Source organism: Streptomyces sp. NPDC090021 (assembly GCF_044748225.1).
Classification (GTDB): Bacteria; Actinomycetota; Actinomycetes; order Streptomycetales; family Streptomycetaceae; genus Streptomyces.
Window position 1 is genome coordinate 1 of sequence record NZ_JBIVFO010000047.1, and the last position, 54,492, is coordinate 54,492.

Here is a 54,492-nt window from a genome sequence, read left to right on the forward strand (position 1 = left end):
ATCCTCGTAGCGGAGCTACTAGGACATTCGGCTCGTGCGCCGAGGGTGCGTGCCGGGCGTCGCGACGCCGCGGGGCAACTCAATACAGGCCCTAGTGCTGTGGCCGTAGAGGTTGGCCGGGGCGCGGTGTTCTGTGCGGTGCCTCGCATGCCTCGCACGGCGGAGGGCCGCGGCTCGTACCGGACGTACTCGCGTGGTCCGATGGTCCGACAACGCGGCGAGGTGCCGTGTCCGGGCGCCGCGCCCCGGTGAACCGTTAAGGCCACCGCACTGGCCTGCGGCCCTGCTCTGCTCTGCTCGGCCGACCGTTCGCCTGCCCGGCCCGTTCGGCAGGGGCGCCGCCGCCGGGGTCAGTTCTGCTTGAGGACGAAGGAGGTGCGGGCGACCGGCATGCCGGGGGACTTGACCTCGACCACGTAGGTGTCCGGGGCGGCGGTTCCCGCGGGAGGCGTCTGGCACTGGTCGGCCGCGCTGAACCTGCGGTCCCAGTCCAGCGCGTACCTGGTCTCGCCCTGGGCCGGGAGGCGGAAGAAGGCGTTGCCTGCGCCCGTCGGGCAGTCCGCCGAGGACCACACCGCCTTGTTGCCGTTCGCCTGAAGGATGGTCATGACGGCCTGCTTCGGGCCGAGATCGACCTTGCAGGTGGTTCCGGAGATATTGCGGGCGACCAGTTCGAGGCGGGGCTTCTCGTTCGCCTCGTACTCGTTCTTCGCGCTCTTGACCTCCCACTGGAGCGCGCTCGTCGCGCACGTGGGCAGCGGGGAGTCCGCCGGGACCGCCGCCGGGCCGCCCGTGCCGCCGCCGCTCGCGGGGCCCGAACCGCCGCCCGCGCCGGAGCCGTTGCCCGGTTCGCCGTTCTTGCCCGTGCCGCCGCCGGAACCGCCCCCGGAGCCTGCGGACCCGCCGCCGCCGGATTCGGCGCGCCCGCCGGGGGCGGCGCTGATGGCGGGGCCCGTACCGGACGGACCCGGGGTGATCGAGGTGACGGGATCGGGGCCGCCTTCGCCCTTTCCGTTCGTACTCGTCCTCCCTCCACCGGAACTGACGGTCCATACGGCGAGGAGCGCGAGGAGCGCGACGACGGACGCCAGCACAGCCCTCCGTCGCCAGTAGATGGAGGAGGGGAGCGGCCCGACCGGATTGCGCAGAGATCCCACGGAGGGAACTTTACGAGAGTTCGCGACGCGATCAGTGCCCCACATGCCGCGCAACGGACTTGATTTGCCGATGATCATCCTGCGGGCACGGGCGGAGACATCGAGAACCGGCCAAAGGGCTGACATGGAGATTAATCCGGTTTCGGTACGTTCAGTGACCATGGACACCTCCGACCTCTACCGCGCCGTCACCGGTTTCGCCCGCTCCGCACCCGTGTGGGTGCAGTCGGCGTTCGAGCTGTGGACGGGATACGGCCTGCTGCTCTTCGGACTGCTCCTCACCGCCGTCTGGTGGCGGGCGCGCGGCCGGGGCGATGCCCGGGCGGTGGCGCTCGCCCTCCTCGGGCCGGTGGCCACCGCCGTCGCCTACGTCGTGTCGGAGACCGTGAAGTCCACCGTGGACGAGGAACGGCCGTGCCGCGCCGTCGCCGGTGCGGCCGCCTCCCTGGTGGCGTGCCCGCCGCCCGGAGACCACTCGTTCCCCAGCAACCACGCCTCCATAGCGGGTGCCGCCGCCGTGGCCCTGGTCATGGCCGCGCGCCGGCTCGCGCCACTGGTGGTGCCGCTCGCGCTGCTGATGGCCTTCTCCCGCGTCTTCGTCGGTGTCCACTACCCGCACGACGTGGCGCTGGGCCTGCTGCTGGGCGGGGCGGTCGCCGCCCTGCTCGTCCTCGCGCTCACCGGTCCGGCCGCGTCCGCCGTCCGCGCGGTGCGGGCGGGACGGATCCGGGCGGGCGTGCTGCTGACCGGGCCGGGACCGGACGACGCGTCCTCCCCCGAGGTCCGAAACATGCCAGGATGCCGTATGCCATGACTGCATCCCCCTCGCCCTCCCCCGACACGACCGCCGGCACGACCGACGCCGTCACCGCCGACCCGACCGACGCCGTCACCGCGGGCACGACCGACGCCGCGGCCCGCGACGCGCGTCGCGACGTGTCCGCCGACTCCGCCCACGCGCTGCACTCGCCCGTCATCTCGTGGTTCGAGGAGCACGCCCGCGACCTGCCCTGGCGCCGCCCCGAGGCCGGCCCCTGGGGCGTCATGGTCAGTGAGTTCATGCTCCAGCAGACCCCGGTCAGCCGGGTCCTGCCGGTCTACGAGCAGTGGCTCGCCCGTTGGCCCCGCCCCGCCGACCTGGCCGCCGAGGCCCCCGGTGAGGCCGTACGGGCCTGGGGGCGGCTCGGCTACCCGCGCCGGGCCCTGCGGCTGCACGGCGCGGCCGCCGCGATAACGGAGCGGCACGGGGGCGACGTACCGCAGGAGCACGCGCAGCTCCTCGCCCTGCCGGGGGTGGGCGAGTACACGGCCGCCGCGGTGGCCTCCTTCGCGTACGGGCAGCGGCACGCCGTCCTCGACACCAACGTCCGGCGGGTCTTCGCGCGCGCCGCCACCGGGGTCGAGTACCCGCCGAACGCGACCACGGCCGCCGAGCGGCGCCTCGCCCGCGAGCTGCTGCCCGAGGACGAGAGCACGGCGGCCAGCTGGGCTGCGGCCTCGATGGAACTCGGCGCGCTCGTGTGCACCGCGAAGAACCCGGACTGCGCGCGCTGCCCGGTGGCCGGGCTGTGCGCGTGGCGCCTGGCCGGAAAGCCCGCGCACGACGGGCCGCCGCGGCGCGGCCAGACGTACGCCGGAACCGACCGGCAGGTGCGCGGCAAGCTCCTGGCCGTCCTGCGCGAGGCGATGGGCCCCGTTCCGCAGGCCGTGCTCGACACCGTGTGGAACGAGCCGGTGCAGCGGGCCCGCGCGCTCGACGGGCTGGTGTCCGACGGCCTGGTGGAACCCCTCGACGGCGGCCTCTACCGGCTCCCGCAGAGCCGGCCGCAGGCGTGACCGGCGGCCGGCCGGGGAGGGTTCACGTCCGGACCGGGGACGGTCCGGGAACGGACCGTGCACCGGCCCGCCACCGCCCGTAGCCGCCCCTGAACCTGAGTCAGCAGTTCCGCTTGTTGCCGGGAAACCGCAGCTCACGGGCACTGTTACACAACCTATGGGTGTCCGTGCTCCCACCGAAGGCTGGCTCGCACAGGCCCGTGACAACGCCTCCGTACCGTCGTCCCCGCAAGACAGCGGTGGAGCGGTCGGACGGGAACGGAGGCGGTCTGAAATGGCGCAGGCGCATGGCGAGGTGCTCGGGTTCGAGGAGTACGTACGCACACGGCAGGACGCCCTGCTGCGCAGTGCCCGGCGGCTGGTTCCGGACCCCACCGACGCCCAGGACCTCCTCCAGACGGCCCTCGTGCGCACCTACGGCCGCTGGGACGGGATCGCGGACAAGTCGCTCGCCGACGCCTACCTCCGCCGCGTCATGATCAACACTCGGACCGAGTGGTGGCGCGCCCGCAAGCTCGAAGAGGTCCCCACCGAGCAGCTCCCCGACGCGTCCGTCGAGGACGGCTCCGACCAGCGCGCCGACCGCGCCCTGCTGATGGACATCCTCAAGGTGCTCGCGCCCAAGCAGCGCAGTGTGGTCGTCCTGCGACACTGGGAGCAGATGAGCACCGAGGAGACGGCCGCGGCGCTCGGAATGTCGGCGGGAACCGTGAAGAGCACTCTGCACCGCGCCCTGGCCCGCCTCCGGCAGGAGCTGGAGAGCCGGGACCTGGACATGCGTGCGCTGGAACGCGGGGACCACACCATGCGGTACGAGGGGCGTGAGCGGTGCGCGGCCTGAACGGCCAGGATCTCAACAGCAGGAGCTCTCCCCCCTCGTTCGGGGGAAGGGGCGGTCTGGTGCTGGTGTCGGCGGGGACGATCGTCCTCGTCGGCACAGCCGTGTTCGCGGTCGGTTGCGCCACCGGCGGCACCGGCCTGCGCGACGGCGGCCCCGCCCGCACCGACACCGTCGCCAGGACCGCGCCGTCCGGCTCGTCCTCCGAGTCCTCCTCGGACTCGTCGTCCGCGTCCGGCACTCCCCTGAAGAAGGTGGACCCGGTCGCGCTGATCATGGCGGACCCGAAGGTCAGCTCCGAGGTCAAGCGGGACCTCAAGCCCTGCACGGGCAAGGAGTACCCGGTGGACGTGAGTTACGGCAGGGTCACCGGCGGCCCGGTGGCGGACGTCGTCGTGAACGTCCTGTCCTGCGCCGATGCACTCGGCCGCGGCTCCTACGTGTACCGGGCGGACGGCGGCTCGTACGAGAATGTGTTCTCCGACGAACAGCCACCCGTCTACGCGGAGATCGACCGGGGCGACCTGGTGGTCACCAAGCAGGTCTACGGAAAGAGCGACGCGCTCGCCTATCCGTCGGGCGAGGACGTGATCACGTACCGCTGGAACGGGGAGAAGTTCACCGAGCAGGACCGGGTGCACACGGAGTACAGCAGCGTGGTCGACGGCGGCGTCCAGCCCGCCCCGGCCACGAGTCAGAAGAACTGAGCACTGAGCAAGAAGAACGAGGCGAGGCTTGCGCATGGCCGAGACCCATGTCCTGTTCGTGGAGGACGACGACGTCATCCGTGAGGCCACGACCCTGGCGCTGGAGCGCGACGGGTTCGTGGTCACGGCCATGCCCGACGGCCTGTCCGGCCTTGAGTCCTTCCGCGCGCGCCGGCCCGACATCGCCCTGCTGGACGTGATGGTGCCGGGCATGGACGGCGTGAGCCTGTGCCGCCGCATCCGCGACGAGTCCACCGTCCCCGTCATCATGCTGTCGGCGCGCGCCGACTCCATCGACGTGGTGCTCGGCCTGGAGGCGGGCGCCGACGACTACGTCACCAAGCCCTTCGACGGTTCCGTACTCGTCGCCCGGATCCGCGCCGTGCTGCGCCGTTTCGACCACTCCGGCGGCGCGCAGAACGGCGGCCCGGGCACCCCCGACCACGGCCCGGACGGCGAGCGCGGGGTGCTCTCCTTCGGCGACCTGGAAGTGGACACCGAGGGCATGGAGGTCCGCAGGTCGGGCGCCAACGTGGCACTGACGCCGACGGAGATGCGGCTGCTGCTGGAGTTCTCCTCCGCGCCCGGCACCGTCCTGTCGCGCGACCGGCTCCTGGAGCGGGTCTGGGACTACGACTGGGGCGGCGACACCCGCGTCGTGGACGTCCACGTCCAGCGGCTGCGCACCAAGATCGGGCAGGACCGGATCGAAACGGTCCGGGGCTTCGGATACAAGCTGAAAGCATGAGACGGTTCACCCTCCGCACGGGGATCCGCTGGAAGATCGCACTCGCCATCGCCGCCGTGGGCGCCCTCGTGACGATCGCGCTGAGTCTGGTGGTGCACAGCGCCGCCCGCGTGTCGATGCTGGGCAGCGCACGCGAAGTCCAGCTGGAGCGCGTGCAGTTCATCTCCCGCAACGCCGAGGCCGGGCGCAAGCCCCCGATGGGGGCCAAGCTCAACGATCCCGAACTGCCCGCCGAACTCCGGCAGCAGGCGCAGTCGGGGCGGCGCGGGACGTACATCCAGGAGCGCCGGCACGGAGTGCCCGAGGTGTGGGCCGCCGTACCGCTCGGCAACGGCCAGGTGCTGTCGCTGCACACGCCCTTCCGGGAGAGCGCTGACCTGCTCCCCGACCTCGACCGGGCGCTGGTCGTCGGCGGACTCGCCGCCGTCATCGGCGGATCGGCGCTCGGCGTCCTCATCGGCGGCCAGATCTCGCGCCGGCTGCGCAAGGCGGCCGCCGCCGCGCAGCGGGTGGCGCACGGTGATCCCGACGTACGGGTACGGGACGCGGTCGGCGGTGTCGTCCGCGACGAGACGGACGACCTCGCCCGGGCCGTGGACGCCATGGCCGATGCCCTGCAGCAGCGGCTGGAGGCCGAGCAGCGGGTGACCGCGGACATCGCGCACGAGCTGCGGACCCCGGTGACGGGTCTGCTCACCGCCGCGGAACTGCTGCCCCCGGGGCGGCCCACGGAGCTGGTCCGCGACCGCGCGCAGGCGCTGCGCGCGCTGGTCGAGGACGTGCTGGAGGTGGCCCGGCTGGACAGCGCCTCGGAGCGGGCGGAGCTCCAGGAGGTGGCGCTGGGCGAGTTCGTGAGCCGGCGCGTGAAGGTGCTGATGCCGGAGGCGACCGTACGGATCGTCGCGGACGAGATCGTCAGCACCGATCCGCGCCGGCTGGAGCGGATCCTGGGCAACCTGCTCGCCAACGCCGCCCGGTACGGGCGGCCGCCGGTCCAGGTCGACGTCGAGGGACGGGTGGTGCGGGTACGCGACCACGGGCCGGGCTTCCCCGAGGCACTGCTGCGCGAGGGGCCGAGCCGGTTCCGTACCGGGTCGACGGACCGCGCCGGTGTGGGGCACGGGCTGGGGCTGACCATCGCGGAGGGTCAGGCGCGGGTGCTGGGCGCCCGGCTGACCTTCCGCAACGTGGCAGCTCCCGGGGTGCCGGACCGCTCGGTGACGGCGGCGGGCACGCCCGTCGGCGCGGCGGCCGGAGCGGTCGCGGTGCTGTGGCTGCCGGAGCACGCGCCGACGGCGACGGGCAGCTTCCCGGTCCTGAAGCTGCCGCCGGGCTGACGCGGGGGCATGCCGCCGTCGGCCCCGGTACGGGGCCGACGGGCACCGGACCGACGGGTACCCGACCGACGGACACCGGACCGGCGGATACCGGGCCGGCGGGTACCGGACCGGCTGGTACCGGACCGGCGGACCGGGCCGACGGGTACCGGGCCGTACCCGTCCACGGGTGCGTGTCCTAGGCTCCCTCTCATGACCGACGGCACGTATCCCCCGAGCAGCCCGCAGCCCGAACCCGCCCCCGGCAGCGGCGGATACGGGTTCCCTCCGGGACCGCCCGCCCAGAACGGCTACGGCTACGGCTACGGCTACCCGGCCGCACACGAGGGCTACGGCTACCCGCAGCCCGGGCAGCAGCCGAACCCCTACCAGCAGGACGCGGCCCCGGCCGGGCCGGGCCTCACGAGGCTGGCCGGTCCGGACACACCCGGCGCGGCGGAGCAGCCCGACTGGGAGGCCATGGCCGACCGCTCCGAGGCGGCGCGACGCAAGAAGAAGCGGTGGGTGCTGGTCGGCGGGACGACCGCACTGGTGCTGCTGGCCGGTGGTGGAACGTTCTTCCTGATGAGCGGCCAGGGCGACACCGCGGACGGGACGAACGCCCAGCCCTCGGCGTCGGCCGCGCCGGATGGGTCTAAGTCGCCCATGCCCTATACGGCCACGGTCGCGGGTGACGACAGGCTGCTGCGCGACAGCTACGGGCAGATCGGCATCCGGATGGGCCCCGGCCTCAAGGTCGCCCCCGTGGGCGAGCGGTTCCAGGTCCTCGGCAAGGGCAACGGGACCGCGTGGGGGCAGGCCGCCGAGCCCGTCGTCGACGTCACCAAGAGCTTCACGGTCACGGCGCGCGTCTACAACTCCGCCGCCAAGGGCTCACGGATCGCGATCAGCCAGGGCGACGGGGAGTCCTACTCCTTCGAGCTCGGCGTGACCGAGGTGAACGGCAAGCAGGCCTGGATCTTCCGGGTGCAGACGGGCGACAAGGGCGCCGAGGCGACCACGCGGACCGTCGCCGCCGAGGGGCTCAACGTCCTGAAGACGCCGACGCTGCTGATGGCCACGTACGACGCGGAGAAGAAGGCCATCGCCCTCTACGTGGACGGCAAGAAGGCCGGCGAGACGCCGGTCCCGGGGATCTGGCAGGGCCCCGGCCCGATGCAGCTCGGCCGGTCCCGGCACCACAACATCTGGACGGGGGCGTGGCTGGGCGGCCTGCACAACATCAAGGTGTACGACGCGGCCTTCACGCAGGAGCAGGCCGCCGGGTACAAGGAGGGCAAGCTCTCGCCGGAGCCGAAGCCGGCGCACGCCTGGCTGCTCACCTGGCCCTGACCCGACCCGGACCTGACCCGGACCTGACCGGCGGCGAACGGGTACGACGACGCCGACCGGCCCAGTGGGCCGGTCGGCGTCGTCGTGAAAGGGTCTCGCGCGCGTCGGTCGCGGATCGGTCGCAGATCAGATGCTGACGCCGTTGGTGCGCAGGAAGGCCACCGGGTTGAGGGCGGAGCCGTAGTTCGGGGTGGTGCGGATCTCGAAGTGCAGGTGCGGGCCGCTGGAGTTGCCGGTGTTGCCCGACAGGGCGATGCGCTGCTTGACGGAGACCTTCTGGCCGATCTTGACCTGGATCTTCGACAGGTGCGCGTACTGCGAGTACGTGTTGTTCGCGTGCTTGATCACGATGGCGTTGCCGTACGCGGGGCCGTCGCCGCCGCCGTTCGGGCCGGCCTTGACGACGACGCCGGCGGCCACGGCGTTGACCGGGGTGCCGACCGGGACGGCGAAGTCCTGGCCGGAGTGCTTGCGGGCCCACATGCTGCCGCCCTTGCCGAAGGTCGCGGACAGCGTGTACTTCTCCAGCGGCTTGTCCCAGAGACCGGCCTTCTTCTTCGCCGCGGCAGCGGCGTCGGCGGCGGCGGGAACCGTCTGCGGGGCGTCGGCGAAGGCGGCGGTCGTCCCGGCCCCGAGAGCCAGCACAGCACCGAGGGTTGCGCCGACGGTGATACGGGTAGAACGGGTGATGACGCGCTTCGCGGACATAAAGCAGACCTCCGGGGCCGGGGACAAGGGCGATCACGCCCGTCTCGGGCATGAAGTGACCCGGCACGCTCAGCCATGTGCCGGGTGGGCTCATCCTTGGTAACCCGTATGTCCGGACATCCCCAAACGTCCCCGTTTACTACCGGGGCTCGTAGGCGCGGCGGGGTGACGTGGCCCGTTGACAGGATTCACCGTGGGCGAGACCACTCCGCTGACCTCCGCAGGGCCCTTTCGATCTACGAAACCCCGTCGTATGTCCGATTTGTTCTGTGCCGCTTGTCACCGGCCCGTCCCAGAACCGACCGCTTCGGAACCGTGCGAATGTGACTGGCGCTACGCCCACCAGCCGCCGCGGCGTACGTCGGCCTCACGGCCCGGCCCGCTGCCGGGATCGAGCCCCGCGGCGCGGCGTACGGGCAGGAGCAGCAACAGGGGCGGCCCCGGGACTCGGAAGTCCCGGGGCCGCCCCTGTTACCGCTCAGTCGCGCTTACGCGCCCTTCGACAGGTCCGGGCCGGAGCCCGTGGCCTCGATCGGGGGGAGGTCGGGCAGCGCCGACTTCTCCTCGCCGCGGAAGGTGAACTTGGCCTCCTCGCCCTCACCCTCCTTGCCGACGACCACGATGTGGCCGGGGCGCAGCTCGCCGAAGAGGATCTTCTCCGACAGCACGTCCTCGATCTCGCGCTGGATGGTCCGGCGCAGCGGCCGGGCACCCAGGATCGGGTCGTAGCCGCGCTTGGCGAGCAGGAGCTTCGCGTCGCCGCTCAGCTCGATGCCCATGTCGCGGTCCTTGAGGCGCTCGTCGACCTTGGCGATCATCAGGTCGACGATCTGGATGATGTCTTCCTCGGTGAGCTGGTGGAAGACGACCGTGTCGTCGACACGGTTCAGGAACTCGGGCCGGAAGTGCTGCTTGAGCTCTTCGTTGACCTTCGCCTTCATCCGCTCGTAGCCGGTCTTCGTGTCGCCCTGCGCCGCGAAGCCCAGGTTGAAGCCCTTCGAGATGTCCCGGGTGCCCAGGTTGGTCGTCATGATGATGACCGTGTTCTTGAAGTCCACGACCCGGCCCTGGGAGTCGGTCAGGCGACCGTCCTCCAGGATCTGGAGAAGGGAATTGAAGATATCCGGGTGGGCCTTCTCGACCTCGTCGAAGAGGACGACGGAGAACGGCTTGCGGCGCACCTTCTCGGTGAGCTGGCCGCCCTCTTCGTAGCCCACGTAACCGGGGGGCGAGCCGAAGAGGCGGGAAACCGTGTGCTTCTCGCTGAACTCCGACATGTCGAGGGAGATCAGCGCGTCCTCGTCGCCGAAGAGGAATTCGGCGAGCGTCTTGGAGAGCTCGGTCTTACCGACACCGGACGGGCCGGCGAAGATGAACGAGCCACCCGGGCGCTTCGGGTCCTTCAGACCCGCACGGGTACGACGGATCGCCTGGGAGAGCGCCTTGATGGCGTCCTTCTGGCCGATGACCCGGCGGTGGAGCTCGTCCTCCATGCGGAGCAGTCGCGAGGACTCCTCCTCGGTGAGCTTGAAGACGGGAATGCCGGTCGCGGTCGCGAGGACCTCGGCGATGAGCTCGCCGTCGACCTCGGCGACGACGTCCATGTCGCCGGCCTTCCATTCCTTCTCGCGCTTGGTCTTCGCCGCGAGCAGCTGCTTCTCCTTGTCGCGGAGGGAAGCCGCCTTCTCGAAGTCCTGGGAGTCGATGGCCGACTCCTTGTCCCGGCGCACGCCCGCGATCTTCTCGTCGAACTCGCGGAGGTCCGGCGGCGCGGTCATCCGGCGGATGCGCATCCGGGAGCCGGCCTCGTCGATCAGGTCGATCGCCTTGTCCGGGAGGAAGCGGTCCGAGATGTACCGGTCGGCCAGCGTCGCCGCCTGGACGAGGGCCTCGTCCGTGATGGAGACGCGGTGGTGGGCCTCGTAGCGGTCGCGCAGGCCCTTGAGGATCTCGATCGTGTGGGGGAGGGAAGGCTCCGCCACCTGGATCGGCTGGAAACGGCGTTCGAGGGCCGCGTCCTTCTCAAGGTGCTTGCGGTACTCGTCGAGCGTCGTGGCACCGATGGTCTGGAGCTCACCACGGGCCAGCATGGGCTTGAGGATGCTGGCGGCGTCGATCGCGCCCTCGGCGGCACCCGCACCCACGAGGGTGTGGAGCTCGTCGATGAACAGGATGATGTCGCCGCGGGTGCGGATCTCCTTGAGCACCTTCTTCAGGCGCTCCTCGAAGTCACCGCGGTAGCGGGAGCCGGCGACCAGGGCGCCGAGGTCAAGCGTGTAGAGGTGCTTGTCCTTGAGGGTCTCGGGGACCTCGCCCTTGACGATGGCCTGGGCCAGGCCCTCGACGACGGCGGTCTTGCCGACGCCGGGCTCGCCGATGAGGACCGGGTTGTTCTTCGTACGGCGGGACAGCACCTGCATGACCCGCTCGATCTCCTTCTCGCGCCCGATGACCGGGTCGAGCTTGGATTCGCGGGCAGCCTGGGTGAGGTTGCGGCCGAACTGGTCCAGGACGAGGGAGGTCGAGGGGGTGCCCTCGGCCGGGCCGCCGGCCGTGGCCGACTCCTTGCCCCCGCCGGTGTAGCCGGAGAGCAGCTGGATGACCTGCTGCCGGACTCGGTTGAGATCGGCGCCCAGCTTCACGAGGACCTGGGCGGCGACGCCCTCGCCCTCGCGGATCAGGCCGAGCAGGATGTGCTCGGTGCCGATGTAGTTGTGGCCGAGCTGGAGGGCCTCTCGGAGCGAAAGCTCCAGGACCTTCTTCGCCCGCGGGGTGAAGGGGATGTGGCCGGACGGGGCCTGCTGCCCCTGACCGATGATCTCCTCAACCTGCTGGCGAACAGCCTCGAGCGAAATCCCGAGGCTCTCCAGGGCCTTAGCGGCGACACCCTCACCCTCGTGGATCAAGCCCAGGAGGATGTGCTCGGTGCCGATGTAGTTGTGGTTGAGCATCCGGGCTTCTTCCTGAGCCAGGACGACAACCCGCCGCGCGCGGTCGGTGAACCTCTCGAACATCGTTTATCGCTCCTCAGAGCGGTCGGGCAGTTCGGGGTCGGTCCCCGCCCTGTCCTTCCGCATGCTAGTCCCGTGGGGCGGGACAGCTCATTCCAACTGCCGACATCCGTCCACGGCTCACCCCTGCATCAGCGGGAAAACCGGCTTGAAGAGCCGACAACTGCTCCAACTCGATGGTGCGAGACGATGTTCCCGCAGGCCAGGCAGATACCCGTCATGCGTGTACGCCGACGGCGAACGGAAGCCGGTCAAATCAGCGTGTCGCCCCGATCCACTAGGAATGTCTTACCCGTAAGGGCTGACACTCCATGCCGGTGACGCCGGTTCCCTCCGCTGAGGGCGAACAGAGTTCCGTCTCGAATGTGGGACTCCACCACCGCGGACGTTTACGTTCCGCACATCTTCGCGTGCGGAACGTCACATCCACCGTAACCCCGAAGCGTTTCTGCAGTTGCTCCGGGTATGGCCGCAACCGTCCTGCCGACCGTCCCGCCGCCCCGCGTCGCGCCCGAGGAGGACGCCTGCGCCGCCTGGTACGGGAAGGTGCTCGGCTGGACCGTCACGGGCGGGCCGCCGGTCCAGCTCGTGACCGGTGTCGGCTTCGACGTGCTGGAGCTGCCGTCGGACGCGGGGACGGCGCTGTTGCGCCGGCCGGTCGCCACGGGTCCGGTGGCCGTGATGGGGCGCCGGATGCGGTTCCTGGTGGCCTCGGGGAGCGCGGAGGAGCTCGACGGGCTGCTCGACTGGCTGGAGTGGGGCGGGGTCGCCCTGGATCTGACCGCCCTGGGTGCGGGCGGGCGGATCACCGCTCCGGCTCCCCCGGGACGGCTCCCGGGAGGAAGCCCCCGGGGGGCCGCCGTATGGCTGCGACCCCCCGAGCAGGGGTGTGAGGCACTGCTGCCGGCCCTGCCCGGCCCCGGGCGGGCCGCAGGGCCCGATCTCGTACGCCTGGTCGCGGCGGCGGCGACGGAATGCCACCGGGCGCGCCTGGGCCGGCGTACGAACGGGGTCCGTCAGCCCTTGGCCTTCTCGTAGGCCTCGCGGATCTCGGCCGGAACGCGGCCGCGGTCGTTGACGTTGTAGCCGTTCACCTTGGCCCACGCGCGGATCTCGGCCGTGTCGGGGTTACCGGTCGCCGCGGCGCGGCCCTTGGCGCGGGCAGCGGTGGCACGGCCACCGGTACGGCGGCCGCCCTTGGTGTACGGGTCGAGCAGACCGCGGAGCTTTTCAGCGTTGGCGGTGGTGAGGTCGATCTCGTAGGTCTTGCCGTCCAGAGCGAACGTCACCGTCTCGTCCGCCTCGCCGCCGTCGAGGTCGTCGACAAGAAGGACCTGAACCTTCTGTGCCACCGGGATTTCCTTTCATCGAAAAGCAGTACGCGGAAAGGAAACCGCTTTTCCCGGGAAAACACAAACCCCCCGGGAGAGGTTCAGGACCGCAACGAGGCGGGAAACGTGCGCGATTCGGACATAGGCCACAGGTGCGCGGAGCACCGGAAAAGCTGAGGCCATCGATCAGAGGTGCAGAAGCATCCGGCTGTTGCCCAAGGTGTTCGGCTTCACTCGTTCGAGACCGAGGAACTCGGCGACGCCCTCGTCATAGGAACGCAAGAGCTCCATGTAGACATCGGTGTCGACCGGGGTCTCGCCGATCTCGACGAAGCCGTGCTTCGCGAAGAACTCGACTTCGAAGGTGAGGCAGAAAACCCGGCTCACCCCGAGCGTACGGGCTGTACTCAACAACTGCTGCAGCACCCGATGGCCCACGCCGGCGCCCTTCAGGTCGCGGTCCACCGCGAGAGTGCGCACTTCGGCCAGGTCTTCCCACATCACGTGGAGTGCACCGCAGCCCACCACCTGTGCATCGGAGTCGCGTTCCGCGACCCAGAACTCCTGGATGTCCTCGTAAAGGACGACCGGTGCTTTGTCGAGCAGGATCCGCTGCTGCACGTACTGGTCGAGCAGGCGGCGCAGCGCGGGAACATCGCGTGTGCGGGCACGGCGGATCGTCACTGTTTCTGCGTGTGCAGAGGAAAACTCTCCCATGGCTGCGGACGCTATCGCTCCGGCGGCGTCGGGGGCCCGGCGGACTCCCCCTCGGCCTCGGGCGGCGCGGAGACTTCGGTGGGGGGTTCGGTGGAGACTTCGGTGGAGACTTCGGTGGGGGCTTCCGTACGGGCTTCCGTACGGGCTTCCGCGGGGGTCTCCGTGGCGGACTCGTCGTCGTGCTGAACGACCCGGACGGCGTCCCGGAGGGCTTCGCGCTGTTCCGCGGACATCATGCCGAAGAAGGCGACGAGAGCGGCGGCGGGGTTGTCGCTCGTCGACCAGGCTTCGTTCATCAGTGCGGCCGAGTAGGCGGCGCGGGTGGAGACCGCGGTATATCGATAGGCGCGGCCTTCGGCTTCCCGGCGGACCCAGCCCTTCTGATGGAGATTGTCCATAACGGTCATGACCGTGGTGTACGCGATGGACCGTTCCTGCTGGAGGTCTTCCAGGACTTCGCGAACGGTGACCGGGCGGTTCCACTGCCACACCCGCGTCATCACGGCGTCTTCGAGTTCTCCCAAGGGGCGAGGCACACCAGCACGATAGTGCGGGTTGTGCGGAATTGCCCGACTATTCACCCGGCAACGCGCCACAAAATCGGGCGCACGGTCCGTACCCGTACGCCCGCGCGGCTAGTTCTGCTGCTGGCGGGTGGCTTCGGCCCGGGCGATCACGGCGTCGACCGCCGCGTCCTCCTTGGACTTGTTGGAGCCGCCCTGGCTCTTCACGATCGTCACGACGAGGGCGATGAAGAACGCGGCCATCACGAAGGGGGGCACGAGCGCGGAGACGTAGTCCATGCCCCCAGCCTAGCCACCCGCGCCCGGTCCGGTCCGGGTGGGTGAGGGGTGGGTCCCGCCCCGCCACCCGGACCGCCCGGAGGCGCTCACACGACGGCGAGCCCGGACGCCGGGGGCGCGGTGGGCTTGCGGCGCGGCGGGAAGACCTCGCCGGGGGTGGGGACCGGCCGCTCGGGGCGCGGGCGTTCCTTGGGCGCGGGCGCCGGCCGCGGCGGCTCCGCCCGGCCGCCCGCCAGGGTCAGCAGGCGCGTGCGGGGCGCGGGGGCCGTGGTCAGGCGGCGCCGTACGGATCGCTCCGCGACCGCCCGGGCCCGCTCCAGCAGCGCGGCGGCGGCCGGGTCGGCCCGGAGCGCGCGCAGGGCCGCGAGGTCGTCGGGGACCGGCTCGTAGCCGGTGGCGAGGGCCTCCCGGAGCAGTGCCAGGTAGCCGGGGAGGCTGCCGGGCAGGGCGCCGCGGTAGCGGGCCAGATCGTCCAGGACGAAGGCTCTGAGCCGGCCCGCCTCCCGGACCGCTTCGTCCACCGACTGCGCGAGGTGCAGGCAGTCCTGGACCTCCTCGGCCGCCAGGGGGGCCGAGGAGGACTGAAGGGCGTGGGCGAGCGAACGCCTGAGCACGTGCAGCTCAGCGGCGCTGAACGCCATGCCGCCGCGGGATCCGTAGGGCGTGGGCATGGGCCCGAAGATACGCGCTAATCGGACAAAATCCCCTTAAGAGGGGTGGCTGCGGCGCGGCGCGGGCGGACCCCGCGCCGAACCTCAGCCGTTCTCCTTGACGGCGTGCAGGAAGTCCGTCCAGGCGGCCTGGGTCGTGGCCAGGACCAGGTGGGCGGGGTCGACGCGGTCGGCGACCTTGACGAGGGCTCCGGGGGTGACGGCGACGTAGACGCAGGCGTCTCCGTCGCCGCAGAACGAGGACTTCCGCCACGTGGGCTGAGCGGTCATGGTGTCTCCTCCGGGCACGGTGGCCGGTAAGTGCGGTCAAGGGACGGTAACTCCGCGGCCGGTCCCCACCGGCGACTTTCACGCAATTCGGTGTGTCGCCGCTTCCCTCCGGGGGTGCGGGTGGTACACGGCGGCACCGGCCCGTCGCAGGCCCGCGACCGTTCGGCGGACGCCGTCCGGGCCCGCGCCGACGGGCCGCGGCGTGGCTGTTTCCGGCCCCCGGGGCGGCGTCGGACGCGGTGCGCGACGGCCGGTGCCCGCCCCCGCAGGCGGGCGTTCAGATGCGGGCCACGAAGGCCGAAACCGCTTCCTGGACGTCGGATTCCGTCCCGGACAGGCCCGGCTCGGCGATGTCCAGCTCGGTCACCGCGAGGCCGGGCGGGCCCCCGGCCGACCAGCGGCGGAAGAGGACCGTGCCGGTCTCCTCCGCCTGCCGCAGGCCCGCGTCCGTCAGGCCGCCACGAGCCGGTCGTCGCGCCGCGTTTCGTCGTTGCTGTCGCTCATGGCCCCTGATCCTCGCCGCTCGTCCCCGGTCGGCCAAGAGCCCCACGGGCTAGCATGGCGGCGTATCGTCCGGTACCCCCGCGGACTGGAACGGAAGGCATTCCCCGCGTGAATCCATCACAGCAGCCACGCCCTGCCCGGCTCGCCGTCGGCGTCGTCGGGGCGGGGCGGGTCGGCCCCGCCCTGGCCCGTGCGCTCCAGCAGGCGGGCCACCGTCCCGTCGCCGTGTCGGGCGTCTCCGACGCCTCCGTGCGCCGCGCCGCGCGCATGCTGCCCGACGTGCCGCTCGTGCCACCCGCACAGGTGCTGGAGCTGGCCGACCTGGTCCTGCTGACCGTCCCCGACGACGCGCTGCCGTCGCTCGTGGAGGGGCTCGCGGAGACCGGGGCGGTCCGGCCCGGACAGCTGCTCGTGCACACCTCGGGCCGGTACGGGACCGCCGTGCTCGACCCGGCGCGCCGTGCGGGCGCCCTGCCGCTGGCCCTGCACCCCGCGATGACCTTCACCGGCACCGAGGTCGACGTGCAGCGGCTGGCCGGCTGCTCCTTCGGCGTCACCGCCCCCGACGAGCTGCGGCTGGCCGCCGAGGCCCTGGTCATCGAGATGGGCGGGGAGCCCGAATGGATCGCGGAGGAGAACCGGGCGCTCTACCACGCGGCGCTGGCCCTCGGCGCGAACCACCTCGTCACCCTGGTCGCCCAGTCCCTGGAGCTGCTGCGCAAGGCCGGGGTCGCGCACCCCGACCGGATGCTCGGCCCGCTGCTCGGAGCGGCCCTCGACAACGCCCTGCGGTCCGGCGACGCGGCCCTGACCGGGCCGGTGGCCCGCGGAGACGCCGGTACGGTCGCCGCGCACGTCTCGGAGCTGCGCCGGCACGCACCGGGCACGGTCGCCGGATACCTGGCCATGGCCCGCACCACCGCCGACCGGGCCCTCGCCCACGGTCTGCTCAAGCCCGAACTCGCCGAGGACCTGCTCGGTGTACTCGCCGACACGGACCCTGACGGGGGCGACCAGTGACCGAGCTGCTGCTGCACACCGCCGACGAGCTGCACGAGCTGCCGCGCACCGGGCGGCGGGCCGTCGTGATGACCATGGGCGCCCTCCACGAGGGCCACGCCACCCTGATCCGGACCGCCCGTGAGGCGGCCGGGCCCGAGGGGCAGGTCGTCGTCACCGTCTTCGTCAACCCGCTGCAGTTCGGGGCGGGCGAGGACCTCGACCGCTACCCCCGCACCCTCGACGCGGACCTGGCGATCGCCCGGGAGGCGGGCGCCGACGCCGTGTTCGCCCCCGCCGTCGAGGAGGTCTACCCGGGCGGGGAGCCGCAGGTGCGGATCAGTGCCGGCCCGATGGGCGAGCGCCTCGAAGGGGCCACCCGGCCCGGCCACTTCGACGGGATGCTGACCGTCGTCGCCAAGCTGCTCCACCTGACCCGGCCCGACCTCGCCCTGTTCGGCCAGAAGGACGCGCAGCAACTGGCCCTGATCCGGCGGATGGTGACCGACCTGAACTTCCCCGTCGAGGTGGTCGGCGTACCGACCGTCCGCGAGGAGGACGGGCTGGCGCTGTCGTCCCGCAACCGCTACCTCTCCCCCGCGGACCGGCAGACCGCCCTGGCGCTGTCCCGGGCCCTGTTCGCGGGCCGTGACCGGCTCGCCGCACAGGCCGCGCTGCGGGCCCGCGCCGAGGCCGCCCCGGCCACCGACGAGCGGGCCACCGCCCTGGCCCGGCTGGGCGAGATCCGCGCCTCGGCCGACGCGCACGCCGTCTCGGCGGCCTGTACGGGCCTGCCGGACGCGGTCCGGGCCGCGGCGGGCCACGTACTGGCCGACGCGGCCCGCTCGGAGCCGCCCCTCGTGCTGGACTACCTGGCGCTGGTGGACCCGCAGGACTTCACCGAGGCCGGTCCCGGCTTCACCGGGCAGGCCGTACTGGCGGTCGCCGCGAAGGTGGGCACGACCCGGCTGATCGACAACATCCCATTGGAATTCGGAGCACACTCGTGAGCACCCCTGGCAGAGGCCCCGCAGGCAGCACCGGCATACGGTTGCACGCCCCGGCGCCCGGCTGGTCCCTGGACGCCGACGTCGTGGTCGTCGGCTCCGGCGTGGCGGGGCTGACCGCCGCGCTGCGCTGCGCGGCCGCGGGCCGCCGTACCGTCGTGGTCACCAAGGCCCGGCTCGACGACGGCTCCACCCGCTGGGCCCAGGGCGGCATCGCCGCGGCCCTCGGCGAGGGCGACACCCCCGAGCAGCACCTCGACGACACCCTGGTCGCGGGCGCCGGCCTGTGCGACGAGGAGGCCGTACGGCTGCTCGTCACCGAGGGCCCGGACGCGGTGCGGCGGCTGATCGCGGCCGGTGCAGTCTTCGACACCTCCGCCGAGACCGGGGAGATAGAGCTGACCCGCGAGGGCGGCCACCACCGCCGGCGGATCGCGCACGCGGGCGGCGACGCCACCGGCGCCGAGATCTCGCGGGCGCTGGTCGAGGCCGTGCACGCCGCGGGCATAGAGACCGTGGAGAACGCGCTCGTCCTCGACCTCCTCCAGGACGCCCGGGGCCGTACGGCCGGTGTCACCCTGCACGTCATGGGCGAGGGCCAGCACGACGGCGTCGGCGCCGTCCACGCGCCCGCCGTGATCCTGGCGACCGGCGGCATGGGCCAGGTCTTCTCGGCGACGACGAACCCGTCGGTGTCCACCGGTGACGGGGTGGCGCTCGCGCTGCGCGCCGGGGCGGAGGTCTCGGACCTGGAGTTCGTGCAGTTCCACCCGACGGTGCTGTTCCTCGGCCCGGACGCCGAGGGCCAGCAGCCGCTGGTGTCGGAGGCCGTGCGGGGCGAGGGCGCCCACCTCGTCGACGCGGACGGCGTGCGCTTCATGGTCGGCCAGCACGAGCTGGCCGAGCTGGCCCCGCGCGACATCGTCGCCAAGGGCATCATGCGCCGCATGCAGGAGCAGGGCGCGCAGCACATGTACCTGGACGCCCGGCACTTCGGCGCCGAGATGTGGGAGCAGCGCTTCCCCACGATCCTGGCCGCCTGCCGCTCGCACGGCATCGACCCGGTGACCAAGCCGATCCCGGTGGCGCCCGCCGCGCACTACGCCTCCGGCGGCGTACGGACCGACCTGCACGGCCGCACCACCGTCCCCGGCCTGTACGCGTGCGGCGAGGTGGCCTGCACAGGAGTGCACGGCGCGAACCGGCTGGCCTCCAACTCCCTGCTGGAGGGGCTGGTCTTCGCCGAGCGGATCGCCGAGGACATCACCGCGCAGGAGTACGGCGGGGGCGGCCCCGGCGTACCGGTGCCCTCGACCGGGCCGCTGCAGCCCGCCGGGGCCCGGTACGAGATCCAGCGGATCATGACGGACGGCGCGGGCGTGCTCCGCTCCGCCCGCTCGCTGGCGGCGGCGGCCGAGGCCCTGGAGGGGCTGTACGCCACCGCCCTGAACGATCTCGAAGCGCACGGCAAGACCGCCGAACCCGGTGTGGACACCTGGGAGGCCACGAACCTGCTGTGCGTGGCGCGGGTCCTGGTCGCCGCCGCACGGCGCCGCGAGGAGACCCGCGGCTGCCACTGGCGCGAGGACCACCCGGACCGGGACGATGCGCGGTGGCGCCGCCACCTCGTGGTCCGGCTCTCGGCCACCGAGAAGCGGGCCCTGGTCGTCGTACCCACCGACTCCGCGGACTTCCCGTCCGTGCACCCCCTGAGCACCCCGAGCCTGGAGCAGTGACCGTGAGCACCCCCGAACTTCCCCTGATCGACCAGAACGACGGCGGCTGCGGCGACGACTGCGCCTGCGGCGACGGCGAGGAGAGCGGCCTCGACCCGGCGCTGGCCCAGCTGCTCGCGGACGCGGGCCTGGACCCCATCGAGGTCGAGGACATCGCCCACATGGCGCTCTCCGAGGACCTCGACGGCGGCGTGGACGTCACCACCGTGGCCACGGTCCCCGAGGACGCGGAGGCCGTCGCCGACTTCGTCGCCCGCGAGGACGGCGTCGTCGCGGGCCTGCGCATCGCCGAGGCGGTGTTCTCCGTGGTGTGCACGGAGGCCTTCGAGGTGGAGCGGCACGCGGAGGACGGCGACACCGTCAAGGCCGGCGAGGTGCTGCTGTCGGTCCGCGCCCGCACCCGTGACCTGCTGACGGCCGAGCGCAGCGCGCTGAACATCCTGTGCCGCCTGTCGGGCATCGCGACGGCCACCCGCCGCTGGGCGGACGTGCTGGAGGGCACGAAGGCCAGGGTCCGCGACACCCGCAAGACGACGCCGGGCCTGCGTTCGCTGGAGAAGTACGCGGTCCGCTGCGGCGGCGGCGTCAACCACCGCATGTCGCTGTCGGACGCGGCGCTGGTGAAGGACAACCACGTGGTCGCCGCGGGCGGTGTCGCGCAGGCCTTCACCGCGGTGCGCGAGGCCTTCCCGGAGGTCCCGATCGAGGTCGAGGTGGACACGATGCACCAGGTCCGCGAGGTCCTGGACGCGGGCGCCGACCTGATCCTGCTGGACAACTTCACGGTCCCGGAGACCGAGGAGGCCGTCACGCTGGTGGCCGGCCGGGCGGTGCTGGAGTCCTCCGGGCGCCTCACGCTGGACACCGCCCGGGCGTACGCGGAGACCGGTGTGGACTACCTGGCGGTCGGCGGGCTGACCCACTCCTCGCCGATCCTGGACATCGGTCTCGATCTGCGCGAGGCGGTGTAACCGGTGCTCCTCACCATCGACGTGGGCAACACCCACACGGTCCTGGGCCTGTTCGACGGTGACGAGATCGTCGAGCACTGGCGCATCTCGACCGACCCGCGGCGCACGGCCGACGAGATGGCCGTGCTGATGCAGGGCCTGATGGGCATGCACCCGATGCTCGGCAGCGAGCTCGGCGACGGGATCCACGGCATCGCGATCTGTTCGACGGTGCCGTCGGTCCTGCACGAGCTGCGCGAGGTCACCCGGCGCTACTACGGCGACGTGCCGGCGGTGCTGGTGGAGCCGGGCGTCAAGACGGGCGTGCCGATCCTCATGGACAACCCGAAGGAGGTCGGCGCGGACCGCATCATCAACGCGGTCGCGGCGGTCGAGCTCTACGGCGGTCCGGCGATCGTGGTCGACTTCGGTACGGCGACCACCTTCGACGCGGTGTCCGCGAAGGGCGAGTACGTGGGCGGGGTGATCGCCCCGGGGATAGAGATCTCGATGGAGGCGCTCGGCGTGCGGGGCGCGCAGCTGCGCAAGATCGAGCTGGCCCGGCCGCGCCACGTGATCGGCAAGTCCACGGTCGAGGCGATGCAGTCGGGCGTGATCTACGGTTTCGCGGGTCAGGTCGACGGGGTCGTGGCCCGGATGGCCAGGGAGCTGGCCGGGCCGAACGGCGATCCGGAAGACGTCCGGGTCATCGCGACCGGCGGGCTGGCCCCGATGGTGCTGGGCGAGTCGTCGGTGATCGACGACCACGAGCCGTGGCTGACGCTGATCGGGCTGCGGCTGGTGTACCAGCGCAACGCGCCGAACTTCGAGTGACGCCGCCGGGAGGGGGGCCGCGGACGCGGCCGCCCTCCCGGTCAGGCGCGGACTTCGACCCACAGCAGCTTTCCCCCGGCGTCCCCGTACAGCCCCGTCCCGCCGAGCGGATAGCCGCCCCAGTTGGCGGCGTACGCCCGTACGAGGAACAGCCCGCGGCCCCGCTCGGCGCCCGGCTGCGGTGCCGCGACGGGTGGGTCCGTTCCGAAGGGTGCAGGGATGTGCGGATTGCTGTCCCAGACGCTGACACGCAGCCGGGTGGACCCCATGGCCCGGAGCCGGAGCGTGTACGGGCCGTCGGAGTAGAGGTAGGCGTTGGCCAGCAGCTCACCGGCCAACAGCTCGGCCGTCTCCACGAGTTCACTCATCGCGTGCGTCCGGAGTACGGAGCGCAGGGTCTGGCGGGCGAGGCCGGGGGCGCGGGGATCTTGCGGGAGTTGCAGGCTGTAGGCCCACGACGGAGATACGGTGGCAGGCATGGAAGTCTCCGATCACGGAGGGGTGTTGGTCGCTTCGTACTCGCTGCCCGGTGACCGTGCCGCTCCGTCGAGCGGGGTACTTCCGGGCGGGGTGGCCTGCGTCCCAGATTAGGGTCGCGCAAGTGTTATTTGCGCGGATCTCGTGGGATCCAGGCCCTCATTCGCTCGTGTGAGTGAGTCAGTCGCCGGAAGGGAGTGCCATGGCGGGGCGGGTAGCACTGACGGCCCGGCGCGTCCGCGTCGCCGTTGAGCTGCGCAAGTTGCGGGAACGCTCTGGGCTCACGGCGACCGAGGCCGCACGTCAACTCGGCACCAGCCAGGGGCAGCTGAGCAATGTGGAGACGGGCAGGTTCGGAGTGAGCCCCGAACGCGTCCACGCCATGGCGCAGGTGTACTCCGTCTGCGACCCCGGGCTCATCGACGCACTGGCCGCGATGGCGGGCGACCGTACGAAGGGCTGGTGGGAGCAGTACCGGGGGATCCTGCCGCCTGGCCTCCTCGACCTCGCCGAGCTGGAGCACCACGGTCTGGCGCTGCGCGCCGCTTACACCGTCCACGTGCCCGGCCTGCTGCAGACGGCGGAGCACGCCCGGGAGATCTTCGGGCACGTGCTGCCGCCGCTGCCCCGGGGCGACGTGGAGCACCGCGTCGACCACCGGATCAAGCGGCAGGCCGTCCTCCACCGCGCCGTGCCGGTCCCGTACCGGGCGATCATCCACGAGGCGGCCCTGCGGATGAAGTTCGGCGGGAACGCCGTCGTGAAGGCTCAGCTCGCGCACCTGCTGGAGATGGGAGAGCTGGAGCATGTCCGGATCATGGTGATCCCGTTCGACGCGGGTTCCTTCCCGGGGTCCGGCCAGTCGATCTACTACGTCCACGGACCCGTACCGCAGCTCGACACCGTCCACCTCGACCAGTCCCACGGGCCGGTGCTGGTCGACGCCGAGGCCCAGCTCGCCAAGTACCGGCTGCTCCTGGACCGCATGGAGGGCGCCGCCCTCACGCCCGGCAAGAGCAGGGACTTCATCCACAGCATCCTGCACACCCTGTGAACCGAGGAATCCCCATGACTCAGCTCAGCTGGCGAAAGTCGTCGTTCTGCCAAGAGGGCGAAGCCTGTGTGCACGTGGCGACCACAGCCCCGGACGCCGCCGTGAAGGTGGCCGGCAGCGCCGACCCCGGCGTGGACCACCTCACCGTCTCCCCGACTGCGTGGACGGCATTCCTCCAGACGGTCAAGAGCGCCCCGTGGGGGCGACAGCACTAGTCCAGGGCCGCCAGTGCATCGAACAGCACCCGTCCCTCGGGGCCTCCTCGCCGGAGCAGTAGTCCCGCGACCGTGTGCAGCTCACCCCAAGCGTGCGGTCGCCCCAGTTCTGCCGCGTCCGGTACAGCCGCCAGCGCCGCCTCCAGCGCGGCAGCGGACTCGCCGAAGCCGGCGTGGGCGTGCGCCAGACATGCGCCGTACCAAGCCCGGTCGCGGCGGTATGACGGTGCGAGCCCGGCGAGGCCCCTTGTCAGGTTCCCCGCTGCGGTGCGCCATCGCCCCAGGTGCAGCTCGGCCATGCCCCGCTGGGCCGAGAACCAGGGCTCACCGTAGAAGTACAGCCACGGCGGAGCATCGGTGGCGCCCGCGATGATCCCCTGAGCCTCATCGAGCCTGCGGTACGCCTCGTCGGCCTCGCCCACCAGGGCGTGCCCCCTTCCGGCCATCTGCACTGCCATGGCCCTGGTGGCCTCACCCGCGCCCGGCATCGAGGCCGCCGCCTCGGCGAGTCGCACGCAGCGCCGCCCGTTGCCTCCGGACCACGCCAGATGCGCCTTCATGCTCATCGTGGTGGCCGCCATGTCTCCGTAGCCCGACTCCAGGGCCCAGTCGTAGGAGCGGTCGAACCATCCCAGCGCCACCGGGGCGTTGTCCTGGTCCTGGGCCATCCAGGCAAGGAACTGGGCGTACTCGGCCATCACCTTCACCAGACGGTCTGCCAAGGGCCCGCGGGCCTGTGCGTAGAACCCTGCCACCTGCTGGAACTGCGCGGTCACCACGCCGAACAACGCGTGAGAGCCGAGCGTGTCCTCTGCCCTTCGGTGTGCGGCCAGTAAGTCTTCCAGCGAGTCCAGAGAAGCGGCGTCCAGACGAAGTCCGCCGTGTTTGATGCGCGTCAGCCGGTCGGACATCGCTTCGGAGACCAGCCCCGGCAGCACGAGCGAGGGCATAGGCAACTTCTCGACCGCACCAGCGAGCAGCTCGACGGGCACGCATAGCCCTTCGAGGATCCTCTGGCGTACTTCGACCGACGTCACCGCTCGGCGCCGGTTCTCGATCGCCGAGACATCGGGTTGCGCGAGGCCCACCAGGGCGCCCAACTTGCTCTGGCTCATGCGTGTCAACTCCCGCCACGTCCGCAGCACCGCCGACCAGTCCCCCGCAGCCACAGCGGCACGCAAACCAGGGTGTGCCCACACGTCCAGGTCCGGCTCCATCCCCGCAATATAGGGCGGCCCTATAGGACGCGGCAGTGGAACGGTTCGTGCCGTGAAGGCCAAGGTGTCACCGGACGGAGGCGGCGTATCGGATCACGTCGGCACGGGATCCCGGAGGCCGCCACGTACCAGTCGAACCAACCGAGAGGAGCACCGCCATGAACGCCACCGATGACGCGAACGACACCACCGAAACGGCTGAGAAGAAGGCGACCACCGTCGACCTGGGCGACGTCGCCGCCCTGACCGAGGGCCAGGGCGGCGGCAACAGCGAGGACAAGCGCCGGGCCTACAACTCCTGACCTTCACCCGTCGAGCGCGGTCCTGGCCTCCGGTCCGGGACCGCGTTCGCCTTCCGGACCCGGAGGACCCCCATGCCCGTCGGAGGATTCAGTGCCGCCCTCCCCGGCCTCCCGCGCCCACTCGGCGCCCAGACCGTCACCCCTTCATCGTCCATGTGGCGGATCGGCGAACTACCCGTGCGCACCGCGCAGCGCCCCGGCCGATGCATCCACGTCATCGGTCCGTGCGGAGCGGCCGGTGAGGCGGTGCAGGACCTCGCGCACCGGCCCTTACCCCCGGGGGTGGCCTGGCAGTGGCCGGGTGCATACGCGGTCCTTGAGGAGGTGGAGGACGGCGTAGTACTCCACACCGATCCAGCCGCCGCACTGCCCCTCTACGCGGTCCGCTGGGGGCACACGTGGGCGTGGTCGACGTCAGCCCGCCACCTGGCCGCGCTGGCGGGCAAAGGCATCGACACGAAGCGTCTGGTGTGCGCCGTGCTCGCTCCGTCCCTGCCGATGCCGGCCGGCGACCGCTGTTTCTTCACCGACGTCCGCCGGCTACCTCCCGGTAGCCGTATCGCACTCCCCGCGAGCGGCCGCCCCTCCACATGCAGCACCGTATGGCGTCCCGACCCCTTGACCGGTCCGCCGCCGCCCCTGCGTCTGCGCAACGCCCTGACCGCCTCGGTAAGGCTCCGCGTTCAGGCCGACCCGGCGCTGTCCAGCGACCTTTCGGGCGGGCTGGACTCCACCACACTCTCCGTTCTCGCCTCCCGGGCGATGCGCAACCCGATCAACGGCGTCACCATCCACCCACAGGGCGTCCTGGACGGCGCCGACCTCCACTACGCACGTCTCGCCGCCGAAGCGTCCCAAGGCCGCATCCGCCACCAGCTCCTCGCGCTCGGCGACGAGCACCGCCCGTACACCGGTCTCACAGACGTGCTCGTGACGGACGAACCAGCCCCCTCCACGATCACTCAGGCACGTCTGCGAGCCCAACTCCGTTGGATGCACACCACGCTCGGAACACGCACCCATCTGACCGGCGACGGCGGGGACAGTGTCCTCTTCCAACCCCCCGCCCGTCTTGCGGACCTCGTCCGTGAGCGCCGCTACGGCCAGGCCCTACGAGAAGCAACTGGATGGGCGCGACTGCGCCACACCTCTGTCGTCCCTCTGCTGCGCGACGCCGCCCGTATGGCAGCCACCACTCGGGAACAGGCTCTGTCCGGACTCGCTGCAGCCCTGAACAGCGGGAAGAAGGAGCGTCGGAACCGGGGAAACGTCGAGTGGTTCCCCACCTCCCCACTGCCTCAGTGGGCCCTCCCTCCTGCTGTGCGGCTCCTCACCCGGACCGTCGAGGAGTACGCCGCCGCTCCTGACCCGCTGCCAGGTCTGGACGCCTCGGTACGCACGCTCGTGGACGAGATCAGGGAAGTGGCACGCACAGCGGCGGCCGACGCCGAGCTGGCCCGCACCTGCGGGATCGACCTGCACAACCCGTTCCTCGACTCGTTCGTGGTAGACGCGGTGCTGCGGACTCCACTCACGCAACGTCCACCCTTGTACGCCTACAAGCCATTGCTGACCCGGGCTTTCAGGGACGTCCTGCCCCCCGCCCTCACGACCAGGACAACGAAGGGATCGTTGGAGGCCGACCACTACAGCGGGCTGCGCGCCGCACTTCCCGAACTCCTCGACAGCGCAGGCACGAACCTGGCCGCGCTCGGCCTGATCGACGGTCGGCGCTTTCGTGAGCAGGTCCGCCAAGCCGCCGCCGGGGTGCCGATGCCTCTCGCGACGATCGAGCAGGCGCTGACGGCCGACGCCTGGCTGTGCGCCATCGCCAGATCACCCGAACCCGAGTGGGTCCTGCCCACCCACAGAAAGGTGGCGTGATGGAGAGGTCCGTGGACTTCGGACACGTTCAGGTGGTCATCGACTACGACACCGGGCGCGTCCACTGCCTGATCCCTGCCGACCCCGGCCCCACGACCGCGCCCAGGGCGAGCTGGGGGAGCGCCGAGCACCCCGCCGGCCTCACCGCGCCACGCGGAACCTGGCGACCTGCCGCTGCCGCCGCCCTCGCCGCCGTCTCCGTCATCAAGGCGACAGGAAGCCGGGAGACCGCACTGCGGCGCATCGCATGGGCCATGCACACTGCCACATCGAGGGCCAGGACGCCCGCCACACACGCGCAGGCGACGTCCGCCGTCCGCGCCATCCGCCGCGCCGCCTGGTTCTCCCCCGCCCGGACCGCCTGCCTGGAAGAATCCGCAGCTGTGGTCCTCCTGCTCGCCTTGGGGCGCCGGTCCGTCATCTGGTGCCACGGTGTCGCCCCGGACCCGGTCAGGCTGCACGCGTGGATCACCACCGCCGACGGAACCGCCGTGGCCGAACCCGCATCGACCAGCGCCTACACGCCCGTCCTCACGATCGGAGACCACTGTGACACAGCCTGAACCGACGCTGTGGATCGCCACCGAAACCTGCGGGCTCGGGCCCTACCGGGCCGACCTGATCGAGACGTACTGGGCGTGGGAGCAGGATCCGTCGCTGCTGGTCGGGTACGGGCGCCAAGCCCCCGAGTCCCTGGAGGCGCGGGCCGAGGGCATGGCACACCAGCTCCGCGGCTCGAACGTACGCTTCACGGTCTACGACCTGGCCGGCGATGAGCCGCAGCCGGTCGGCGTCACCACCCTGCTGCCCGACGACGCCGTACGGACGGCCGAGTTCGTCATCATGCTCGGCAAGGAGGCCCGTGGCCGGGGTCTGGGCACCGAGGCCACCCGCCTGACCCTGGACTACGCCTTCCACGTCAGCAACCTGCGCATGGTCTGGCTCAAGGTGCTGGCGCCCAACACGGGCGGGATCACGGCCTACGAGCGGGCCGGATTCCAGCGGGCCGGGGTATTGCGCGAGGCCGGGTACTGGCTGGGCGAGGTCTGCGATGAGGTGATCATGGATGCGCTGGCCCGCGAGTTCTCAGGGCCCTCCGCGGTCAAGGCGCTCTTCGGGCGTTGACCCGCCCCGCGCGCGGGGCGGCGGGCTGCCACCGGCCGGCAGCCACCGTCCGGAAGTCGCTGGTCACTCCCGGGCACGGTTCAGCACGGGTGCGGGCGGCTCAGCATGCGGCGCAGGGCGGCCCGCCAGGGGTGGCGGGCCTCGCCGCCGTCCAGGACGGCCCGGAACTGCTGGTAGGAGCGGGCCGCGCGGAGCACGGCCATGTCGTCCCGGCCTGGCGGCGGGGGCATGGGGGCGCCGTGCTGGGACGCGCGGTAGGTGTCGATGAGGTACTGCTCTATCGCTGTCATGACTCCACCCTCACCCCGTCGGCCCCGTCCCGCACGACGGTTGACGGTCCGCGTCAATCGTCCCGGCCCGCAGCCGCCCCGGGCGGTGACGATCACTCGTCCGGCGGCCGTGCCGGGGCCCGTACGGCCACCCGTACGGAGGCTCCGGACGGCCGGAGCGGACGTCCCCGACGTGCGGGAACGGACAGAATGGCCCGATGAGCGTCACCATCGACATCGCCGGGCTCCCCGCTGAGCGGATCGTCTTCGCGCCCTCCCCGCTCGCGGAGCTCTGCATGGCCCTGCACGCGCTCTCGCAGCCGGCCCACCACCCGCGGCTCACCTCCTGGACCACCGCCACCTCCGCCTCCCTCGATCCGTGTCTCGCGGACCGTCTGCTGGAGGCCGACTTCCTGTGGCGCAGCTCCTTCTCCGACATCTTCATGCCGTTCGCCGGGATCCCCGGGGAGGCCGGGCTGCCGGCGGCGACGCTGGCCGAGGAGCTCGACGTACTCGACCGGCTGGACGACGAGCGGTTCGTCGGGGCCGCGCTGGAGCACTGCCGGCTGGCGCTCTACAACGAGGGCGGCGGGCCCTCGCCGCTGAAGGATCCGGCGGCGAGGGCCAGGGCGCTGGAGCTGGCCGCCGCCCGCGGGCCGCGCCAGCTGGCCTTCTCCGTGCGGCTGCTGGACGACACCGCGGCCGTGCGGGTGTGGCTCAGGCGGCTCCTGGAGGACTGCGACGAGGCGTTCTTCGCGCAGACGTGGGAGCGTCTGGAGCCGGGGCAGAGCGCCGACGCCCGGCACAAGGCCGAGCTGCTGCGCCGCAAGGGCCTGGCGGCCGCGCTGAGGGACGTCTCGACGGCCCTGAGCGTCGACGAGGACCTCACCACGATCACGGCCGACAAGATGGTCCACGGGACGGCCACGGCGACCGATCCCCGAATAGGCAGCGGCCTCGTCTTCGTACCGACCAACTTCGGCTGGCCGCATCTGCTGGTGCTGCACGCACCGGACTGGCGGCCGGTGGTCCACTATCCGCTCGGCACCCCCGGGCCGGCTTCCGGGCCGGGCTCGGTGGAGCTGCTGCAGCTGCGGATGGAGGCCCTGGCGCACCCGATGCGGATGCTGCTGTGCCGGAGTCTGGCCCGGGCCCCGTACACGACGAGCGAGCTGGCGAACGTGCACGGGATCACCGCGCCGGAGGTGTCGCGGCACCTGGCCGTCCTGAAAAGGGCCGGTCTGATGCATACGCGAAGGCAAGGCCGTTATGCCCAGCACCAGTTGGATCTGGGTACGGTCGCCCGTATCGGCTCCGACTTCATCGAGGGCATCCTCCGCTAGCACCAACCGGCAGGTGGATGGCTGGATTCGACCGGCCCAGAGTCACCGATATACGGAATTCATAAACCGAAATCAGCGAAAACTCTGGCCATGATGGCCACTTGCTGTCTAACGTGCGCTCACTGTTCGCCCACGTAACGCGCACCGCGTCCGCACGTCCGGTCCGTCGCGTTCCGCCGCGCTGTGCCCTGCTCCGCCCGTCGTGCCCGGATCCACCTCGTTCCGCCCGTCGTGCCCAGCTCCGCCCCGCCCTGCTCGCCCAGTCGTGGAAGGACCTTCATGCCCTCACGCCGTATAGCCGCAGCAACCGCCGCCCTGGCAGCCGCGGCCCTCGTCTCGCCCCTGCTGCTCGCCGGACCGGCCGGTGCCACCAGCCCGCAGAGCGACGCCGCCAGGGCGGACGCGCTGGCCCGGAAGCTGGTCAAGAACGCGACCGGCAAGGGAGCCTTCAACCACCTCAAGGTCTTCCAGTCGATCGCCGACTACAACAACGGCAACCGCGCGGCCGGTTCCAAGGGCCACGAGCAGTCGGCCAAGTACGTCGAGGCCGTGATGAAGGCGGCCGGCTACACGGTCACCCGCAACGAGTTCGACTTCGTGTACGTCGAGACCCTCGCCGAGGAGCTCACGGTGAACGGCGCGAACGGGCGTGACGTCCCGATGCACCTGATGACATACACGACGAGCACCCCCGAGGGCGGCGTGACGGCCGAGGTCGCCGTCGCCCCGGTCGACGCGGACGGGACGAACGGCTGCGAGCCGGGCGACTTCGCCGCCGGCGGCTTCACCGGCAGGATCGCCCTGATCAAGCGCGGTGGCTGCACCTTCGCGGCCAAGCAGGCCAACGCGGCGGCGGCCGGCGCGGTCGGCGCGGTCATCTACAACAACACCGCGGGCGCCCTGAACGGCACCCTGGGCGACCCGACCGTCGGCAAGGTCCCGACCGGCGGCATCACCCAGGAGGACGGCGAGAAGCTGGCCGCCGAGGCCGCCGCCGGTCCGGTCGAGCTGACCCTCGACATCCGCGAGCTGCGCGAGAACCGCAAGACCTTCAACGTCATCGCCGAGACAAAGGGCGGCGACGAGAACAACACCGTCTTCCTCGGCGCGCACCTCGACTCGGTCGCGGCCGGGCCGGGCATCAACGACAACGGTTCCGGCTCGGCCGGCATCCTCCAGGTCGCCCAGCGGCTCGCGAGCGAGCAGAAGAAGGTCAAGAACAAGGTCAAGTTCGCCTGGTGGTCGGCGGAGGAGTTCGGCCTGCTCGGCTCCGAGGCGTACGTCGGCGGCCTGACGGACGCGCAGAAGAAGCAGATCAAGCTCTACCTGAACTTCGACATGATCGCCTCGCCGAACGCCGCGTACTTCGTGTACGACGGCGACGACTCGGACGGCGTCGGCGCGGGCCCCGGCCCGGAGGGCTCCGCCCAGCTGGAGAAGGGGATCACCGACTTCCTCGACTCGAAGAAGATCCCGCACGCGGGCACCGACTTCTCCGGCCGCTCGGACTACGGCCCGTTCATCGAGGTGGGCATCCCGTCCGGCGGCACCTTCACCGGCGCCGAGGGCATCAAGACGCCCGAGGAGGCCGCGAAGTTCGGCGGCCAGGCCGGTGTCGCCTACGACGTGAACTACCACGGCGAGGGTGACGACATCACCAACATCGACCACAAGGCGCTCGACATCAACGTCGACATCATCGCGGACGCGGTCGGCCACTACGCCCACGACCTCGCCCCGCTGTCGAAGCCGGTCGTCTCGACGCCGACCCCCGGCGGCAGCGGCGGTGGCGGCGGTCTGCACACGGGCCACGACGAGGTCACGCAGTAGTCGCACGCCGTCGGCCGAGGGGGCCGGGATCCCGCGAACGGGATCCCGGCCCCCTCGCCGCTCCCGGTGCTGCGACCGCAGAGGTCCACCGGGTCACAGCACTGGTCACAGCACCGGGTCACCGCACTGGTCACAGCTCTAGCGGGTATCCCGCGACCACCTCGTGGTGACGTACGTGATCGCCTGGGCGGTCTCGTCCATCCGGCGGGAGCCGGAGCGGAGGGTCCGGCTCAGTTCCACGTGCAGGAAGCGGGTCCCGTGCCGGGCGGCGAGCCGGCCCTGCTCATTGGTCCGGCCCGACAGCTTGCACGTGGCGGACCACGCCCGGCACACCGCGACGTCCTGGCCGGCCAGCCGGTCGGCGAGCCGTTCGGCGTCCGGGACCGCCCGGCTCCCCGCTCCGGTGGAGACGACGGAGTCGCTGCCGGGGACGGAGTCGTCGGCGAAGCCGTGCAGCTGGATGCCCGGCAGGCCGCGCCTGGTGAGCTCGGCGACCACCGCGTGGAAGACCGAGTCGGTGCGGTGCGCCATGTCGGCCGGGTTCCCCTCGCCTCCGTCGTCCGCCTCGTCGCCCGCCCCCTCCGCTTCCGCCGCGCCCGAGTCCGACACCGAACCCGCCGTACGGTGGGCCCCCGCCATGACCATGACCCCGCCGGGGGCGCCGCGCAGGACCCTGGCCCCGAGCCGCTCGGTCCCCTGATCGGCGACGGGATGCGGGATCTGGACGGACCAGCGGGGAGGCGCGCCGAGGTCGACGTAGACGCGGCCCCAGCCGCGGTTGGCGGATCCGGACCGGCCCGCCGCGTCGGAGACCTCCGCGAAGCGGCGTCCGCCGGCCGTGTCGGTGAAGGTGTCGAGCCTGTAGTCCACCTCGGCCAACCGGGTACGCGCCATGTCGATATTCCCGTCAAAAAGGTCGGAAACGGCCTCGACAATGATCGTCTTCTCGGTCTGCGTGGGCGTGCGATAGCCGCCCTTCACGCCGAACTCCCCGGCGAAGCCGGTAACGCGGGTGAGTAGATCTATGTCCTCCGCCACAGGCGACGGTGAGGCGGCGGCCCCCTTTTCGACCGAATTGGTTGATTCAAAAGCGGCGTAGGTCACCAGTGCCGCGACCACGCCGCACAAGATCACGCCAATCGTTACACTCCTTGTGAACTTCACAGTCTTCACTGGCTGAAAATAGCTGAGTGAACATCGCCTTTCCCCGTCCGGCCCCCGCCCTGACCCGCGCGGTGCTCCTCGTCCTCCCGCTGAGCCTCTCGCTCGCGGGGTGCGGCCTCCTCGGCGGCCCGCAGGAGGACCAGGAGTCGTCGGGCGGTGCCGCGGGCGCCGGCGCCAAGGGCGCGGGCCGCTCCTTCACCGTCGCCGCCGCGGGTGACATCCTCATCCACCCGCAGCTGACCGACCAGGCCGCCCGGGACGCCAAGGCCGCCGGGCACACGGGGTACGACTTCGACCGGATCATGGCGGGGGTCAAACCGGTCATCAGCAAGGCCGACCTCGGTATCTGCCACATGGAGCCGGTGCTGGGCAAGCCGAACGGCCCCTTCCAGACCTACCCCGACTTCCTCGTCCCGCCGCAGATCGCCAAGGCGATCAAGAACGTCGGCTACGACACCTGCTCGACGGCCTCGAACCACACCCTCGACCACGGACCGGACGGTGTGTTCCGCACCCTGGACACGCTGGACGGCGAGGGCCTCAAGCACACCGGATCCGCCCGCAGCCAGGAAGAGCACGACACACCTCTGATCCTCGACGTCAAGGGCGTCAAGGTCGGCCAGATCTCCTTCGCCTTCGGCTTCAACGGGCGCGAGGTCCCGAAGGACAAGCCCTGGCTGGCCAACCTCACCAGCTTCAAGGCCATCGCCGCAGCCGAGAAGAAGGCCCGCGCGGCCGGCGCCGAGGTCGTGATCCTCTCCATCCACTGGGGCCGCGAACACCAGCCGAACCCGAGCAACCCTCAACTGGAACTGGCCCGCAAGATCGCCAAGGAGACCGGGATCAACCTGGTCATCGGCCACCACGCCCACGTCGTACAGCCGATGGAGAAGGTCGACGGCACGTGGGTCGCCTACGGGCTGGGCAACCAGCTCGCCCGCCACGACGTGCCCAGCGGTCTGACCGAGGAGGGCGCCATCGGCTGGTTCGAGTTCAGCGAGAAGAACGGCACGTGGGACGTACAGGCCCGCTTCGTGCCCACCTTCACCGACATCCCGCCGGACCCCGAGGCCGCTCCGGGATCGGAGCTGCCCGGCGCGGACCGGCAGCCGGTCCGCGACCACCGCCTGGTCGATGTCGTGGAGGCCCTCGGCAAGGACAGCGGCCTGCTGCCGGAGCAGCGCGCCCGCTACCGGCTGGCCTTCGAACGCACCCAGGGCACCATGCTCAACCGCGGCGCCGGCAAGGACGGGCTGCGCCCCCTGCGGGGGCTGCCCGGGTGACCCCGTCCCGTACACCAGAAGGCGAACGCACGACCTCCCCGCTCTCCGAACCGTCCCAGGAAGGACAACCACCCGTGGCCGCACCCCGCAGCAAGCGGCGGCACAAGGCCGGCCGCAGGGCCGACATGTCGCTGCTCGGCGGCATCAGGCCGCCGATCACCGTGCTGTCGGTGCTGCTGCTCGCCCTGGCGGGGTTCACCGCGGTGACCCTGGGCAACGTCCGCGAGGGCCGGCTGCCCGCCGCGGTGCTCACCTCCCAGCAGCACTTCGCCGAGGACGGCGCGGTCGCTCTGCGCGCCTCACTGGACGAGAGTGTCACCGACCTCGACCGGGCCGCGGCCCTCTTCTCCGCCGGGAAGCCCGTCCCCCCGGACGCCGTGCTCGACAAGATAGGCAGCGTCTACCAGAAGTGGCGGGGCACCGCGGTCGTCGAGATCAGCTCGGGTCGGCTGCTGGCCGCCCGCGGCGAGAACCTTCCCCTGACCGCGATCGACCGCACCCGGCTCACCGGCGAGGGCGGCCTGGCCCCCCGCATGGTGAAACTGTCCAACGGCGAGACCCGGCTGCTCACCCTCTCCCTGCTGTCCTGGAAGGACCAGCCCCAACAGCTGCTGATCGCCTCCAGCAGCCTGCGCTTCCCCGGCATCAGCCTCGGCAACTTCCGTGCCATCGCCGTCGTCGGCTCCGACGGCACGGTGCTCAGCAACGACGGCATCCCCGAGCCCGAAATGGTCCTCACCGACCTGCAGCGCGCCGAGGTCAAACGCGACACCAAGCAGCTGCGCTCCTTCGCCAAGACCGCGGCGAAGCGGACCAAGGCCAATCCCCTGACCACGAAGGAGCCCGGCTCCGGCGGCTTCCTCGGCGTCAGCGGCAGCCTGACCGGAGGCGAATGGGGAGGCGAACGCGCCGCCGCGGGCTACGCCCGCCTCGCCGGACCCGAACCGGGCGTCGGCACCAGCGCCACCAGCCTGGAACTGACCGTCGTCGCCATGGTCAACGTCGCGCAGAACCCCGCCCGCACCTCCGACGCCTTCGCCGGGCTGGTCCTGGCCGGCGCCCTGCTGCTGGTCGGCGCCCTGGTCGTCGCTCTGCTCGTCGGCACCGTGCAACGGCCGCTGATCACCCTGTTCCTGGAGAGCCGCCGACTGACCCGCGGTGACCTGACCCGCCCGGTGTCCGTCCCCCACGGGAGCGAGGCGGCCCGGATCGGGACCGCCCTGGAGCGGTTGCGCAACCAGCTGACGGACCAGGACGCACCCGGGCCGCCCGCCCCCTCCGGCAGGCGGAAGCGCCGTACGGGCGCCCGCACCCTCCTCGCCCTGTGCGGTGTCCTGCTCCTGGCCTGGTGCGTGCCGCTGGGCCTGCTGATCAACCGGGCCGGCGCGGACGTCGTCGTACCGCAACAGCTGGTCAACGACCAGCGGGAGCGCACCGACACCCTCAACGACCGGATCCGGCGCGCCCTCAACGAGGGCCAGGCCGACCTGCAGTCCGTCGCCTCGCTGTTGGGCGACGACACGGCCCCGCAGCACATGACCGCCGTCCTGGAACGCACGGCCCGGGAACACCTGCGCTACGAGTCCCTCTACGTGCTCGACGCCGACGGCAAGGTCCTCGCCCAGGCCGGCGGCGCGCCGCAGGCCACCACCGGCGCCAAGGGCCCCCGCAAGGAGCCGATCGCCCTCCACGACGGCGGCAAGAAGCCGGTCGTCGTCGCGACCGCCCAGCTCCCGGGCCAGAGCGGCTCGGCGGTCGTCGGCGAGTTGCGCATCGACTTCCTCAACTCGCTGCTCAAGCGGCCGGGTCTGGGTGAGATCCGGGTGGTCGACTCCCAGCACAGGGTCATCGCCTCCAACAACGGCTACCGCGCCTTCGAGAAGCTCGGCGACGAGCGGCTCGACGCCCTCGTCGAGGGCTCCGCCCTCAAGGTCGGCATGTCCCCGCGGCCCGGCAGCGTCCTGTACCGCAGCGGCGGCGACCACGTCATCGCGGCAGCCGCGCCGTTCGTGGGCGGCGGCGCCGCCAAGCCCCTGGACTGGACCGTGGTCAGCTGGCAGTCCGCCAAGGGCCTGGCCATCCACGAGTACAGCCTGCAGAACCGCACCGTGCTCGCCGGCCTGCTCGGCTTCGCGGTCGGCGCGGCCTGCCTGGGCTGGCTCCAGATCATCGTGGTCGCCCCGCTGCGCGAGCTCGCCCGGCGCGCCGAGGCGCTCGCCGACGGCGACCGCCGCACCGTCCTGTACCCGCGCCACCACGACGAGGTGGGCGCCGTGACGCGGAGCCTGGAGATCATCCGCCAGCAGCTCCAGCAGCAGCGCAAGCAGGCCGGCGGGCGAGCGCCCGCACCGGCCGGAAGGAACTGATCCCCCGTGCTCTTCCTCTACTGCGTGCTGCTCGCCTGCTGCGCGATCATGCTCGTCGCGGGCATCGTGGAACAGCGGCGGCACTTCGCCAGCCTGCACCGCATACCGAACCGGGTGCTGGTCAACGGCATCCGCGGCAAGAGCTCCATCACCCGGCTGTGCGCGGGGGCGCTGCGCGGCGGCGGTCTGACCACGGTCGCCAAGACCACCGGCACGGCGGCCCGGTTCATCCACCCGGACGCCACCGAGGAGCCGGTCTACCGCAAGTTCGGCATCGCCAACGTCGTGGAGCAGATCGGCATCGTGCGACGCGCCTCCGCCTACCGTCCGGACGCGCTCGTCATGGAGTGCATGGCGGTCATGCCGGCGCTCCAGGAGATCAACCAGTCCAAGCTGATCCAGTCGACCATCGGCGTCCTGTGCAACGTCCGCGAGGACCACGTCGCCGAAATGGGCCCGACCCTCGACGACATCGCGCGCTCCCTGTCCCGGTCGATGCCGTACGGCGGGATCTGCGTCACCGCCGAGAAGGAGCGCTTCGACGTCCTCCAGGAGGAGGCCGACGCCCGTGGCTGCCGGCTGCTGTACGCCGACCCCGACACCGTCAGCGACGAGGAGCTGCGCGGCTTCAGCTGGTTCACCTTCAAGGAGAACGTCGCCATCGCGCTCCTGGTCGCCGAGCTTCTCGGCGTCGACCGGGAGACCGCCCTGCGCGGGATGTACGAGGCCCCGCCGGACCCTGGTGTGCTCTCGGTCGAGCGGTACCTGGCCCCCGGCGGGAAGCGGCTGCGGTTCGCCAACGTCTTCGCGGCGAACGACCCCGAGTCGACGCTGATGAACATCAACCAGCTGCTGGACCTGGGTGCGGTGGACCGCCCCCTGAGCGTGGTCATCAACTGCCGGCCCGACCGGGTCGAGCGCAACGGCCAGATGGGCGCGATCATCCCTGAACTGCGGCCGGACAAGGTCTTCGTGATCGGCCACCCCGCCAAGAGCGCCATCGACGCGATCCCGGCCGAGTGGCGCGACCGCGCCGTCGACCTCGGCGGCGACCACCGCGACGGCGAGGAGTTCATGCAGGAGTTGCTGGGGCACCTCGGTCCCAGCTCCTCGCTCGTCGCCATCGGCAACATCCACGGTCAGGGCGAGGTGCTGCTGGAGCACCTCGCCGAGCTGCCGGCGGACGAGGCGGCCGACTCCGAGGACGGGGGGCCTGTGCGGGAGGCCGTCCCGGCGGCCCGGACCGACCAGCCCGTCCCCCCGCACGCGGACACCGCCTACGGCCAGGACCCGTACACCCCGGTCCCGCACCCCCGGAGCCCCTACGGCCACGCCCCGTACCCGCAGCAGGCCACGCACCCGCAGGCCCCGTACACACAGGCCCGGCACCCGCAGGACCCGCACCCGCAGGCCCCGTACACACAGGCCCCGCACCCGCAGGACCCGCGCACGCAGGACCCGCACCCGCAGGCCCCGCACAGGCAGGCCCCGCACCCGCAGGCCCCGCACCCGCAGGACCCGCACCCGCAGGACCCGCACACACAGGACCCGCACCCGCAGGCCCGGCACCCGCAGGACCCGCACCCGCAAGGCCCCGCCCCCGACTCTCACGGCATCCGCGGCGCCACGCACGTACCGGCCTGGCCGCAGCAGCAACCGCCGCGGCCGCAGATCCACCCGGGCCCCCCGCAGGGGCAACGGCACACCCCAGGAGAACCCCGTTGATCCCCGCCGTCCTCACCCCCGAGATCGCCGCGATCGGCATAGCCCTGGGTCTGCTGTTCTCACTCGTCTGCTACCTCACCACCAACCTCTCCCCCGGCGGGATGATCACACCGGGCTGGCTCGCGCTGACCCTCCTGGAGGACCTCCAGCGAGCCGCCCTCGTGGTCGGCGTGACCGTCGCGACGTACGCGCTGACGCTGGTCGTGCAGCGCTTCGTGATCCTCTACGGCAAGCGCTTGTTCGCGGCCGTCGTGCTGCTCGGCGTCCTGCTCCAGGCCACCGTGGTGATCGTGCTCCAGATGGAGTTCCCCCTCCTCTACGCGAACCAGACCCTGGGCTTCATCGTGCCCGGCCTGATCGGCTACCAGCTCGTCCGCCAGCCGAAGGGTGCCACCCTGCTCGCCACCGGCAGCACCACGCTCATGACGTACGTCGTGCTGACCGCCGGCATCCTGCTCGGCGTCATGCCGGCCGCTTAGCCGGGCAGAACCGTGCCCGCGCCGTGCCCCTCCCCAACCGCTCCGGAGCCCCTCGCATGACCGCCAAGTCGAAGAGCCGCACACGTTCCGCACTGCACGCGGCGACCCTGATCGCCCTGATCGCGGGCAGCGGGTACCTCACCTACACGCTCCGTGCGCAGGAGCAGGCCAAGGCGCCCGCCGTCCAGGTCGTCGACGGAAACGTCGTGGCCGGCTCGGGCGAGGCGGGTGCCCAGAAGTGGGAGCGGCTCTCCAGCCCCGACCGGTCGGTGGTGCGCGACGGCAGCGGTCAGGTGCTCGCCACCTTCACCGACGGCGCCCGCACGGCCACCCTCACCGGGCCCAGCCGCACCTTCACCGAGCCGGCCAACACCACGGCCAGGGTCGTGACCGAGAACTGGGTACGCCTCATGCCGGAGCCCTGGAAGGCGGGCGCGGAGAACGAGGCGTGGTTCAAGGAGTGGTTCAAGAAGTACTTCGGCAGCCAGGAGGACGACATCTTCGCGATGGCCTTCCAGTACGGCGACCAGGCCCCCGTGAAGAAGGACGCGCAGGGCACCTCGTACGCGGGCGACGCCTCCTTCGGGCCGCTCAACCCCAACGGCTCGGCCGGCAACGACCTGCGCCTGGAGCAGTCGGACTTCTACGACTACCTCGGCACGCCGTACAACTTCCGCGACGGCACCAAGAAGCAGCCCCAGACCGCCCGGTACCGGTCGATGGACTGCTCCGGCTTCGTCCGCACCGTCTTCGGATACCGCGCCCGGTACCCGCTCCTGTCCGGCGACAAGCCCGGCTCCGGTCTGCCGCGCACCGCGAACGCCATGGCCCGCGCCGCCCTCGGCACCGACGTCCTCCCCCTCAAGGGCGTCGGCCCGCAGGACCGGCCCGTGAACATCGACGTCATCCAGCCGGGCGACCTGCTGTTCTTCAAGCTCGACGCGCGCACCGGGGACCGCCTCGACCACACGGGCATCTACCTGGGCACGGACACCGACGGCCACAAGATCTTCATCTCCAGCCGGGAGGAGGCCAACGGCCCGACCATCGGCGACAAGGGCGGCACCTCGCGTCTCGACGGCAACGGCTACTACGCCACGACCCTGCGCAGCGCGAAGCGGCTGTGAGGGGCTTGCCGTAAGCGGCTTCAGGGGCGCTCGCGCGCTGCGTGCGTCAGCTCCCGCCGGGCCCGTCCCACGGCCAGGCCCGCACCGCCACCGGCTGCACCAGCCAGCCGAAGGCGCCCAGTCCGGCCGGTGAGGTCAGTTCCGCCGCCTCACCGGCCGAGGCCAGGGCCCGTACGTAGGCCGCCGGGTCCGAGGAGGCCAGGGCGAGCGGGGGGCGGGCGCCCGAGACGCCGAGGGCGCTCAGCGCCTCGGCTTGCGTCAGCAGGACCGCGCCCGGTCCGGCGCAGGCGTCGAGCGCCACGTGGGCGGTGATGTCGCAGCCGCCGTCCGGGACCGGCGCGACCTCCCGGCCGCCCCGGAATCCCGTCAGGGTGCCGAACGGGGGCCGGGCCCGGCGGGTGTGGGCGTAGTCCACCGCCACCGCCAGCCCCCGCTCCAGGGTCCGGGTGGCCGCCGCCCAGGCCTCGTCGCGCGGGCGGCCGATCTCCGCCCGGCCGCCACCCGGCCACCAGCGCTCCAGCCAGGCCCGGTCCGCGTCCTCCAGCGGGCCGCCGCGGCTCTCCGTACCGTCCGGCGCGACCAGTACGTAGTGCCCGTCCTCGGCGATGTCGAGGGGGACGTTGTCCAGCCACTCGTTGGCGAAGAGCAGCCCGGTCACGCCCTCGGGCGGCTCCCCGGTCCAGTGGATCCGCGGGTCGAGCCCCTCGGGCCGCGGCGCCCGCTCCACGGCGTACGGGCGCACCCGCGCCGCCGTCTGCGGGTCCAGTGCGGCGAGCACCCCGGACAGCAGTTCGGCCCGGCCGGCGCCCATGTCGACGAGGTCGAACCGCGGCGGGTGCCCGAGCTCCGCGTCGACCCACCGCAGCAGCCTGGCCACGGCCGCCGCGTAGAGGGCGGAGGCGTGCACCGAGGTACGGAAGTGGCCTGCGGGACCGGGGCCCGTGGGGCGCACGTAGAAGCCGCCGGGCCCGTACAGCGCCGCTTCCATCGCGCTGCGCCACCGGACCGCTGCGCCGGGTCCACCAGAAGTGCTCATCACCGAAGGCTATGCTCACCCTCCACCTTGGGGAGTATGTCCCCGGTGTCAGGTTCGGACCTCTGGTTGACTCCAGCACCTATCACCGTTCCCTACTCTGGGTTACGTGCAGCGCCTCTACGACTTCCTCCGCAGACACCCGACGGGCGTCGACTGCTTCTGGGCTGTGCTCTTCTTCGGTGTCTCGATGCTGAACGTCACGGGCGAGCCCGACATCAGCCGGCCCCTGAAGATCGTCGCCGTCCCGGTGGTGATCGCGCTGAGCACGGCCCTGGCCCTGCGCCGCAAGTGGACGCAGGCGATGTTCTGGCTCACCCTCGCGGCGGGCCTGCTCCAGCTGGCCGCGGGGATCGTCGCCGGGTTCTACGACATCGCCATGTTCGTGATCCTCTACACGGTCGCCGCGAGCGAGGTCCCGCGCTGGGTCTCGCGCACCGCGCTGGGCTGGGGGCTGGTGGCGGCGCCGCTCTACTTCCTTCGGTACGGCGTGGACAAGGGCGCCAACGACGTCGACAACGTCCTCTTCGCCGTCTTCATGATCGTCCCCTTCGTCCTGGCCTGGGTGCTGGGCGACTCCCTGCGCACCCGGCGGGCCTATTACGCCCAGCTGGGCGAGCGCAACCAGCGGCTGGAGAAGGAGCGAGAGGCCCAGTCCAAGGTGGCCGTGGCCGCCGAGCGCGCCCGGATCGCCCGCGAGCTGCACGACGTCGTCGCGCACAACGTCTCGGTGATGGTGGTCCAGGCGGACGGCGCCGCGTACGTCATGGACGTGGCCCCCGAGCAGGCCAAGGAGGCCCTGCAGACCATCTCGGGGACCGGCCGCCAGGCCCTCGCCGAGATGCGCCGGCTGCTCGGCGTCCTGCGCACGGGCGAGCCGCAGGAGTCCGAGGACTACGTGCCGCAGCCCGACGTCGAACAGATCGAGGTCCTGGTCGAGCAGGTGCGGGCGGCCGGGCTGACGGTGGACTTCGAGGTCGAGGGCGCCCCGCGGCCGCTGCCCAGCGGCGTCGAGCTGACGGCGTACCGGATCGTGCAGGAGGCGCTGACCAACACCCGCAAGCACGGCGGCCCCGAAGCGAAGGCCAGTGTCCGGCTCGTCTACTTCGACGACGGGCTCGGCCTGCTGGTCGAGGACGACGGCCGGGGCGCGGCCCACGAGCTGTACGAGGACGGCGGCGCGGACGGCGCCGGACACGGGCTGATCGGCATGCGCGAGCGGATCGGTATGGTCGGCGGAACCCTGGACGCGGGGCCGCGGCCCGGTGGCGGCTTCCGGATCAGCGCACTGCTGCCCCTGAAGAAGAGATGACGAGGACGAGGTAACTGATGTCCATCCGAGTGATGCTGGTCGACGACCAGGTCCTGCTGCGCACCGGCTTCCGCATGGTGCTCGCCGCCCAGCCCGACATGGAGGTCGTCGCCGAGGCGGGTGACGGGCTGGAGGCTCTGGAGGTGCTGCGGGCCACGAAGGTGGACGTGGTGCTGATGGACGTCCGCATGCCGAGGCTCGACGGTGTCGAGGCCACGCGGCGGATCTGCGAGCCCGAGGAACACCCGAAGGTGATCATCCTGACCACCTTCGACCTGGACGAGTACGCCTTCTCGGGCCTGAAGGCGGGCGCGAGCGGCTTCATGCTGAAGGACGTGCCGCCGGCCGAACTGCTGGGCGCCATCCGCTCGGTGCACAGCGGGGACGCGGTGGTGGCCCCGTCGACGACGCGGCGCCTGCTGGACCGTTTCGCCCCGATGCTGCCGACGACGACGCAGGAACCGGAGCACAAGGAGATCGAGCGGCTGACGGAGCGCGAGCGCGAGGTGATGCTGCTGGTGGCGCAGGGGCTGTCGAACGGCGAGATCGCGGCTCGGCTGGTCCTGTCGGAGGCGACGGTGAAGACCCACGTGGGCCGCATCCTGACCAAGCTGGGCCTGCGCGACCGCGTCCAGGTCGTCGTCCTGGCCTACGAAACGGGCCTGGTCCGCGCGGGCGGCGGGGCCGGATAACCGCCGCGGGCCGGACCGGACAGCGCGGCGGGCCGGACCGGACAACCGCCGCGGGCCGGGACGGACAGCCGCCGCAGGCAGGGCCGGACTGCCGCCGCGGGCCGGACCGGACAGCCCCCCGCGGGCCGGACCGGACAGCCCCCCGCGGGCCGGGACGGACAGCGCGGCGGGCCGGACCGGACAGCGCGGCAGGCCGGACCGGACAACCGCCGCGGGCCGGGACGGACAGCCGCCGCAGGCAGGGCCGGACTGCCGCCGCGGGCCGGACCGGACAGCCCCCCGCGGGCCGGACCGGACAGCGCGGCGGGCCAGGCCGGACTGCCGCCGCGGGCCGGGCCGGACGGCGGGTTCCGTTGGCATGGAGGCGGGGGTCGCCCCGGCCCTCACCCCTGCGGGCCGGACCCGGTCATCCAGCGGTCCGGGCGGGCCGTCGCGCGCGAGGTGTGGGAGCGGGCGGCCTGGTCGTGCAGGAGCTGCGCGGCCTCGGCGGCCGGCCGCAGCCGGGCGGTGACCGTGCCGTTCGCCCCGGTGTCCACGTCGACGTCGGCGACACCGCGGGCGCGGGCCCACGGGCCCTGGGTGAACCGGACGCTCTGCACCTTGGCGTGCGGGACGATCTCCGTACGGCGGCACAGGCGGCCGTGCCGGGCGGCGAACACCTGCGGGGAGAGCGCCAGGGCGTAGCCCTTCCACCAGACCGGGACCACCCAGCGCGATCCGGTTTCCGGGGAGCCCGAGTAGGACAGGCCCGCCAGATCCACCCCGGGCAGGACCCGGGCGATCACGGCGTACGCGTCGGCCCGGGAGGCCACCGGCACCAGGACCTCGTTCTTCGACCCGGCCACGGCCAGCTCCACGCGGACCCGGTCGCTGCGCCGCCACAGCAGCGGCTCCACGATCCGTACGGTCTGCACGCGCCCGGGCGGCACGGTCTCGTGGGCCCGGTCCAGCATCCCGTGGTCCAGGCGCAGCCCGTCCGGGGACTCGGCGACCCGCCAGTCGTACTCGGTGAGGAACCGGCCGACGGTGCCCGCCCACACCGCGCCCAGCATCGGGAGCAGGGTGGCCACGGCCACCCACGTGCTGGAGCTGAACCACCACACGACGAACGGCGCCACGAGCCCGCCGGCCAGGGCCGCCCAGACGCCGAGGCTGAGCATCAGCGACACCGCGAGCTCGCGCGGGGTCACCCGCAGCAGCTCGCGCTGCGGCGCCTCGCCCAGGCGCACCGCCTCCTCGGGGGCGAAGCCCGCCGCGCGGGCCAGGAGCTCGGCGCGCAGGGCGACGGCCTCCTTCTCACCCAGGAAGGACAGCTGGTCCTTCTCCTCGGTGCCGATGACGTCGAGCCGCAGGCTGGCGACTCCGGTCAGCCGGGCCAGCAGCGGCCGGGTGACGTCCACGGCCTGGAGCCGGTCCAGCCGGATGTGCGCGGTGCGGCGGAAGAGCAGCCCGGTGCGGATGCGCAGCTCGGTGTCGGTCACCGCGTAGTGGGTGAACCACCAGCTCAGGAACCCGTACACGCCGAACACCAGGAGCACGCCGGCCAGCGTGACCAGCCGCAGGGGCGTGGACAGGTCCGCGACCCAGCGCGCCGCGCGGTCGCCCTGCTGGGCGAGGACGCCGACCGTCGCGGCGATCGGCACCCAGGCGCGGCGCAACGGTGTGAAGGGATGCAGCCGGCGCTCGTCCACCGCCCCCGCGGCACCCGCGGCACCCGCGGCACCCGGACCGCCGCCCACCGGACCGGGGCCGCTCGCCCCGCCGCTCACCGGACCGGCGGTCACAGGCCCGCCGACCTTGCCTCGCCGAGCGCGGCGAGGCGGTCACGCAGCCGCTCCGCCTCCGCCGGTACCAGCCCCGGGATCCGGGCGTCGGTCGCGGCCGCCGCCGTGTGCAGCTGCAGGGAGGCCAGGCCGAAGCGCCGCTCCACCGGGCCGGAGGTGACCTCGACCAGCTGCATCCTCCCGTACGGGACCACCGTCTGCTCCCGCCACAGCACCCCGCGGCTGATCAGCAGGTCGTCGGCGCGCTCCGCGTAGCGCCAGGACCGCCAGTTCCGCCCCAGGAGCACCCAGCCCCAGACCCCCACGGCGAGCCAGAACCCCCCGGCCGCCGCCCACGCCGGGCCCACGAGCAGGCCGAACAGCAACCCCGTCGCCACCGCGAGCAGACCGCACCAGAACGCGAGCAGCGTCCGGCGCATGGTGAGCAGCCCGCCGGGCAGCCCCACCCACCGAAGGTCGCTCGTCTCACCCTTCGTCCCCGTATCCATCCCCCCAGCGTAGGGCTGAGACAATGCCCGCATGACGGAGACCACGGTCGGCATCGGCGGAGCGGCGGAGAGCACCGACATGGTGCTCAACATCGGCCCCCAGCACCCTTCCACGCACGGCGTGCTGCGCCTGCGCCTCGTCCTGGACGGCGAGCGGATCGCCGTCGCCGAACCGGTGGTCGGCTACATGCACCGCGGCGCCGAGAAGCTCTTCGAGGCCCGCGACTACCGGCAGATCGTCATGCTCGCGAACCGGCACGACTGGCTGTCCGCGTTCTCCAACGAGCTGGGCGTGGTCATGGCGGTCGAGCGGATGCTCGGCATGGAGGTCCCCGAGCGGGCCGTGTGGATGCGGACCCTGCTGGCCGAGCTGAACCGGGTGCTGAACCACCTGATGTTCCTCGGCTCGTACCCGCTCGAACTGGGCGGGATCACCCCGATCTTCCATGCGTTCCGTGAGCGCGAGGAGCTCCAGGCCGTCATGGAGGAGATCTCCGGCGGCCGGATGCACTACATGTTCAACCGGGTGGGCGGCCTCAAGGAGGACCTCCCGGCCGGCTGGCTCGGCCGGGCCCGCGCCGCGATCGCCGACGTCCGCACGCGGATGGACGTCTACGACAAGCTGGTCCACGGGAACGAGATCTTCCGCGGCCGCACCCGCGGCGTCGGCGTCCTGTCCGCCGAGGCGGTGCACGCGTACGGGGTCTCCGGCCCGATCGCCCGTGCCTCCGGCGTCGACTTCGACCTGCGCCGCGACGAGCCGTACCTGGCCTACGGCGAGCTCCAGGACGTCCTGAAGGTGGTCACCCGCACCGAGGGCGACTGCCTGGCCCGCTTCGAGTGCCTGCTGGACCAGACCCACAACTCGCTCGACCTCGCCGTGGCCTGCCTGGACCGGATGGCGGAGCTGGCGCCGGGGCCGGTCAACCAGCGCCTGCCCAAGGTCCTGAAGGCGCCGGAGGGGCACACCTACGCCTGGACCGAGAACCCGCTCGGCATCAACGGCTACTACCTGGTCTCGAAGGGCGAGAAGACCCCGTACCGGCTGAAGCTGCGCAGCGCCTCCTACAACAACATCCAGGCGCTGGCCGTGCTGCTGCCGGGGCAGCTGGTCTCGGACATGGTCTCGATCCTGGGCTCCCTGTTCTTCGTGGTCGGCGACATCGACAAGTAGGCCCGGTCCAAAGGAAGCAGGGGATTCCGCGGCCGGCCCGGCGGCGGGCCGACGCGGCACCCGCGCGGGACTGATGTCGGTGCGGCAGGGCAGACTTGGCGCATGTCCCACTCCCCCCGCCGGGCCTGCCCCGCCTGCGGCCGCGACTGCGCCGTCACCGCCGGCCGCATCGCCCGCCATGACCCGCCCGGCCCCCGGGACCGCGCGGATCTGGTGTCGTGCCCGGGATCCCGGGCGCGGGTGGTGATCGGCGCCTCCGCGCCGACGCTGGACGGCTTCGTCCTGCCCGAGTTCCCCGGGCAGTTGCCGCTGTTCTGAGGCCGCCGGCCCGCCCTCGGGTACGGCACCCGGCCCGCCCGCGGGTACAGCACCCGGCCCGCCCGCCCTCAGGCCGCTCCGGCGGCCAGCAGCCCGATCAGCCGCGAGCTGCTCTCGGCGCCGAACCCGGCGTCGACCCCGCGGCGGTACAGCTCGGCGTGTGCGGCCAGGATCGTGGTGTCCACGCCGGAGTCGGCCGCGGTGTGCAGGATGTGCTCGACACTGGCGGCGCACATCGCCAGGCGCTCCTTCTCGCCGCGGTGGTCGTCGGCGTCGACGAGCGCGGCGCTCCCGGTGTAGAAGCCGCGCATGGTGTCGGCGGTGTAGCCGGCGTAGGGCAGGATGTCGGACGCCGTCAGGCCGTTGGCCCGGGCCACGGCGACCGCCTGGTACCAGCCCGTGTAGGCCGTCCAGAACAGGATCATGTTGAGCTGGTAGTAGAGCTGCGCGTAGCCGGGGTCGGCGCCGCGGTAGTCGGTGGCGGCGAGCAGGTCGAGCGCCGTACGGTGCTCGTCGTAGACCTCCCTCGGGCCGCTGATGAAGATCGAGGAGCCCTCCTGGCCGATGCCGGTGGGCGGTACGTTGACCCCGCCGGTGAGGTACGCCGCCCCGCGCTCCTCGGCCCACCGCGCGGCCGCGCGGGCCTTGTCCGGGAGGTCGGAGGAGAGGTTGGCGAGCACGCGGCCGGTGAGGTCGGTGTCGCCGAGCGTGCCGTACATCGCCTCCACGTCGATGAGGCTGAGGACGACCAGCCGGCTCGCGGCGACGGCCTCGGCGGTGTCCGCCGCGCTGCGCGCGCCGCGGGCCACGAGCTCGGCGTCCTTGCCGGCGCTGCGGTTCCACACGGTGACCTCGTAGCCGGCGTCGAGGTAGGCGGCGGCCATGGCCCGGCCCATCGGACCCAGCCCGACCACGGTGACCTTGCTGTCCTTGATGGTGTTCACGGAGCTCTCCCCCAGGAGTGAGTGACTAGAACGAACGCTCTATCCAGCGCTCGGTACGACCGTAGCACGGGACTAGAACGAGCGCTCTATCCAATTCTCCGGGTAGGATCCGGCCATGGTGGCAACAGGGACGAAGACAGAGCTGGGAACGCGCGAGCGGCTGGTCCGCACCGCCTCCCGCCTCATGCAGCACGGCGGTTACGAGAACACCCCGGTCAAGCAGCTCGTCCGGGAGGCCGGGGCCACCCTGGGCTCGCTGTACCACTTCTTCCCGGGCGGCAAGCAGGAACTGGCGGTGGCCGCGATCCACTTCGGCGACGAGGAGTTCGGCGCGCTGCTGCGCGCGGGGCTCAGCGCGCACCCCGACCCGGCGGAAGCCGTGGAGGCGGTCACGGGCCTGCTCGCGGAGGCCCTGGAGGCGTCCGACTGGCTCGACGGCTGCCCGGTGACGGCCACCGCCCTGGAGACGGTCGGCCGCCTCCCCGAGCTACAGGCCGCCTGCGCCCGGGCCTTCGCCAACTGGCAGGAGCTGGTGGCCGCGAAGCTCGTGGCCTCCGGCTACCCGGAGGAGGAGGCGCGGGACCTGGCGATCACCGTGGTGAACACCCTGGAGGGCGCGGAGATGACCTCACAGGTCACCCGGAGCCGGACCCCGCTGCTCGTGGCGGGCCGGCACCTGGCCCGGCTGGTGGCCTCGTACCGGCCCTGACCGCGGCCACACCGGGCCGGGCGGAACGGGGCGGGGCGGGGCGGCAGGACGCTGACGCTGAAGGTGACGGGAGCTAGGAGATCGCGGTGCGCAGCCGGACCACGTCGATGGGCTCGGTCTCGTCGTGGGCCGTCAGGTCGATGACCTGACCCGCCGCGCGGGTCTCGTCGGTCGGCTGCTTGAACTCCGGCTCGCCCGTCTCCCGCGCGGACTCCGCCTTGTGCACGGCGAGGGCCTCGGCGCCCACGACATCGGCCAGGTCCTCGTTCTGGACCGCCTCGATCGCCGCGCGGGCCTGCGCCGAGTTCTTCGTGCCGAAGAAGTCGAAGCCGCCCTCGACCCGGGAGGCCGTACGCCGCTGGGCCGCGTACGGGGCCACGGCCGCCGCCGGACGGCGGGCCGGGACGGAGGCGGCGGTGGCCGTCGCCGACGTGGGCAGCTCCCCCACGGCCCGCGCCCCGGGCAGCGCGCGCTCCTGGGCCTTGCGGGCCAGCGCCGCCATGGCCGCGTGGGCGCGGGCGTAGCCGACGGAGGTGGGCGCGCCCGCCGAGGTGCGCTCCTCGGAGACGGCCGGAAGCTGCTTCGGGTCGGCCGGGGCCGTGGTCGTCGAGGCCTCGATGGCCAGCAGCCGGCGCTTCTCCAGCGCGCTGGCGCGCTCGGTCTCGGCGGTCGCGTAGCGACGCAGCAGTGCCGCGTGCTCACCCCGCAGGCCCGCCAGTTCGACGCGCTTGGCGCGCAGCTTGGCGTCGAGCCTGGCCCGCAGCGCCCGGGCCTCTTCGAGGTCGGACTCCAGCTCGGCTATCCGCTCGTCGGTGCGCCACTCGTCCTTGACCCGCTCGCGGGCGAGTTCCGCCACCCGGCGGCCGGCGGCGCGGTCCCAGGCCCGCATCACGACGGCGGCCGCGATCCCGGCGGCCGCGGCGACGGCCACCAGGAGCCTCAGCGCGGTGGAGTCGTCGGGGCCGGCCAGCAGCCAGGCGGCGCCGGCACTGGAGACGGATACACCTGCGACGGCCGTCGGCGTGAGCAGCCGGTGCAGGGGTTCGGGATTGCGGTGGCGTCCACGGGGCATGGCCTGAAATTTACAGGGCGTGGGGGTCGTGCGGGATACCCACCCGGCAATCTGTTCCCGGGCAGTTACCCCGCATTCCCCTTCGACCGGTTGCCGCTACTTCTTCAGAAGGCCCTTCGACTCCAGGTAGGTCTTCGCGACGTCCGCCGGCTTGGCGCGCTCCGCGTCCACCTTCCGGTTCATGTCGACCAGGTCGGCGGTCGTGAGCACCTTGGTCAGCCTGTCCAGCGCGGCCGCGACCTCGGGGGCACCGGCGTCCTTGGCGTTGACCACCGGGAGCACGTTGTCGGCGTTCTGGAGCTTCTTGTCGTCCTCCAGCAGGACCAGGCCGAAGCTGTCGAGGGTGGCGTCCGTGGTCGTGGTGAGCACGAGCTGGTCGACGCCGTCCTTGACGGCCTGCTTGGCCTGCGGGGTGCCGACACCCTTCGGGTCAATACCGGAAACCTGAATTCCGTATGTCTTCGTCAGACCGGGGCCGCAGAAGGGACGGACCGCGCATTCGTCACCCGCCGCGATCTTCACCTGCAGTCCCGACTTTCCAAGATCGGAAAGGGACTTGAGGTTGTTCTTCTCGGCGAATTCCTTGGTCACCGCGAATGCGTTCTGGTCGACCGCCGCGCCCGCGGGCAGTACCTTCAGCCCGAGCGGGGCCGCGAGCTTCTCCAGGCCCGCCACCGTCGCCGCGACGTCGCTCGACGCGACCGGCTTCTCCTCGGGCGCCTTCGGCCCGTTGACCTTGGCGTTGAGGAACTCCGCGAGCGTGGCCGCGTACTCCGGGACGACGTCGATCTCGCCCTTCTCCAGCGACGGCTCGTACAGCTCCCGGTTGTTGACCGTCTTGACGGACGTGCTGTAGCCCGCGTCCTTCAGGACCTGTGCGTACAGCTCCGCCAGCACGTTGGACTCGGTGAACCCGGCCGCGCCGATCACCAGGCTGCCCTTGCCGTCCGTGGCCGGGGCCGCGGCGCCGCCGTCCTTGCTCTTCTCCAGGCTGTCACCGCCGCACGCGGCCAGCGACACCGTCAGGGCCAGGGCGCCCAGGGACGCGCCGAGGACGCGCGTGGTCTTGGTCATGGACTTGCTCCGTTCGAAGAGAGGAGAAAGAAGAGAGGAGAAAGGGGACGGGACGGGAGGGGGACGGGACGGGGGACGGGAATCAGCGGTGGGCACCGGTCCCGGGCAGCAGCCGCTCCGCCGCCACCAGTACGCCCTCCACCAGCAGCGCCAGCGCCGCCACGAGCAGGGCCCCGGCGACGACCTGCGGGGTGTTGTACGTGTTGAAGCCGGCGGTGATGATCCGGCCGAGACCGCCCTGGCCGACCATGGCCGCGATCGTGGCGGTGGCGACGACCTGCACGGCACCCGAGCGCAGCCCGGTCATCACCAGGCCGCGCGCGAGCGGGAGCTCCACCCGCCAGAAGAGCTGCCCTCCGGACATGCCCATCCCACGGGCGGCCTCGACCACCGAGCGGTCCACCTCGCGCATGCCGACGTACGCGTTCGTCAGCAGCGGCGGTACGGCGAACAGCACCAGGGCCGACACGGTCGGCAGGTAGCCCGCGTTGCGCAGCGGGGAGACCATGAAGAGCGCCAGCACCGCGAAGACCGGAACGGCCCGGCCGACGTTGGAGACGTTGACGGCGAGGGTGCCGCCCCGGCCGAGGTGCCCGAGGTACAGGCCGACCGGCAGCGCGATCGCGCAGGCGATCGCCAGGGCGATCCCGCTGACCCAGGCGTGCTCGGCGAGCCGGTGCCACACGCCGTTCTCCCCCGCCCAGTTGGCACCGTCCGCGAGCCAGTCCCAGGCCCCTGCCACCGCACCCACGCCGTCAGGCCCCCTTCGCCGGTGCGGCCGGCCGGGCGCCGGCCCGGGTCCACGGCGTGAGCAGCCGCTGCAGGCCGAGCAGCAGCAGGTCGGCGGCGAGCGCGAGCAGGACGCACAGCACCGAGGCGGTGAGCACCTGCGCCTTGAAGGAGCTGCTCACCGCCGGCGCGATGAGGTTGCCCAGACCGCCCTTGCCGACGATGGAGCCGACCGTGGTCAGCGCGACCGTCGAGACCGTGGCGATGCGGACCCCGGCGAGCAGCGCGGGCAGCGCCAGCGGCAGTTCGACCTGCCACAGCAGTCGCCCGGGGCCGTACCCCATGCCGCGCGCGGCCTCCCGCACCTCCTCGGGGACGGCCTCCAGGCCGGCCAGCGCGTTGCGGACCAGGATGGTCAGCGAATAGAGCACCAGACCGGTCACGACCAGCGCCGCCGAGAGCCCGAAGACGGGCAGCAGCAGAGAGAACATCGCCAGCGAGGGAACCGTGTAGAGCAGGGTGGTGAAGGTGAGCACGGGCGCCGCCCAGTGCCGGCCGCGGCGCGCCAGCAGGGCCAGCGGCACGGCCACGAGCAGGCCGATCAGGACGGACGCGCCGGTGATCCACACGTGCTCGACGGTGGCGTCGGTGAGCTCCCGGGAACGGGAGGTGACGTAGTCCCAGCAGATCCAGTCGTTCGCCACCAGGCAGTTCTGCCCCGACACGCATCCCACCCCCCGTCACCAAACGTACACATGCTCGACCGTACGGTCGTGACCGACCCTAACCCGCAGCACTCCCGGTGGCCGGAATCTTTCGCAGGGGGCACCACTCCCTTCACGTTCGGACGGCGCCCGTGAGGAAAGATGGGTACGTGATCCGATTCGAGCATGTGACCAAGCGCTACCCCGACGGGACGACGGCCGTCGAGGACCTCTCCTTCGAGGTGGCGGAGGGAGAGCTGGTCACGCTGGTCGGACCGTCCGGCTGCGGCAAGACGACCACGATGAAGATGGTCAACCGGCTCATCGACCCGACCTCCGGCCGGATCCTGCTGGGCGGCCAGGACATCGCCGCCGCCGACCCGGTCGAACTGCGCCGCCGGATCGGCTACGTCATCCAGCAGGTCGGACTCTTCCCGCACAAGACCGTGCTGGAGAACACCGCGACCGTGCCGCAGCTGGTCGGCACCCCCCGGGCCGCGGCCCGCGCCCGGGCCGCGGAACTGCTCGAACTGGTCGGGCTGGACCCGTCGGTGTACGGGAGCCGGTACCCGGAGCAGCTGTCCGGCGGGCAGCGCCAGCGCGTCGGCGTGGCCCGCGCACTCGCCGCCGACCCGCCGGTCCTGCTGATGGACGAACCCTTCGGCGCGGTGGACCCGGTCGTGCGCGAGCGGCTCCAGAACGAGTTCCTGGCCCTGCAGCGGACCGTGCGCAAGACGATCCTGCTGGTCACGCACGACCTGGAGGAGGCCATCCGGCTCGGCGACCGCATCGCCGTCTACGGGACGGGCACCATCGAGCAGTTCGACCGCCCGGCGGCGGTGCTGGGAGCCCCGGCCACCCCGTACGTGGCCTCCTTCGTCGGCGCCGACCGCGGGCTCAAGCGGCTCGCCGTCACCCCGCTCGGGGCCGAGGACCTGGCACCGGCGGAGGGGATGGAGCCGCGGACGTCGGTGGCGCTCGGCGCGACGCTGCGCGAGGCACTCGCCGCACTGCTCCAGGAGGACTCGGGGCGCATCGGCGTCACCGACCCGGACACCGGCGAGCTGGCCGGCGTACTGACCCCGGAGGGCGTCCACCGGGCGCTGCGCCGGGCCGAGTTGCAGGAGGCATGAATGCCTGTTTCTGATCTGTAGTGCTTTCTGTCACCGGAAATGGCTGCAGACGAGGCGTCCGAGGTTGCCTGGGGGCGGGGCCGTCGAGGACTGGCTCTGGATGATATCGACGGAGCCGTTTCAGGGTAGGCCCGCATTTCGCGCTTCGGACGGCTCCGGTTCAGGGGGCGTTCGTAGGAGGGGAAGACGGCTTGGAGTTCTCCGGGGTATTGGAAGGGGACGCCGGTTCCTGAAAGCGTCCTGGTCCGGTCTCGACCTCTTCGACCTGAGTGTGACCACTGAAGAATGTCCATGCCAGAACCGCTAGAAGGGTCGTGCTCAAGACCCCGATGCCCCACCGAGTCCATCGCATCGCCTGCCTGTGATTCAGTAACACGAGGAGCCAGGCAGTCCATACCGTCACGCTGAAGATGATCCACGGGGTGAGGGCCCCGGCCTTGAACTGGTGGATCAGAACGATCCGGTCGACCAGGGTCGTGAGCACAACCGTGTAGCAGGCGCTGAGTGTGGCGAGGGTGCCCAGGACCCACAAGGTCATGCGTTCACGTGTGCTGCGGCGCTCGTCCATGACCGTCTTTCCTCCTGGGATGGATGCCCGAATGGTGCAGGCCACGGTTTCACATGGCCCGCACCAGGGTCGAGGGCTAGGAAGCGCCCAGGCCGACGGTCACAGTCTCGGTGACGTTGCCCTTCTCGTCGACGCTGGTGGTTCGGATCCCACCAGTGGTGCCGTTGATCCTGGTCGGCTTGGAAAGCGTGGCGTCGACCATCACCAGCTTGCCGTTACGGTCCTTGACCGGCTTGCCGCTGGAGTCGGCCTTCGGGAGCTTGGCCGGGGACTTGTTCAGGCTTTTGCCCTTGACCCACTCGGGTTCCGCGGGAGCGTCGCTTCCGCTGGCAGCCAAGGAGTTGTCCGGCAGCCAGTGGTAGCCGGACCAGTTGGTGACGTCCCAGCCGACCCACTGGTTGCCTTCCTGCATGCCAGCGAGGTTGATCAGGCCGTAGTAGCCGGCCCCGCACATCCCGCCGCTGGGGGCCGTCCAGCGCAGCTCGAACGTGGCGGCGGGTGCGCTGTTGTAGTACCACTGGTCTGTGCGGTTGCAGATCAGCCAGTCCCCGTCGTACCACTTGTAGATGATCATGCCTTCTGCGAGCTTCCCAGTGTTGCGCTCCCAGCCGAGTATGCAGTCCAGGGGGTTCGCGTCGATGTCGGCCTGGGAGCGGGACTGCCCCTTGAAGTAGCCGCCACCGGTTGAGCCGTGGGACGTCTCAGAGTAGTTCCAAAGACAGAGGGAGGAGTCGGCGTTCGCCCACACCATCTCCGCGTAGTAGACGTAGTGGGCTTGCGCTGAGGTGGAAACAGCCAGGGTGATACCGCAGGCTGCGGGTATAGCGAGGGCTCGGATCAGGTTTCTTGCACGCAAGATGTCTCCTTGATCGTCGATCGCGCTGACAACGACGGCTTACATCTCTGTGACTCAGATGAATCGGGACTCGCCCGAACCATCGGCCCCTCGCGATGCGTTCGCTGCAAGGCTCACTTTGAACCCGTGGGCTAAACGATTGCTAAACGAGCTCCCGATGTCCCAGTACCGAGCTGAGGTTCTTCTTCTGGGTGATACGTCGGGTCATGAGAGTAATGGCGGCCCAGGTGATGAGGGCTTCGCTGTGCTGGACGAGTCGTTCGTAGTCGCGGGCATAACGGCGGGCTTGCATGATCCACGACAGGCTGCGTTCGACGACCCAACGCCGCGGGAGGACGACGAATCCGGTGGCGTCCTTGGGCCGGCTGACGGTCTTAGTGACTGCTCCCCCGGATAGATCCGGGGGCTTCTCGTCAAGCTGGTTGAGCTTGACGACGGGCCAGCCCGGCCTGCAGAACGTTGGAAGCCCCCACGACGTCGGCGTGCGCCTGGTGGCCGCAGGCGACGCAGTGGAACTTCTCCTGTGTGGGCCGGTTCTCCGCGCTG

The 54,492-nt window shown here is 71.7% G+C and carries 57 protein-coding genes and 1 pseudogene; 32 read left to right on the top strand and 26 right to left on the bottom strand.

Features of this window, described 5'->3' with window-relative positions; all coding sequences use genetic code 11:
- Nucleotides 1-350: 350 nt before the first annotated feature.
- On the bottom strand, nt 351-1,157 hold the full coding sequence (locus ACIPXC_RS29700; RefSeq protein WP_401624241.1) for a hypothetical protein: 807 nt from the start codon (nt 1,155-1,157) through the stop codon (nt 351-353).
- Nucleotides 1,158-1,317: 160 nt separating this feature from the next.
- On the opposite strand from ACIPXC_RS29700, the gene ACIPXC_RS29705 reads away from it, so the two are divergent.
- The 7 genes from ACIPXC_RS29705 (at nt 1,318) to ACIPXC_RS29735 (ending at nt 7,955) form a co-directional block, all read left to right on the top strand.
- Nucleotides 1,318-1,971 (top strand): phosphatase PAP2 family protein, encoded by a 654-nt coding sequence (locus ACIPXC_RS29705; RefSeq protein ID WP_401624243.1) that lies wholly within the window; start codon nt 1,318-1,320, stop codon nt 1,969-1,971.
- Complete coding sequence (locus ACIPXC_RS29710; RefSeq protein WP_401624245.1) at nt 1,968-2,993, top strand: A/G-specific adenine glycosylase; 1,026 nt, start codon at nt 1,968-1,970, stop codon at nt 2,991-2,993. The genes ACIPXC_RS29705 and ACIPXC_RS29710 overlap by 4 nt, the downstream gene beginning before the upstream one ends.
- A gap of 274 nt (nt 2,994-3,267) precedes the next feature.
- Entirely contained in the window at nt 3,268-3,834 is a 567-nt protein-coding gene (locus ACIPXC_RS29715) for a SigE family RNA polymerase sigma factor (RefSeq protein ID WP_030763752.1), read from the top strand.
- A gap of 65 nt (nt 3,835-3,899) precedes the next feature.
- Nucleotides 3,900-4,538 (top strand): hypothetical protein, encoded by a 639-nt coding sequence (locus ACIPXC_RS29720; RefSeq protein WP_401624338.1) that lies wholly within the window; start codon nt 3,900-3,902, stop codon nt 4,536-4,538.
- A 34-nt stretch (nt 4,539-4,572) separates the two neighbouring features.
- Nucleotides 4,573-5,286: a two-component system response regulator CseB gene (gene cseB / locus ACIPXC_RS29725; protein ID WP_401624247.1), complete on the top strand. Its 714-nt coding sequence runs from the start codon at nt 4,573-4,575 to the stop codon at nt 5,284-5,286.
- A complete protein-coding gene (cseC, locus tag ACIPXC_RS29730; RefSeq protein ID WP_401624249.1) occupies nt 5,283-6,623 on the top strand; it encodes a two-component system sensor histidine kinase CseC in 1,341 nt (446 codons plus the stop codon). The genes cseB and cseC overlap by 4 nt, the downstream gene beginning before the upstream one ends.
- Nucleotides 6,624-6,815: 192 nt before the next feature.
- Nucleotides 6,816-7,955: a LamG-like jellyroll fold domain-containing protein gene (locus tag ACIPXC_RS29735; protein WP_401624251.1), complete on the top strand. Its 1,140-nt coding sequence runs from the start codon at nt 6,816-6,818 to the stop codon at nt 7,953-7,955.
- Between the two features lie 126 nt (nt 7,956-8,081).
- Here the strand turns inward: ACIPXC_RS29735 and ACIPXC_RS29740 are convergent, their stop codons facing one another.
- Nucleotides 8,082-8,663 (bottom strand): M23 family metallopeptidase, encoded by a 582-nt coding sequence (locus ACIPXC_RS29740; protein WP_401624253.1) that lies wholly within the window; start codon nt 8,661-8,663, stop codon nt 8,082-8,084.
- Between the two features lie 488 nt (nt 8,664-9,151).
- Nucleotides 9,152-11,677 carry an ATP-dependent Clp protease ATP-binding subunit gene (locus ACIPXC_RS29745; protein ID WP_350989765.1) on the bottom strand — a complete coding sequence of 842 codons (2,526 nt, stop codon included), beginning with the start codon at nt 11,675-11,677 and terminating at the stop codon, nt 9,152-9,154.
- Nucleotides 11,678-12,139: 462 nt separating this feature from the next.
- On the opposite strand from ACIPXC_RS29745, the gene ACIPXC_RS29750 reads away from it, so the two are divergent.
- Nucleotides 12,140-12,712 (top strand): SCO3374 family protein, encoded by a 573-nt coding sequence (locus tag ACIPXC_RS29750; RefSeq protein ID WP_401624255.1) that lies wholly within the window; start codon nt 12,140-12,142, stop codon nt 12,710-12,712.
- Here the strand turns inward: ACIPXC_RS29750 and ACIPXC_RS29755 are convergent.
- The 7 genes from ACIPXC_RS29755 to ACIPXC_RS29785 form a co-directional block, all read right to left on the bottom strand.
- Complete coding sequence (locus ACIPXC_RS29755; RefSeq protein ID WP_401624257.1) at nt 12,691-13,026, bottom strand: Lsr2 family protein; 336 nt, start codon at nt 13,024-13,026, stop codon at nt 12,691-12,693. The two genes, ACIPXC_RS29750 and ACIPXC_RS29755, sit on opposite strands and share 22 nt — an antisense overlap.
- A 165-nt stretch (nt 13,027-13,191) precedes the next feature.
- Nucleotides 13,192-13,722: an amino-acid N-acetyltransferase gene (locus ACIPXC_RS29760; protein WP_401624259.1), complete on the bottom strand. Its 531-nt coding sequence runs from the start codon at nt 13,720-13,722 to the stop codon at nt 13,192-13,194.
- 11 nt (nt 13,723-13,733) lie between these two features.
- A complete protein-coding gene (locus ACIPXC_RS29765) occupies nt 13,734-14,246 on the bottom strand; it encodes a BlaI/MecI/CopY family transcriptional regulator (RefSeq protein ID WP_401624261.1) in 513 nt (170 codons plus the stop codon).
- Between the two features lie 111 nt (nt 14,247-14,357).
- Complete coding sequence (locus ACIPXC_RS29770) at nt 14,358-14,525, bottom strand: hypothetical protein (RefSeq protein WP_030961778.1); 168 nt, start codon at nt 14,523-14,525, stop codon at nt 14,358-14,360.
- An 86-nt stretch (nt 14,526-14,611) separates the two neighbouring features.
- Nucleotides 14,612-15,196, bottom strand: a complete 585-nt coding sequence (locus ACIPXC_RS29775; RefSeq protein ID WP_401624263.1) for a hypothetical protein — start codon at nt 15,194-15,196, stop codon at nt 14,612-14,614.
- An 84-nt stretch (nt 15,197-15,280) separates the two neighbouring features.
- Nucleotides 15,281-15,466 (bottom strand): DUF397 domain-containing protein, encoded by a 186-nt coding sequence (locus ACIPXC_RS29780; RefSeq protein WP_401624265.1) that lies wholly within the window; start codon nt 15,464-15,466, stop codon nt 15,281-15,283.
- A 277-nt stretch (nt 15,467-15,743) separates the two neighbouring features.
- Nucleotides 15,744-16,016 (bottom strand): hypothetical protein, encoded by a 273-nt coding sequence (locus ACIPXC_RS29785; protein WP_401624267.1) that lies wholly within the window; start codon nt 16,014-16,016, stop codon nt 15,744-15,746.
- Nucleotides 16,017-16,024: 8 nt separating this feature from the next.
- On the opposite strand from ACIPXC_RS29785, the gene ACIPXC_RS29790 reads away from it, so the two are divergent.
- The 5 genes from ACIPXC_RS29790 to ACIPXC_RS29810 are packed head-to-tail and all read left to right on the top strand — an operon-like array spanning nt 16,025 to nt 21,496.
- The gene (locus ACIPXC_RS29790; protein WP_401624269.1) at nt 16,025-16,990 is read left to right on the top strand and encodes a Rossmann-like and DUF2520 domain-containing protein; all 966 of its coding nucleotides are present in this window, start codon (nt 16,025-16,027) and stop codon (nt 16,988-16,990) included.
- On the top strand, nt 16,987-17,979 hold the full coding sequence (gene panC / locus ACIPXC_RS29795) for a pantoate--beta-alanine ligase (protein WP_401624271.1): 993 nt from the start codon (nt 16,987-16,989) through the stop codon (nt 17,977-17,979). Before ACIPXC_RS29790 ends, panC begins: the two co-directional genes overlap by 4 nt.
- Nucleotides 17,976-19,712, top strand: a complete 1,737-nt coding sequence (locus tag ACIPXC_RS29800; protein ID WP_401624273.1) for an L-aspartate oxidase — start codon at nt 17,976-17,978, stop codon at nt 19,710-19,712. Before panC ends, ACIPXC_RS29800 begins: the two co-directional genes overlap by 4 nt.
- A 2-nt stretch (nt 19,713-19,714) precedes the next feature.
- Complete coding sequence (nadC, locus tag ACIPXC_RS29805) at nt 19,715-20,683, top strand: carboxylating nicotinate-nucleotide diphosphorylase (protein WP_401624275.1); 969 nt, start codon at nt 19,715-19,717, stop codon at nt 20,681-20,683.
- A gap of 3 nt (nt 20,684-20,686) precedes the next feature.
- Nucleotides 20,687-21,496: a type III pantothenate kinase gene (locus ACIPXC_RS29810; RefSeq protein WP_401624277.1), complete on the top strand. Its 810-nt coding sequence runs from the start codon at nt 20,687-20,689 to the stop codon at nt 21,494-21,496.
- A 41-nt stretch (nt 21,497-21,537) separates the two neighbouring features.
- Here the strand turns inward: ACIPXC_RS29810 and ACIPXC_RS29815 are convergent, their stop codons facing one another.
- Nucleotides 21,538-21,975 carry an ATP-binding protein gene (locus tag ACIPXC_RS29815; protein ID WP_401624279.1) on the bottom strand — a complete coding sequence of 146 codons (438 nt, stop codon included), beginning with the start codon at nt 21,973-21,975 and terminating at the stop codon, nt 21,538-21,540.
- 200 nt (nt 21,976-22,175) lie between these two features.
- On the opposite strand from ACIPXC_RS29815, the gene ACIPXC_RS29820 reads away from it, so the two are divergent.
- Nucleotides 22,176-23,027, top strand: coding sequence for a helix-turn-helix domain-containing protein (locus tag ACIPXC_RS29820; protein ID WP_401624281.1), 852 nt, complete (start codon nt 22,176-22,178; stop codon nt 23,025-23,027).
- Between the two features lie 14 nt (nt 23,028-23,041).
- On the top strand, nt 23,042-23,242 hold the full coding sequence (locus tag ACIPXC_RS29825) for a DUF397 domain-containing protein (RefSeq protein ID WP_401624283.1): 201 nt from the start codon (nt 23,042-23,044) through the stop codon (nt 23,240-23,242).
- Here ACIPXC_RS29825 and ACIPXC_RS29830 read toward each other — a convergent pair.
- A complete protein-coding gene (locus ACIPXC_RS29830; RefSeq protein WP_401624285.1) occupies nt 23,239-24,459 on the bottom strand; it encodes a helix-turn-helix domain-containing protein in 1,221 nt (406 codons plus the stop codon). The two genes, ACIPXC_RS29825 and ACIPXC_RS29830, sit on opposite strands and share 4 nt — an antisense overlap.
- 158 nt (nt 24,460-24,617) lie before the next feature.
- On the opposite strand from ACIPXC_RS29830, the gene ACIPXC_RS29835 reads away from it, so the two are divergent.
- The 4 genes from ACIPXC_RS29835 to ACIPXC_RS29850 all read left to right on the top strand — a co-directional run bounded on the left by ACIPXC_RS29835 (nt 24,618) and on the right by ACIPXC_RS29850 (nt 27,770).
- On the top strand, nt 24,618-24,761 hold the full coding sequence (locus ACIPXC_RS29835) for an albusnodin family lasso peptide (protein ID WP_401624287.1): 144 nt from the start codon (nt 24,618-24,620) through the stop codon (nt 24,759-24,761).
- Between the two features lie 72 nt (nt 24,762-24,833).
- Nucleotides 24,834-26,645, top strand: coding sequence for an albusnodin/ikarugamycin family macrolactam cyclase (locus ACIPXC_RS29840; protein ID WP_401624289.1), 1,812 nt, complete (start codon nt 24,834-24,836; stop codon nt 26,643-26,645).
- On the top strand, nt 26,645-27,208 hold the full coding sequence (locus ACIPXC_RS29845) for a lasso peptide biosynthesis B2 protein (RefSeq protein ID WP_401624291.1): 564 nt from the start codon (nt 26,645-26,647) through the stop codon (nt 27,206-27,208). The genes ACIPXC_RS29840 and ACIPXC_RS29845 overlap by 1 nt, the downstream gene beginning before the upstream one ends.
- Nucleotides 27,195-27,770 (top strand): GNAT family N-acetyltransferase, encoded by a 576-nt coding sequence (locus tag ACIPXC_RS29850; protein WP_401624293.1) that lies wholly within the window; start codon nt 27,195-27,197, stop codon nt 27,768-27,770. The genes ACIPXC_RS29845 and ACIPXC_RS29850 overlap by 14 nt, the downstream gene beginning before the upstream one ends.
- An 80-nt stretch (nt 27,771-27,850) precedes the next feature.
- On the opposite strand, the gene ACIPXC_RS29855 is transcribed toward ACIPXC_RS29850, so the two are convergent.
- A complete protein-coding gene (locus ACIPXC_RS29855; RefSeq protein WP_401624295.1) occupies nt 27,851-28,060 on the bottom strand; it encodes a hypothetical protein in 210 nt (69 codons plus the stop codon).
- A 197-nt stretch (nt 28,061-28,257) separates the two neighbouring features.
- Here ACIPXC_RS29855 and ACIPXC_RS29860 point away from each other — a divergent pair, with 197 nt between their 5' ends.
- Complete coding sequence (locus tag ACIPXC_RS29860) at nt 28,258-29,382, top strand: DUF5937 family protein (RefSeq protein WP_401624297.1); 1,125 nt, start codon at nt 28,258-28,260, stop codon at nt 29,380-29,382.
- Nucleotides 29,383-29,661: 279 nt separating this feature from the next.
- Entirely contained in the window at nt 29,662-31,212 is a 1,551-nt protein-coding gene (locus ACIPXC_RS29865; RefSeq protein WP_401624299.1) for a M28 family metallopeptidase, read from the top strand.
- Nucleotides 31,213-31,350: 138 nt separating this feature from the next.
- Here ACIPXC_RS29865 and ACIPXC_RS29870 read toward each other — a convergent pair whose 3' ends face one another.
- The gene (locus tag ACIPXC_RS29870) at nt 31,351-32,250 is read right to left on the bottom strand and encodes a hypothetical protein (RefSeq protein ID WP_401624301.1); all 900 of its coding nucleotides are present in this window, start codon (nt 32,248-32,250) and stop codon (nt 31,351-31,353) included.
- A gap of 158 nt (nt 32,251-32,408) precedes the next feature.
- On the opposite strand from ACIPXC_RS29870, the gene ACIPXC_RS29875 reads away from it, so the two are divergent.
- From ACIPXC_RS29875 to ACIPXC_RS29895, 5 genes are all read left to right on the top strand, one after another.
- A complete protein-coding gene (locus ACIPXC_RS29875) occupies nt 32,409-33,659 on the top strand; it encodes a CapA family protein (RefSeq protein ID WP_401624340.1) in 1,251 nt (416 codons plus the stop codon).
- Nucleotides 33,660-33,784: 125 nt separating this feature from the next.
- The gene (locus tag ACIPXC_RS29880) at nt 33,785-36,025 is read left to right on the top strand and encodes a cache and HAMP domain-containing protein (protein ID WP_401624342.1); all 2,241 of its coding nucleotides are present in this window, start codon (nt 33,785-33,787) and stop codon (nt 36,023-36,025) included.
- Between the two features lie 6 nt (nt 36,026-36,031).
- A complete protein-coding gene (gene pgsB / locus ACIPXC_RS29885; protein ID WP_401624303.1) occupies nt 36,032-37,750 on the top strand; it encodes a poly-gamma-glutamate synthase PgsB in 1,719 nt (572 codons plus the stop codon).
- Nucleotides 37,747-38,229, top strand: coding sequence for a poly-gamma-glutamate biosynthesis protein PgsC/CapC (locus ACIPXC_RS29890; protein WP_030028214.1), 483 nt, complete (start codon nt 37,747-37,749; stop codon nt 38,227-38,229). The genes pgsB and ACIPXC_RS29890 overlap by 4 nt, the downstream gene beginning before the upstream one ends.
- A 56-nt stretch (nt 38,230-38,285) precedes the next feature.
- Nucleotides 38,286-39,356, top strand: coding sequence for a C40 family peptidase (locus ACIPXC_RS29895; protein ID WP_401624305.1), 1,071 nt, complete (start codon nt 38,286-38,288; stop codon nt 39,354-39,356).
- Nucleotides 39,357-39,402: 46 nt separating this feature from the next.
- On the opposite strand, the gene ACIPXC_RS29900 is transcribed toward ACIPXC_RS29895, so the two are convergent.
- Nucleotides 39,403-40,392, bottom strand: a complete 990-nt coding sequence (locus ACIPXC_RS29900) for an SAM-dependent methyltransferase (protein ID WP_401624307.1) — start codon at nt 40,390-40,392, stop codon at nt 39,403-39,405.
- A gap of 106 nt (nt 40,393-40,498) precedes the next feature.
- Here ACIPXC_RS29900 and ACIPXC_RS29905 point away from each other — a divergent pair, with 106 nt between their 5' ends.
- Together ACIPXC_RS29905 and ACIPXC_RS29910 are read left to right on the top strand one after the other, a co-directional pair.
- A complete protein-coding gene (locus ACIPXC_RS29905; RefSeq protein ID WP_401624309.1) occupies nt 40,499-41,701 on the top strand; it encodes a sensor histidine kinase in 1,203 nt (400 codons plus the stop codon).
- Between the two features lie 17 nt (nt 41,702-41,718).
- A complete protein-coding gene (locus tag ACIPXC_RS29910; protein ID WP_030961746.1) occupies nt 41,719-42,393 on the top strand; it encodes a response regulator transcription factor in 675 nt (224 codons plus the stop codon).
- 383 nt (nt 42,394-42,776) lie between these two features.
- Here the strand turns inward: ACIPXC_RS29910 and ACIPXC_RS29915 are convergent, their stop codons facing one another.
- Nucleotides 42,777-44,177 carry a PH domain-containing protein gene (locus tag ACIPXC_RS29915; RefSeq protein WP_401624312.1) on the bottom strand — a complete coding sequence of 467 codons (1,401 nt, stop codon included), beginning with the start codon at nt 44,175-44,177 and terminating at the stop codon, nt 42,777-42,779.
- Entirely contained in the window at nt 44,174-44,665 is a 492-nt protein-coding gene (locus tag ACIPXC_RS29920; RefSeq protein ID WP_401624314.1) for a PH domain-containing protein, read from the bottom strand. Before ACIPXC_RS29920 ends, ACIPXC_RS29915 begins: the two co-directional genes overlap by 4 nt.
- 31 nt (nt 44,666-44,696) lie before the next feature.
- Here ACIPXC_RS29920 and ACIPXC_RS29925 point away from each other — a divergent pair, with 31 nt between their 5' ends.
- Together ACIPXC_RS29925 and ACIPXC_RS29930 are read left to right on the top strand one after the other, a co-directional pair.
- The gene (locus ACIPXC_RS29925) at nt 44,697-45,839 is read left to right on the top strand and encodes an NADH-quinone oxidoreductase subunit D (protein ID WP_401624316.1); all 1,143 of its coding nucleotides are present in this window, start codon (nt 44,697-44,699) and stop codon (nt 45,837-45,839) included.
- Between the two features lie 102 nt (nt 45,840-45,941).
- On the top strand, nt 45,942-46,157 hold the full coding sequence (locus ACIPXC_RS29930; RefSeq protein ID WP_401624318.1) for a hypothetical protein: 216 nt from the start codon (nt 45,942-45,944) through the stop codon (nt 46,155-46,157).
- 68 nt (nt 46,158-46,225) lie between these two features.
- Here the strand turns inward: ACIPXC_RS29930 and ACIPXC_RS29935 are convergent, their stop codons facing one another.
- Nucleotides 46,226-47,101: an NAD(P)-dependent oxidoreductase gene (locus ACIPXC_RS29935; RefSeq protein ID WP_401624320.1), complete on the bottom strand. Its 876-nt coding sequence runs from the start codon at nt 47,099-47,101 to the stop codon at nt 46,226-46,228.
- 115 nt (nt 47,102-47,216) lie between these two features.
- Here ACIPXC_RS29935 and ACIPXC_RS29940 point away from each other — a divergent pair, with 115 nt between their 5' ends.
- Nucleotides 47,217-47,810 carry a TetR/AcrR family transcriptional regulator gene (locus ACIPXC_RS29940; protein WP_401624322.1) on the top strand — a complete coding sequence of 198 codons (594 nt, stop codon included), beginning with the start codon at nt 47,217-47,219 and terminating at the stop codon, nt 47,808-47,810.
- A gap of 73 nt (nt 47,811-47,883) precedes the next feature.
- Here ACIPXC_RS29940 and ACIPXC_RS29945 read toward each other — a convergent pair whose 3' ends face one another.
- The 4 genes from ACIPXC_RS29945 to ACIPXC_RS29960 all read right to left on the bottom strand — a co-directional run bounded on the left by ACIPXC_RS29945 (nt 47,884) and on the right by ACIPXC_RS29960 (nt 51,410).
- Nucleotides 47,884-48,882 carry a hypothetical protein gene (locus ACIPXC_RS29945; RefSeq protein WP_401624324.1) on the bottom strand — a complete coding sequence of 333 codons (999 nt, stop codon included), beginning with the start codon at nt 48,880-48,882 and terminating at the stop codon, nt 47,884-47,886.
- A gap of 96 nt (nt 48,883-48,978) precedes the next feature.
- Entirely contained in the window at nt 48,979-49,956 is a 978-nt protein-coding gene (locus ACIPXC_RS29950; RefSeq protein ID WP_401624326.1) for an ABC transporter substrate-binding protein, read from the bottom strand.
- Between the two features lie 82 nt (nt 49,957-50,038).
- The gene (locus tag ACIPXC_RS29955; protein WP_401624328.1) at nt 50,039-50,707 is read right to left on the bottom strand and encodes an ABC transporter permease; all 669 of its coding nucleotides are present in this window, start codon (nt 50,705-50,707) and stop codon (nt 50,039-50,041) included.
- A gap of 4 nt (nt 50,708-50,711) precedes the next feature.
- Nucleotides 50,712-51,410 (bottom strand): ABC transporter permease, encoded by a 699-nt coding sequence (locus ACIPXC_RS29960; RefSeq protein WP_401624330.1) that lies wholly within the window; start codon nt 51,408-51,410, stop codon nt 50,712-50,714.
- Nucleotides 51,411-51,559: 149 nt separating this feature from the next.
- Here ACIPXC_RS29960 and ACIPXC_RS29965 point away from each other — a divergent pair, with 149 nt between their 5' ends.
- The gene (locus ACIPXC_RS29965; protein ID WP_401624332.1) at nt 51,560-52,522 is read left to right on the top strand and encodes an ABC transporter ATP-binding protein; all 963 of its coding nucleotides are present in this window, start codon (nt 51,560-51,562) and stop codon (nt 52,520-52,522) included.
- A gap of 160 nt (nt 52,523-52,682) precedes the next feature.
- On the opposite strand, the gene ACIPXC_RS29970 is transcribed toward ACIPXC_RS29965, so the two are convergent.
- The 4 genes and pseudogenes from ACIPXC_RS29970 to ACIPXC_RS29985 all read right to left on the bottom strand — a co-directional run.
- Nucleotides 52,683-53,090 carry a hypothetical protein gene (locus ACIPXC_RS29970; RefSeq protein WP_401624334.1) on the bottom strand — a complete coding sequence of 136 codons (408 nt, stop codon included), beginning with the start codon at nt 53,088-53,090 and terminating at the stop codon, nt 52,683-52,685.
- A 76-nt stretch (nt 53,091-53,166) separates the two neighbouring features.
- Entirely contained in the window at nt 53,167-53,946 is a 780-nt protein-coding gene (locus ACIPXC_RS29975; protein ID WP_401624336.1) for a hypothetical protein, read from the bottom strand.
- Nucleotides 53,947-54,088: 142 nt separating this feature from the next.
- Nucleotides 54,089-54,322, bottom strand: a pseudogene (locus ACIPXC_RS29980) (transposase); the annotation flags it as partial.
- Between the two features lie 37 nt (nt 54,323-54,359).
- The coding region (locus ACIPXC_RS29985; RefSeq protein WP_401624344.1) for a zinc ribbon domain-containing protein at nt 54,360-54,492 on the bottom strand (133 nt) is incomplete at its 5' end.

Bases quoted from the DNA above. Each gene is read 5' to 3' on its own strand.
- ACIPXC_RS29760 (WP_401624259.1), bottom strand. From the start codon at position 13,722: ATGGGAGAGTTTTCCTCTGCACACGCAGAAACAGTGACGATCCGCCGT.
- ACIPXC_RS29750 (WP_401624255.1), top strand. From the start codon at position 12,140: ATGGCCGCAACCGTCCTGCCGACCGTCCCGCCGCCCCGCGTCGCGCCC.
- ACIPXC_RS29790 (WP_401624269.1), top strand. From the start codon at position 16,025: ATGGCGGCGTATCGTCCGGTACCCCCGCGGACTGGAACGGAAGGCATT.
- ACIPXC_RS29920 (WP_401624314.1), bottom strand. From the start codon at position 44,665: ATGGATACGGGGACGAAGGGTGAGACGAGCGACCTTCGGTGGGTGGGG.
- ACIPXC_RS29775 (WP_401624263.1), bottom strand. From the start codon at position 15,196: ATGCCCACGCCCTACGGATCCCGCGGCGGCATGGCGTTCAGCGCCGCT.
- ACIPXC_RS29945 (WP_401624324.1), bottom strand. From the start codon at position 48,882: ATGCCCCGTGGACGCCACCGCAATCCCGAACCCCTGCACCGGCTGCTC.
- ACIPXC_RS29845 (WP_401624291.1), top strand. From the start codon at position 26,645: ATGGAGAGGTCCGTGGACTTCGGACACGTTCAGGTGGTCATCGACTAC.
- ACIPXC_RS29815 (WP_401624279.1), bottom strand. From the start codon at position 21,975: ATGCCTGCCACCGTATCTCCGTCGTGGGCCTACAGCCTGCAACTCCCG.
- ACIPXC_RS29925 (WP_401624316.1), top strand. From the start codon at position 44,697: ATGACGGAGACCACGGTCGGCATCGGCGGAGCGGCGGAGAGCACCGAC.
- ACIPXC_RS29780 (WP_401624265.1), bottom strand. From the start codon at position 15,466: ATGACCGCTCAGCCCACGTGGCGGAAGTCCTCGTTCTGCGGCGACGGA.
- ACIPXC_RS29855 (WP_401624295.1), bottom strand. From the start codon at position 28,060: ATGACAGCGATAGAGCAGTACCTCATCGACACCTACCGCGCGTCCCAG.
- ACIPXC_RS29735 (WP_401624251.1), top strand. From the start codon at position 6,816: ATGACCGACGGCACGTATCCCCCGAGCAGCCCGCAGCCCGAACCCGCC.
- ACIPXC_RS29740 (WP_401624253.1), bottom strand. From the start codon at position 8,663: ATGTCCGCGAAGCGCGTCATCACCCGTTCTACCCGTATCACCGTCGGC.
- ACIPXC_RS29840 (WP_401624289.1), top strand. From the start codon at position 24,834: ATGCCCGTCGGAGGATTCAGTGCCGCCCTCCCCGGCCTCCCGCGCCCA.
- ACIPXC_RS29910 (WP_030961746.1), top strand. From the start codon at position 41,719: ATGTCCATCCGAGTGATGCTGGTCGACGACCAGGTCCTGCTGCGCACC.
- ACIPXC_RS29900 (WP_401624307.1), bottom strand. From the start codon at position 40,392: ATGAGCACTTCTGGTGGACCCGGCGCAGCGGTCCGGTGGCGCAGCGCG.
- ACIPXC_RS29710 (WP_401624245.1), top strand. From the start codon at position 1,968: ATGACTGCATCCCCCTCGCCCTCCCCCGACACGACCGCCGGCACGACC.
- ACIPXC_RS29830 (WP_401624285.1), bottom strand. From the start codon at position 24,459: ATGGAGCCGGACCTGGACGTGTGGGCACACCCTGGTTTGCGTGCCGCT.
- ACIPXC_RS29745 (WP_350989765.1), bottom strand. From the start codon at position 11,677: ATGTTCGAGAGGTTCACCGACCGCGCGCGGCGGGTTGTCGTCCTGGCT.
- ACIPXC_RS29705 (WP_401624243.1), top strand. From the start codon at position 1,318: ATGGACACCTCCGACCTCTACCGCGCCGTCACCGGTTTCGCCCGCTCC.
- cseB (WP_401624247.1), top strand. From the start codon at position 4,573: ATGGCCGAGACCCATGTCCTGTTCGTGGAGGACGACGACGTCATCCGT.
- cseC (WP_401624249.1), top strand. From the start codon at position 5,283: ATGAGACGGTTCACCCTCCGCACGGGGATCCGCTGGAAGATCGCACTC.
- ACIPXC_RS29865 (WP_401624299.1), top strand. From the start codon at position 29,662: ATGCCCTCACGCCGTATAGCCGCAGCAACCGCCGCCCTGGCAGCCGCG.
- ACIPXC_RS29950 (WP_401624326.1), bottom strand. From the start codon at position 49,956: ATGACCAAGACCACGCGCGTCCTCGGCGCGTCCCTGGGCGCCCTGGCC.
- ACIPXC_RS29930 (WP_401624318.1), top strand. From the start codon at position 45,942: ATGTCCCACTCCCCCCGCCGGGCCTGCCCCGCCTGCGGCCGCGACTGC.
- ACIPXC_RS29770 (WP_030961778.1), bottom strand. From the start codon at position 14,525: ATGGACTACGTCTCCGCGCTCGTGCCCCCCTTCGTGATGGCCGCGTTC.
- ACIPXC_RS29940 (WP_401624322.1), top strand. From the start codon at position 47,217: ATGGTGGCAACAGGGACGAAGACAGAGCTGGGAACGCGCGAGCGGCTG.
- ACIPXC_RS29820 (WP_401624281.1), top strand. From the start codon at position 22,176: ATGGCGGGGCGGGTAGCACTGACGGCCCGGCGCGTCCGCGTCGCCGTT.
- ACIPXC_RS29895 (WP_401624305.1), top strand. From the start codon at position 38,286: ATGACCGCCAAGTCGAAGAGCCGCACACGTTCCGCACTGCACGCGGCG.
- ACIPXC_RS29825 (WP_401624283.1), top strand. From the start codon at position 23,042: ATGACTCAGCTCAGCTGGCGAAAGTCGTCGTTCTGCCAAGAGGGCGAA.
- ACIPXC_RS29880 (WP_401624342.1), top strand. From the start codon at position 33,785: ATGTCGCTGCTCGGCGGCATCAGGCCGCCGATCACCGTGCTGTCGGTG.
- ACIPXC_RS29860 (WP_401624297.1), top strand. From the start codon at position 28,258: ATGAGCGTCACCATCGACATCGCCGGGCTCCCCGCTGAGCGGATCGTC.
- ACIPXC_RS29835 (WP_401624287.1), top strand. From the start codon at position 24,618: ATGAACGCCACCGATGACGCGAACGACACCACCGAAACGGCTGAGAAG.
- ACIPXC_RS29715 (WP_030763752.1), top strand. From the start codon at position 3,268: ATGGCGCAGGCGCATGGCGAGGTGCTCGGGTTCGAGGAGTACGTACGC.
- ACIPXC_RS29970 (WP_401624334.1), bottom strand. From the start codon at position 53,090: ATGGACGAGCGCCGCAGCACACGTGAACGCATGACCTTGTGGGTCCTG.